We start from the raw sequence: 57,671 nt of genomic DNA, 5'->3' as shown, positions 1-57,671 counted from the left end.
TGATGAATCTCAAAATGGCGTTGGTCAGGCCTCCGAACGTGCCTGTAATCATTCCTGCAAACAGGCTAAAGAAGAACAAAAGTGGGAAATTGAATTTGCCCAAGTAAAGCAGTAGCGAGAAGGTTGACCAGATACCAATTTGGCTCAGCCCGTAGAAGAGAAGTAACTTTTTCTTGTTAAAACGATCGATGATCATCCCGGCTGGGATCGTCATGATCATCGAGCCTGCCGAGCTTGCGGCTCCAATCACTCCCGCTTGACTTAGGCTTCCAGTGAGGTAGTAGCTCGCAAGTGAAATAGGGATAGCCACGAGGGATGCCCCCAAGGCGCTTGCTGTATCAGCGAAGAACCACCGTAGATAGTCAGGATGGTTCTTGCGTACGATGGTCCAAAATTTTTGATCAGAAGTCTTATAATCCTGCATCATGTCTCTCAATCTTTGGCAACCGCGACTGAAAGCTCATGCGCGCAGCATGAACCCAGCGTTGGAATTCCGAAATGGGTAATTCTCACGGGTCAACCTCTTGACCCGCCGCAACTTGCGGTGTGTCAAATGAGATTTATTGATGCAGTAATGTGAACATGATGTGCTCCAGGTCCTATGTCATTAATTTTGGATCAGTGCCGATAGACTTCCGCGCCATAAGCTCACTAATTCTCTTGGGGTAGGAGCTTGCTCTTGAAGAACAGGATGGAGACCATAATAGGTGGTCCCTCGTTCATCACTAATGATTTCGAAATCTATGGCTTTAATCTCTAGTTTGTTGTTGATGAGAATGTTTGAGGGAGATACGTCTATCCACTGTACGCCTGACTTTGCGATGGTGAAGTGTCCTGGGGTTTGTTCCGTCTGAGTAGATGGGAAAATCTTCGAACATGCCCAAAAAATTTGACCAGGATGCCAAGGACCGAGTTGTCCGATTAGTAGAAGATCGCATCTTGGCGGAAAATATGTCGATGCAGGCCGCGTGCCAGGCAGTAGCCCCAAAGGTGGGAGTTACATGGCACACGGCTCGTCAATGGACTTAAGCCTGCCCGTCGTGCAGGAAACATCCCAGAGCCTGTTCCTGAAGACTTGGCTGCGGAAAACGTGAGGCTACGCCGTGAAAATCAAGCACTCCGCGACACTAATGAGCTGCTGAAGGCCTCCTCAGCTTTTTTCGCATCGGAACTCGACCCAAAACGTTAAGAAATGATCCGATTCATCGATAAATACCGGGATCGTTTCTCTGCCTGAGTTCATCTGTACGACGTTGAAAAATAACCGGGCTGGTGGGTTTATTACCTCGCGTGGTTATCGCCAATCCACAGCCCGAGGGCTTAAACGCTCGTCATCTTCGTGACGGCGTGCTGGTTGAACGTATAAGTGGCTGTTCATAGAAATAATTACGGTGCCTACGGCGTGCGGAAAATATGGCATGCTCTACGCCGTGACGGAATCGATATCGGTCGTGAACACACCGCCCGGCTGATGCGCCTGGCTGGTGTTTCTGGCAAAGGCGCATCACCTATCACAACCCGTACACCTCAACCTGCCGGATCTGCGCCCGGATTTGGTGGAGCGTGAGTTCAAAGCCCAGGGGCCTTAAACACGCTGTGGGTGGCTGACATTACCTACGTGCGCACGAACAATGGCTTTGTGTATGCCGCGTTTGTTACCGATGTTTATTCAAGGGGGGGGGATAGTTGGGTGGGCGCTATCGGATTCAATGCGCACTTCAGGTTTCGCCGCTGCAAGCACTCAATCAAGCGATTGTGAGTGCTGAAGAAACGAGAGGTTTGGTGCACCATTGAAGATCATGGCTCGCAATACGTCAGCGTTCTCTACAACGAGAAACTCACTGAATTCAGGATTCAATCTTCCACCGGAATTGTTGGCGACTGATATGACACTGATATGACAATGCGTTGGCGGAAAACGTCAACGGCCCCTCACAAGAACGAGTTGATCCATACTCGCTGGTGGGATGATGTTGTCGAGGTGGAGACCGAATTGTGGAAGCAGAACCCGCAACAGGGAATAATAGAGATTAAGGCAAATGCCTAGGAACAAAACTCGGGGCACTTCATAAGTGAAAATTATGTGACTTAGTTAAGTCCCGCATAGGAATGCAAACCAGACACCACTTGATTGATAAAAAACAAATTAAAAATCATTGTTGCAAAAGCTAGGACATTGACCCACGCAGGAAAAACCGTACCTACAGAACGCGTAGCCCGGGAGTGAAGATAGGCGGCATAAAGTACCCATGTCACTAGAGACATTGTTTCCTTTGGATCCCAATTCCAGAATCGTCCCCAAGCAGCCTCAGCCCAGATAGCGCCGAAGATAATCCCCAGACCGAAAATTGGAAGGGCCCATATGCACGTTCGGTACGCCAGGCCATCTATAACCTCAGGGGAGGGCAAGGGGTTGCAAATTAACCGCACAAACTGAGGGGCGGATCCAGAGCGCGACCAAGAGCGGATAATAAAAACTAATGAGGCTGCACCGGAGACCAACGCGACGGATGCGCCAATAGAAACGGTAGTTACATGAATATAATACCAACCTGACTTAAGCGCAGGGGGCACGGGAGCAGAATCAATGTACAACTTGGTCCCGGCATAAAATAACAATGCCATTACCGGAGTCAATACCCAGGGGAGTAAAGGAAGATACCGAAAATTTGAGTAAATCTGACCGAGAATTAAAACGACTGCGACGCCAGAGAGCAGAACCGTGTATTCGAAAAGATTACCCCAAGGAAGCCTACCGGCCGAGAGTCCCCTTGTGATGAGATAAAGAACCTGAAGAGTAAGTGCAATAATAGTGATATAAAAGCTAGAACGGAACCAACGCGAAGTTGCAGGCGCAGACGACACATCGGTTGGCTTTGAATTATTCGAATTATCCTTAGTGCGCACAAGCGCTACCTTCGAGTACGCAAACAAACTGCAAGCTAATGCGAAAATATAGACAATAAGCATCGAGATGAAAATATTACTCTCTGCTGAAGCTAAAAATGATTTGTCGACAGAATTGTTGAAATTAAATGACAATTTATGACTCACTTTCTATGAAATGACCGCTCCAGACTAGGGGCTGGCCCCTGGAGAGTAGACACGTCGGGGGTTAGCTATGCTGATTTAGTTAGTGTAGCCGAAGCTTTGGTTTCAAAGACGTCAGGAGCCACAAGATTGCACCAGGAGTGCCGCCTGCGCGTGTTATAGCGCATGCACCACCGGAAGACTTCCTGGCGGCAGGTAATCGGATTGTCAAAGACTTTCCCATCACGCAGTACCTCCCGCTTTAAGGTGGCGTTAAATGATTCTGCTAGGGCGTTATCAGCACTCGTTCCTACTGCTCCCATGGACTGGCGCACACCCAACGACGCGCAATGGTCCCGAAACGCCTGTGAAGTATAGACACTGCCGTGATCGTCAGTGGAATACAGCCCCATCAAGGCTGCCGCGCACACCGTGTGCGTGGTCTAAAGCATCAATAACCAATGAGACCCGCATGTGGTCGGCAAGTGCATAACCTGCAAGTTTACGTGAATACGTGTCAATGACCGTGGCCAAATACATGTTTGTGCCACCCTTACACGGTAGATAAGTAATATTGCCGACATAGACGCGGTTTAGCTCGTTAGCTGTGAATTTGTGGCCTAGTAAATCTGGCATGACTCGGTGGCCAGGCTTAGGTCTGGTAGTGATGCATCGGCGGTGTTTGCTCAAGCCTTTTGAGCCCCATGGCTTTTGATGATGCGTGCGACTTTTTTGTGGTTTACCGGGGTACACGCCGTGTCCTCTTTCAAGGTTGCAGCGATGCGTTGGAGTGACGTAAAGACCATTCTCATCATCAAAGATGGATCTGATTTTAGCACCAATAAGACCGTCAGAATGTACCTTTAACCTGCGTTTTTTGCGGGTTCTGACCCATTTGTAGAACGAGGAATGATTCGGCTGTAACACGCGGCGCATCCGTGTGATCCGGATACTCGGTTCGGTGGTCATAGACACATTGGAAGCGGGTCACCAGTGAGTCCGCTTTAAGCAAAATACTTTGCAGCCTTACCCAGAATATCGCGTTCTTCGCGCAGCTGAGCGTTTTCTTTTTCGAGCTGGCGGATGCGTTCGGAATCATTGGCCACTTGAGCTTTATTGTGTAGCGCTTTCGTGCGGGAGCGTTTACCGGTGCCGTACTTTTTAACCCAGGAATATAGCGATGCCTGGTCGATTCCGAGCTCTGCTGATGCTGACTTCAGCGAGAGGTCTTCATTGTTTTCGTACAGGGCTACGGCATCGCGTTTAAACTCGTCGGAATACCTGGACATGGTGGTAGATTACCTTTCTTCCCAGCGCAAATGGGCTGGGTATCAGGTGTCCACCAAACAGGGATCAGGTCCGTCACGCTGGAATTATTGCTCTAGGTTTGTTCTAGGTTCGTTTTAGGTCACGACCTATATAAGCTCCAGTTCTGCTGCAGCACGCCAGTATCTTTAGGATGCAAGTATGCGCATCGCCATGATCTCTATGCACACCTCACCCATCGAGCAGCCGGGAATCGGCGATGCCGGGGGCATGAACGTCTACGTCTTAAATATCGCCCGCCAGCTCGCGAACCAGGGTATTGGCGTCGATATCTTCACCCGCGCCACCCGATCCTCCCAGCCGGAGGTCATGCAACTTGCCGAAAACCTCCGCGTGATCAACATCATCGCGGGCCCTTATGTCGGGCTCGAAAAAGAATCGTTGCCGACGCAACTCGTTGCTTTTACCGGGGGCATCGTGCAGTTCGTCAACAAAGAATCCCAGCCGGTGGCCAAGCAGGAGTCCCGTACCGGCTACGCTCCTTGTCACGCGCCGTATGATGCGATCCACTCCCACTATTGGCTCTCCGGCCAGGTTGGCTGGTTGTTGCGCGACCTGTGGGGCATCAGCCTCGTCCACACCGCCCACACGCTTGCGGCAGTGAAAAACGCCTATCGCTCGGCTGATGATACCGCCGAATCCGAGGCCCGCCGTATCTGTGAACAGCAACTTGTCGACAACGCCGACACTCTCGTCGTCAACACCGACGAAGAAGCCCGCGACCTCATTGGCCACTATGATGCCGAACCATCCAAGATCGTGGTGGTTCCGCCAGGTGCCGACCTAGAACTGTTTACCCCGGGCACAGACCGCAACACAGAGCGCTCCCGACGCGAACTCGGTATCCCACTACACACGAAAGTTGTCGCGTTTGTTGGCCGTTTACAGAAATTCAAAGGCCCCGAGGTGCTCATCCGCGCTACCGCCGAGCTGTTCCGCCGCGAGCCTGACCGGTGCCTGCGAGTGGTGATCTGCGGTGGTCCGTCGGGAAGCGCAGCCAGCCCGGATTATTACCACAATCTTGCCCGTGAACTGAGCGTCGCCAAGTGCATCCGGTTCATTGATACCCGCCCGCCGGAGGAGCTGGTGGCGGTGTATCAAGCTGCCGACCTGATCGCGGTGCCGAGTTACAACGAATCATTCGGGCTCGTTCCCATGGAGGCGCAAGCGTGCGGCACCCCGGTGGTGGCCGCGCGGGTCGGTGGCCTGCCGATTGCCGTTGCCGATGGACAGACGGGCGTGCTTGTCGACGGGCACGACCCTGCCGATTGGGCCGATGCGCTGGCAGATTTGCTGGACGACGACGAACGCCGCGTCCAGATGGGGCAGGCCGCGGTGGGTCATGCTGCGCAGTTTTCGTGGGCGGCGGCTGCCGACCGGCTAGTAGGGGTATTCCAGGATGCGATTGCGAGTGCTGACGGTGCATCCGGGCTGCGGAACCGGCAAGCCAGCGGCAATTAGCGGGTTGTCCGTGGCATGCTAGAAGCTATGACTGGACCTAATTCTGAACCGAATTCTGCCAACGGCAAGCTCATCTTGCTGCGACACGGCCAATCCACCTGGAACGAATCCAACCAGTTCACCGGCTGGGTGGATGTGGACCTGACTGCCCGCGGCGAAAACGAGGCGCGCCGGGCCGGTGAGTTGATTGCCACTGCCGGGTTGAAACCAGAAATCGTGTACACCTCGCTGCTGCGCCGCGCGATCCGTTCGGCAAATATCGCCCTGTCTGCGGCTAATCGCCACTGGATCCCGGTTGTGCGGAACTGGCGCATCAACGAGCGCCACTACGGTGCCCTGCAGGGCTTGAACAAGGCGGAAACCCGCGACAAATACGGCGAGGACCAATTCATGTCCTGGCGTCGTTCCTACGACACCCCGCCACCGGAGCTTGCCGACGACTCCCAGTACTCCCAAGCTGGCGACCCGCGCTATGCAGATGTGGAAAACCCGCCCCGCACCGAGTGCTTGAAAGACGTCGTGGCCCGTGCAATCCCGTACTTCGAATCGGAGATCCTGCCACGCCTACGGGAGGGCCAGACCGTGTTGTTGGCTGCGCACGGAAATTCACTGCGCGCGTTGGTCAAGCACTTGGATCAGATTTCTGATGAAGACATCGCTGGGCTCAACATCCCGACCGGCATGCCGCTGGTATACGAATTTGCCGCCGACGGTTCCATCGTGAACCCGGGTGGCGATTATCTGGACCCAGAGGCCGCCCAGGCGGGTGCTGACGCTGTGGCTAACCAGGGACAAGCGGGCCAGGATCAGGCTGCCCAGGATCAGGCCAAGTAACCCTCGTGACTACTGCGCACATTGTCCTGCTCACCGTCGCTGTGACGGTGCTAGTTATCGCCGTGATCCTGGTGCTTGGGGTTGCGGCCTTCTGGCGTGCACGACAGTCCAGCTACGTTGGCGCTCGTCTCGTCGAACGCGCGCAGCAGAAGCGTCGCGGGCGCCAAGCGAAGAAGTCGAAGTCACCCCGAGCGCATCGGTCTGAGCAGGCGCAGCAGCGTACGGGCGAGGCGCAGTTGTGGGGAGAGGATCAGTACCCGCAGCAGCAGTACCACCAGCAGTATCCGCACCAGCACAAGTATCAGCATCAGTCTTTCCAGGGGATGGACAACGTGGCTGCTACTGCTAGCACTGCTGCGGCGGCTAGTGCGGATGCGGAGACGGCGGCGGATGCGGCGCATGCGCCAATGCTGGAATCCAACCAGGTTGTGACCGTCGGCCAGATGCTGCATCTGGTGATCCAAAGTTCACCGACCGGCATTGTTGTCCTTGACCGTGATGGGGATGTCATGTTGTCGAACGCGCGGGCGCACGACATGGCGTTGGTGCATGCTCGGACCGTCGACAAGCAGGTCTGGCAGGTGGCTGCGAGCGTTTTCGACGACGAGGAAAAAGAAAACCGGCTGCTCGAGCTCGCGATACCGAAGCGTCGTACCGGCAATCGGATTTCGAACGTGCGCGCATTGGTCAAGCCACTCACGCTTGTCGACGACAGGTTTGTGATCGTCTACGGCACAGATGAATCGGAAAACGTGCGTATGGAATCCGCGCGGCGAGATTTCGTCGCCAATGTCTCGCATGAACTGAAAACGCCGGTCGGTGGCATGGCGTTGTTGGCGGAGGCGTTATTGGGATCGCCTGATGATCCCGAACACGTGGAGCATTTTGGAAAGCAGCTGCAGCGCGAGGCCACGCGTATGGCCGATATGGTCAACGAGCTGATTTCTTTGTCCAAGCTGCAGGGGGCAGAAGCCCTGCCGGAGATCGAGCAGGTGTCTGTCGGTGACGTCATCAGTGCTGCGATCGTGCGTAACCAGATGGCCGCGGAGAATCATGGCATCGAATTGCGCACCCCGGAGGGGGAAGCATCTGCGGCCGGGATTTTCGTCGCCGGAAATCGGAACTTGTTGGTCACGGCGGTATCTAACTTGGTCTCGAACGCCATTAACTATTCCCCAGATGCCACCCCGGTCACCATCAGCTGGGAGGAGGCCTCTGCGGATGAAGTGTGCATCCACGTTTCTGACCAGGGGATTGGCATCGCTGCTGCGGATCAGGAACGCGTTTTTGAGCGATTTTTCCGTGTAGACAAGGCGCGTTCGCGGCAGACCGGCGGCACGGGGCTGGGGTTGGCGATCGTGAAACACGTTATCGCGAACCACGGCGGCAAAATTAGTCTGCGCTCTGAGCTGGGTGAAGGCACCACATTTACGTTGGCTTTGCCGAGGTATAAGGGTGAGACGGCAGAGATCGACCAGGATCTGGAGACTGGCCGTTCTACAAGTGCAGGACTTGATTAAGCCGTGATATAGGATGAGCGGTGTGACAGAAACCATCGTTTAAGTCACATCAGCCTGCGCGACCAGACCATGCTTGTGGCTGTGTGGCTGTATGGCTGTGCGGCTGTATGGCTGCACAATTCAGAGTGGACCAGCAAGCGTAATCGACCGAAGCACATAATCGACCCGAAGTACAAAAAGGACAAGGCCCCATGGCTACTGTTTTGATCGTTGAAGATGAAGAGTCGTTAGCCGACCCACTGGCATTCCTACTTCGCAAGGAAGGCTTCGAGACTCTGACGGCAACCGATGGCCCGAGTGCCTTGTCGACGTTCCAATCCGAGCACGTCGACATCGTGTTGCTGGATCTGATGCTGCCGGGCATGTCGGGCACTGAGGTGTGCAAGAAGATCCGGACTACATCCCAGATACCGATCATCATGGTGACCGCACGTGATTCCGAAATTGACAAGGTCCTGGGGCTGGAGCTTGGTGCCGACGATTACGTGACCAAACCGTATTCCGCCCGTGAATTAACCGCCCGCATTCGGGCCGTACTGCGCCGCGGGGCTGATGCTAGCACCAGCGAACCGGCGGCCGAGGGGGCATCCGAAAATATCCTGGAAAGTGGACGCGTGCGCATGGACGTCGACCGCCACATCGTTTATGTCGACGGTGAAGCTGTGCCGATGCCCCTGAAAGAATTCCACCTGCTGGAGTATTTGCTGGAAAACGCGGGCCGTGTGTTGACCCGCGGGCAACTCATCGACCGCATCTGGGGTTCGGACTATATCGGTGACACCAAAACGATCGACGTGCATGTGAAACGTCTGCGCTCCAAGATTGAGCCGGAACCATCGCGCCCATCCCACCTGGTGACTGTGCGCGGGCTGGGCTACAAATTCGACGCCTAACTTTGTGAGCCCCGGTTATTCGCCGCCTCCCGGGTAGCCGGGTGCTGCGGCAGATCCACACCTGCAGCGCGAGCCTCGTCCCGCAACTGACAATGGCTGGCCAAGATTTCGTAATTGCTCTGGCCCATCACTGCGACCAATTCCTCCCGGTGGGTTTTCCACAACGGATCCGTCGTCGTATGACACTGCGGCGCTGACGAACACCACCAATCAAACTCTTCGCCGCCATTGCCCCAGGCGCGCCGGTCGTATTCACTGATCACCGTGCGCAGAATTTCCACATCGTCGCTGCGGGTTTCATAATCCTCATGCCGACGAATCGGCACCTGCCAGCACACCTCCGGCTTGACGACGGTCAATTCCTCACCTTCGGCCACCGCCCACTGGTGCAGCGCGCAACCTGCGCCCGTTCCCCAGCCATGGCGATTCGCAAAAATGCAGCCACCGTCGACAGTGCGCGTTTTCAACGAAGGCTCCATCTCTCCGTCGTCGTTTTCTTCCTCGTCCCAGACCAGCCACGGCTCCAACTCGCCAGCTGGCGCTACTCCCGACAAGTGCTCCTCGGTATTGCTCGGGCGCAGCTGCCAATACTTCGCAGGCATCTCGCGGACGGCGTCGAAAAGCTGATCCTGGTCGGTTTCGTCGGCAAGAAACGCCCCATGAGTGCAACAGGCCACGTCGGTGATGCCTTCGCGGATGCCGAAACAATCCGAGGTGCCGAACTTACAGCTGTAATGGGACTCCACCCAGGTCAGATCGATGGAAAAGACGTGCTCCGGATCATCCGGGTTGGTGAATTCGAACCACTCCCGAGCGAAATCCGGGGCTACCTCCCGGCCAGCACGAATAGACTTGCCGGCCGGCGAGCTTGCAGGAAAACCAAGGAAAACAGAAGAAGACTGAGCGTGATTCACACTTAGACACCGTAGACCGTTTAGGCTAGACGTGTGCGATTAGGTGTAATTGACGTGGGCAGCAACACTGTCCACCTAGTAGCAGTAGATGTCCGCAACGGTGGCCGGCCCACTCCCATGAGTGATTGGAAGACCTCCCTGAAGCTGGTGGAGCAGCTCGATGCTGACGGCAATATCCACGAACGTGGGCTGAAAAAGCTCATCTCGGCTGTTGGGGAAGCCAAAGAACTCGCCAACAAACTCGGCTGCGACGAGTTCATGCCCTTTGCGACGTCTGCGATCCGTTCCGCCACCAATTCCGCTTATGTACTGGACGAGGTAGAAAAACACACCGGCGTGCGTCTGGAGATTTTGTCTGGTGAGGACGAAGGCAGGCTGACGTTCCTGGCGGTACGCCGGTGGTATGGCTGGTCAGCCGGGCGGATCACCAACATCGATATCGGTGGAGGCTCGCTGGAACTGTGTACGGGCACTGATGAGCACCCAGATGTTGCCAGCTCGTTGGACTTGGGTGCTGGCCGGTTGACCTACAACTGGTTTGACACCGACCCGCCGGGCAAGAAAAAGATCAACACCCTGCGTGATTACATCGATGCTGAACTCAAGGACGTCACCGCAGAGATTCGGGCCTACGGTGATCCCGGGATTGCAGTGGGAACCTCGAAGACAATCCGGTCATTGGCTCGTCTGACAGGTGCCGCGCCTTCGTCGGCAGGACCATATGTACGGCGGAGCCTGACCGCACCGGGTCTGCGCCAGTTGATCGCGTTTATCTCCCGAATGACTGCTTCTGACCGTGCCGAACTCGAGGGCGTGAGCAGTGACCGTTCGCATCAAATTGTTGCCGGTGCTTTGGTTGCAGAGGCTAGTATGCGAGCATTAGGAATCGACGAACTCGAGATCTGCCCTTGGGCACTGCGCGAAGGCGTAATTCTGCGTCGCATTGATAAAGGACTGGAATAGGGAGAAACAGCATGTCTGACGACAAACAATTGACAGTCGCGGAATTGTTGGCTCGCGCCGGGAAAGAAGATAGCGATGCCGACGGCACAAGCGGTGGCCGGGCACGTTCTGGCAAAGAGGGCTCGGAAAAGCCACGTCGACGTCGCCGCAGCATGGAAGACGGTGGTGGTGTCTCTGTTGCGGAGCTGACCGGGTCGTTCCCGAAGGTGACAGCTAAGCCCAAGGAATCGAAGCATGGTTCGCCTATCGACGAGCCGGACGGGCAGGGTGCGCGGGGTACGCAGGGCTCGCAGGGGTCGCGAGGCTCGCGGCAGGTTGAGAACGCGGAGAAGGTTGGAAACGCGACGAAGGCTGCGAATGCGCCGAAGACTGCGAAAGAAACTGCGTCGAAGGCTGAATCGAAAGCTCCACACAAAGCCGCGGCGAATGCTCCACAGAGCCCCTCGGGGCAAACCGTCGTTCGGAAGAAATCGAAGACCGTCACCGTTGGTCGGAAGGCAGACGATCAGGCTTCGACCAGCAAAGCCGCCAGCTCGGGCAACAAAGCCGCCGAGCCAGCACAAACAAATGCCGGTCAACCGACCGCAAAGCCTGGCACGCCTGCGCCTGAATCGACATCGGCACAGGGCAAACCAGCAAACAAGGCGACCCAGCAAGAACCAAGCGTCGACAAGAGTGCTGCAACTAAATCTGCAACTAAGCGGGGTGCACAGACCAGTCCCGCTGCAGACGAGACCGCTGAGATTTCTCGTGTCACCGATAAGAGCGAATCGAGCCAAGCGGCAAGCACTAAACAGCAGGATGCTGAGTCCACCGGCGAGATTCCGAAAGTCACCGATTCACCATCGAATACGGCAAAACAGGGTGGGACGGCGTCGGCAAGCACACGTGAGCGTCGACAAGCAGACGACGATACTTCGGAAATCCAGAGCGTTCCTGACAGCGCTGCACAAGATGCAGCAGCCAGGCGTCACGAGCAAGCCCCAGTTTATGCAGGCGGTGCTGATCTCGACGACCAGGATGAATCCGTCTCCGAGGGCGAAGGTATGAACCCCGTCGCGGTGATTTTGCTGGCATTGGCAGGGATTGTCCTCGGTGTGGTCGTTTTCAAGGGCTTCGAGATGCTCTGGGATGCGCTCAACAATTACCTGGTTGCAGCGTTGGCCGTGGGGGTTACCGGTGTTATGGCGGGTATCGTTCATGCGCTTCGGACAGAACGAGATGGCTTGTCGATGACCCTGGCTGTCATCGTTGGCTTGTTGCTCACTTTTGGCCCGGCGGTGTTGGTGCTCTAGCGCTTTCGTTGGTTCCGGTATGGGAGTTCGTGGAGAAGACCACCTCGAATAATCCGACCGGAGCGTTCGTGACGATGACCTTGAATAATAGTGAAATCCCTAGTCCGCCCCAGTGTGGTGGCTAGGGGTTTTGCTTTCTGGCATCGTAGATTGCATGACTAACATTGCAGTTTTAGGCGGAGGTCAGATCGGCGAAGCGCTTGTTTCCGGTCTTATTGCCTCTGATTACGACCCAAAGTCCATTACCGTCACTAACCGTAGCGCGGATAAGTCCAAGTACTTCCAAGATAACTACGGTGTGAACACCACTTCGGACAATGACGCTGCTATCAAAGATGCAGATTATGCGTTTTTGTGCGTCAAGCCCTACCACATCATCGACCTTTTGGAAGATCTCTCTGAGACGTTGCAGGCCCGGGGGGATAAGACCGTAGCAGTTTCCATGGCCGCGGGACTGACCCTCGAGGCAATGGAGAAGGCTGCGGGCAACGGCGTGCCGGTGGTGCGCGTTATGCCAAATACCCCGATGCTGGTGGGTAAAGGCACCAACGCTGCAGCACCGGGAACAAGTGTTTCCGACGAGCAGATGTCGGGTGTTTCGGAATTGCTCGAGGCAGTGGGTGAGGTTGTCATCGTCGAAGAATCCAATATGGATGCGGTGACGGCGATGTCGGGATCGTCACCAGCGTATTATTTCTTGGTTACTGAGGCACTCATCGATGCTGGTGTGCAGCTGGGATTGAAGCGTGACGTTGCCGAGAAATTGGCTACCAATGCGGCGCACGGTGCAGGCAAGATGCTGACTGATTCAGGACGCGATCCAGCGACGCTTCGCCAGAACGTTTCATCCCCAGGTGGCACCACCGTGCATGCTCTCCGCGAACTAGAAGAATCCGGCTTGCGGGGGATGTTCTTCCGCGCTGCAGAAGCATGTGCAAACCGGTCGAAGGAACTTGGCTAATTTGGCTGAAAGTTTCACCCAATAAGGCCGCAGCCAATTAATCAGCGGTTGGTTGGCTGCTGGGTTGTTCGTTGCGGACACAACGCCGTCGTACTTACCGTGCACCATAGATAACGTCGTGGTGGCGGTGTAGTACGACGGCTTTCTAATTTCTGGAACGTAGGGCCGGGGGAGAGGGGCTGGGGAGAGAGGTAATAGGCAAAGGGTGAGGGCTAGGCCTGAACGCAGCGGCCGCGAACGGTGCTGGGAACACGCGCGGCGTTAGGATCTGAGCGAGATTCTCCCTTTCGTGCATCCTCGTAATCTGATGGAATCCGCAAGGACCGGCTTTCTGGTTTCAGCTGATAGTCGCAACCACTGAATCTCAGGTTTCAGCTGATATTTGGGGGAGGTTAAGCGAAAGGTGGGAATAATGTGTAGGGGTGAGTCGCAATAGTCACAAGTGACACGCTAGACTGGTTTGAGCACGTGCGTGTGAAGTCCTGCGGGAGGGGAAGCCTGCAGCGCACTACGAGCTGAAGGGTGAGATATATATGGCACATGAAGACAAGGGAACGTTTCTGACCATTGCCGAGGTCGCGGAGATGATGCGCGTCTCAAAGATGACTGTCTACCGCCTCGTGCACGCTGGTGATTTGCCGGCTGTTCGCGTGGGACGTTCTTTCCGCGTTCACGAAGAAGCCGTGAACGAATACCTGAACTCTTCTATCTACGAGGTTGGGTAAGTTTTACACGGCCTTAGCGCGGTAGCGATTGGCGCTTTTCGCAACTGAAAGATTGGCTTTCGCGTGGTCATTTCTGATGATCAAGCGGCTAGTATTCATTGGTTCGGAAAGTGCGTCGGATCTGTACGTCTGTACAGATTTGGGTAAGCTTCTTGACAATCGCTAAAGTGTTGAGCATTAGTGTCGGCAGTTTGTACACATATCAACTAAGAATTGAGGGTACTGACCATGGGTTCAGTCATTAAGAAGCGCCGTAAGCGCATGTCCAAAAAGAAGCACCGCAAGATGCTGCGTCGTACTCGCGTCCAGCGTCGTAAATTGGGTAAGTAAACTAGCCCGAATTATTCAGTTGGAGTCAGGTCGAAAAGCCTTGGCTACCAGCACGCACCCTGTGGAGCCGATGAGGATCCTGCATCTTTGTGAGATGGATGGATCCTAGTTGCCGGTTTGCCACAGGGATTTTGTGTACTCGTAAGTCTTCCTGGAGTCTAAGAACTCTGGAGTCTAAGAACTGAGGGAAACCTCGGGGTAATAGACAAAACCTCGAGACAAAGCACCTCGTGACAAGGCCCAAGCTGGTGATGGGCTGATCGGGGAAATCAAAACCGCCAAGGCACTTCGAGACAAAGCCTAGGCCTGCCAGCGAATTCCCACGAATGCCTCCGAATACTTAGGCTGCTCTGTGAGAATGTGCGCTTTCCACAGGCCCATTGTCTTGTGCAATTAGACGTCGCGCCGGGGATTTACCTGCGGCAATAGTGCTGTTGATTTCAATGTTTCCCGTTTTGGGGTTGTACTTGCCGACGAGATGTGTGTCTTCTTGCCGCACCATGTGGCCCATATTCTTCTTGCCATCACGCTGGTCGTTGTTTGCTCGGTGATGATAAGAGCACAGAAGGGTCAGGTTTTCGAAGTCTGTTTTCCCACCCTGGGCATAGGCAGCGATATGGTGACCTTCACAATTCGCCGCGGGTTCTGAGCAATCTGGATGGCTACACACCAGTTGCATCGCAGTCAGAAAAGCTCGTTGGACCTGCGACATGTTTCGTACCGTCCCCGCATCGAGGAGCTGTGCCCGCCGGTTGTCGGTGATTCCGAGGTGACACTCAGAAATCCCCAGTTGCATTATTTCAGCGGGGGTCAGCGTAGCTCCTGTATCCGTCTGGAATTGCGTTTTCGGTCCCATATTTAGGTAATCGTTGATAGTGCCGACGAGTACCAATTGTGCAGAAACGCTTCCCGACGGCTGCGGCCGTGACGTGGTTACAGCCGCCCCGGTGGATACATCTGGTTGTGTATGTGGTTCTGAACTCGATGCACGAACCGGAATCCGGGAAGATGCGGTAGCGTGTGCTTCTGCAAGATTCGGAGTTGGACCAAAGATCGCGTCCATGAAGTAATCATGGATGAACTGCGACTGAGTCCGCGTTTCGGTGATCGTGGCATCTGCCTGTCGTGCTTTCCAGACACGGGTTGCTTTTGCACGAATTGCATCAAAGCGGGCCGAATATGCCGAATCGGTGGTAATCCCGAAGTTCATCATCCCGTTGGGCAGCTCACGGGGTTGCGAGATATAGCGTTTGGAGCGTGCCGACGCACGCGAAGCGCGTTTCTTGGCTGGGCTAGAGTGCGCATCTGGGTGATTGTTAGCATTTCGGATTCGTTCCCTGCACCACTGCGATAGGTCGGCGCAGTCGCGCCCGTTGAGAGCCTCCTGCATAGACTCCAGACGTACGCGATGTTTGCCAGGAACAGCCGTGTCATTCAGATGGCGCAGCTCCCGATCGATGGCATCGACTTTATCCGTCGAAATTTTGCGCGTAAGCCGACGGGCCTCGGACTGCGCGTGTTGTTCCTGACACAACTTATTTTTTGCCCGGCGCATGCGTTTCGAGCGTTGATTGCTCGTTTCTTCGTCGGCGACGTCGTCGTCCGGATCGTATTCTGCGATGTGGATATGCCCATAGGCGGTCTTTGCGCGGGTTCTCATGGTATTGGCGTGAGATGTGGAATATCCCAGCTGCTTGGTATAAAAACCGCGCGAGGTGGTCGTTCCAACCAGCCTGCCCACTTCGCTGCGTTCAGCACACCAGGCAAGCGAGATTTCGCTGGACCGACGCGCGGAGACAGCTTCTGCGAGGTATTCGAGTGCCCGGGCAATAGTGGATCGATGGTCCAAATGCTTGCTTCTGGACTGGGCTAGTTCGTCGGCAAGATCCGCCAGCTCTGAGTCTAACTTTGCGAGGATAGATGCAATATCGGCAATGCGTCGCCAAGCATCCTCTCGTTGTTGATTACGCAGATGTGCGGGGCGGTTGTGTGAGTTTTGTTTTTTCGGCTTTGTTGATGGTCCAAGTAATTTTTGAAGTGGTGACATGGGCATCACGCTAATGGGGTTAAAGCGGTGCCCACAGACAGAAGTGGTGAGAATCGGAAAAAGCTGTGGATAAAAGGAGTTATCCACAGCTTGGGGCAAAGCAGGGTTGCGCTAGCAGGGTTGCGCTAGCACGAATTGTTTGACAGGAGACAGGAGTTGGCCAGGAGGAATTGGTGTGGCGCTACTTCTTCGATGGGCCCCAGATTTTCCAACCGCCGTACGCACCATAAGAAAACAGTGCGGTGACCAAGGCAGGCAGGCCGAACGAGCGGACGGCTTTGCGTAGTGAGCGGTAGTCGTTGACTTGCCACCCACGGGATTCGGCTTCCTTGCGCAGATCGCGATCTGGATTAATAGCGACGGCTGTGCCCACCATCGTCAGCATGGGGATGTCATTAATCGAATCAGAATAGGCTGTGCAGCGCTCCAGGTCGAGTTTTTCCATCGCTGCCAAAGCCGCAACGGCATGTTTTTTACCCGGGCCGTGCAAAATATCGCCTACCAAGCGGCCGGTGAATTTGCCATCCTTCACCTCTGGAACAGTGCCCAGTGCACCCGTGAAACCGAAGCGTTGGGCCAGAATCTGCGCCAGCTGCACCGGGGTTGCTGTTACAAGCCATACCTGCTGACCAGCGGCGAGGTGCTTGTTCGCTAGCTCGCGAGTAGCCGGATAAGCCTTATCTGCTACTCGCGAATCGACGATTTCCTGGCAAATGTCATTGAGTTCTTCAACCGTGCGGCCTTTGATGAATTCCAGCGCCAATTCACGCCCGTCAGCAACATCCGAGATGTTTTCTGAGCCTGTAACGCGGTATTTAATTTGCTTCCAGGCGATGGGCGCGATGTCTCGCAGACGGAAAAAACGTTTCCGCGCCAACCCCATGGCTAAAACCACCAAAGAAGAGCCCTGGATCAGCGTGTTGTCAACATCAAAAAATGCTGCTGCGCCGGTGTCCTGTGGGATATCCGGATCCGGTTGTGTGAGCTTGAAGCTTCCTGCGGCTTCCACCGAACCCGAAACTGAAGCTACGCCCGAGTCGAAGTCGGGGAGTTCGATGCCGAAGGCTTCATTGATTGCATTAGCGGCGGCTGCTTCGCCAGCTTCTTGCTGATGTGCCTCGTCCAACGGCGGCATTACCGTGTTTTCCAAAAAACGTCGAAGGTTTCCGCGACTAGCAGACCATTCTGCGAGGAAATCTTCTGCCGAGTTCAGCCCGCCACCGTCAGGATCAGACAAGAAATTCACGGTTTAAAGACTACCCGTTTATGCAAACCGCCCTACAAGAACTGCCCTACAATACGAGAAAGCCGCCAAACGAGGCCACCATGCGAGGCCAGCATACGAGAAAATCATTGACCGAGGAAGGTGGGTTGAAACATGGAATATCCCGTACGACGTGCAGTGCCCGCAGATGCTAGTACGGATGTGGGGACAACGAATGCAGGGCCAAGGAATGCTGGGACCACTGAGCCTGTGCCAGATTCTTCGTCAAGTGTCGCCGAAGAAAGAACTTTCCGCCAGGTGCGTGATGAAGCCAATTCAGCGCATGCGGTAGAGCTTATGGTCCGCACGAATTGTGGGTCGTGTGTTCGCGTCCGTGATCAGATAGCACCAATTGTTGCTGCCGCTGGAGCGAGTTTCGTGGTCCGCAACGTTGATGATGATGCTGAGTTGGCTATGGAATTCGGCGATCGTGTTCCAGTCGTAGTTCTCGACGACGAGGAATTTTCGTGTTGGGAAGTTGATAATGAGGAATTACAGCAGGCCTTAGCTGAATAACCCTAAGGTCAGGGTTGGCCCAAAGGCTGCGGCTGACCAAAGAGGCTGATGGCTGTGGTTGATCACAGAGGCTGATCCAGAGACTGCGGACAGAGGCATAAAACGTCGATAAGCATCTGACGCAATTTTTAAGCTGCGATAGAAGTAGCGGACAAAAAGGATGGGGCCGGTAAAGCCGCAGTGACACACGATTCTGCTTTCGGTGGCCCCCGGGACTATCCTTTTGGTTGATACGATGGCAAGAATTGGTCGTGAAGTTCTTGAGTGCTTGAGTGCTTGAATGGAAGCCTAATGCTGAAACCTTCAGTCCAGCGTTACGCTAAGCCAAGGGTGCACGGAACTGTAATAGCTGAGTTAACGAGATAGCGGAGGAAAATGTGAGCGTGCTCGTCGTGGGAATGTCCCATCGTTCGGCTCCGGTCGCTTTATTGGAGCGACTGAGCGTGGATGGCATGCAACGCGAGGAGACAGCTGCCGCGCTTGTAGCCACCCCGTCGTTGACTGAGGCGATGATTATTTCGACCTGTAACCGCCTTGAGGTCTATTGCGTCACTAATTCATTCCACTCGGGCGTACAGGATGTGGTGGAGGTGCTGCATCGAGTTTCGGGGATCGATATCGATGAACTCCGCAGCTATCTCTATGTGCGGTATGCGGATGCTGCCGCTGAGCACATGATGGTTGTTGCCTCGGGTCTGGATTCGATGGTGGTTGGTGAGCAACAGATCATCGGCCAAGTGCGCCAGGCCTACCAGCGAGCAGTCGCCGCAAACACTGCCGGGAAAACTCTTCATGCCCTTGCCCAATCTGCGTTACGTGCAGGTAAAAGGGTGCACACTGAAACTGATATCGACGAAGCCGGTGCGTCCATGGTGACGGTGGCATTAAACGAAGCCCTGCAGTACATGGACCTTTCTCTGGAAAAGTCTGTAGGTACAGCTCACCAGTCCACTGCCAACCAATCCACTGACACTATGGCTGACAACACGGCTGACACTGTGGCCTCCCGGACGACATCGAACGTGAATCGTGCCGACGAGCCCCTGTTGATCGGCCGTACCGCTTTGGTATTAGGAGCCGGGGCCATGGCTTCGCTCGCTGCAACGCATTTGGGCCGACTGGGCGTCGACAAGATTATCGTTGCCAACCGGACGCGCGAGCGTGCCGACAACCTTGTAGACCACGCGCATCAGGCCGGAGTACGAGCAGAAGCCGTGGATTTTACAGACCGCTATAGGGCATACGGGGAGGTAGACATCATTGTCTCGGCAACCGGTGCCGATAACTACACTGTCGAGCGGGCATCTTTCCCTGAGGTACGACGCGACCACGTCGTTTTGATTGATCTGTCGTTGCCGCGGGATATCGCTGACGATACGGCAGATCTTCCAGGGGTAGACCTGGTAAATATTGAGCGGTTGCACCAGTCGTTGACGTCGCAAAGCGAAGAAGACACCACAATCGGACACCAGGACGCCAAGCGGATCGTGCGTGAGGAGCTCCAGTCCTTTGCCTCAGAACAGCGCGTGCGTGAGGTGGTGCCGGCAGTTTCGGCTCTGCGTAAACACGCCGCGGGGGTGGTGGAATGCGAAATGGCGCGGCTGCGGCAACGTCGCCCAAACATGTCAGATGATGACTTCGCGCAAGTGCAGGTCGCGATTAGGCGGGCCGTCGACAAGTTGTTGCACGAGCCTACAGTGCGAGCGAAAAAGTTGGCTGCGGAATCCGGCGCTGTCAGCCACGAAACCGCGCTACAAGAGATGTTTGGTTTGGAAATCGACGGTAGCCCGGTTTCGGTAGATGCAAATGAGTTGCCGTCGGTACAAGAAGTCATTGCGATGGGCAGCAATAACAGCAATAGCAGTAATTCAGGAGCTGAGACGTCGGCTGCAAACAAATTTTCCACGTCTACCGGTTTTCACCAGCCGCCTCATCAGAGCTAGCGGGCTAGACCTAGCAAACTATCACTAGAGAGTTCTTGACACATCTAAGGAGTAGAACATGTTGCAGATCGGTACTCGTGGCTCGAAACTGGCCACCACACAGGCTGGGCATGTCCGAGACTGGATTATTGCGGCCGGTGCGCAGGCGGAGCTGAAGATCGTCAAGACTGAAGGCGATGTGAATATGGCGCCAGTCGAGCGGATTGGGGTTGGCGTCTTCACCCAAAAGCTGCGCGAGGCGTTGGCTGCCGGACAGTGTGACGTGGCAGTACATTCGTTTAAGGACTTGCCGACGGCTGCCGACGAACGATTCCACCTGGTGATCCCGAAACGCGCAGACAACCGAGAAGCACTCATTGCGCGTGATGGTATGAACCTAGATCAATTGCCAGAAGGTGCGCGTGTTGGTACCTCGGCACCTCGGAGGATCTCGCAGCTGTTGGCATTGCGTCCGGATCTGGATATTCGGCCGTTGCGTGGCAATATCGAAACCCGCATGGGCAAGATCGATGATGGCGAACTCGATGCAGTGGTTTTGGCCTATGCAGGACTAATTCGCAACGGTTACCAGGACAAAGCAACGCAGGTTTTTGCCGCGGATGAAGTCATGCCGGCTCCGGCGCAGGGTGCCCTGGCTGTGGAAGTGCGCGCAGATGATGCAGAGGTAGTTGCGGTCGTCGACAAGCTCACCAGCGCGGTTGACCGGGATTGCGCATTGGCAGAGCGGGTGGTTCTTAACCGGTTGGAAGCCGGCTGTACCGCGCCGGTGGCTGCCTATTCCACGTTTGCCGCAGAAACCGGGATTATTACGGCACACGGTGGGGTGTTTGCATTTGATGGGAGCAAGCGGTTGCTTGCCACTGCCAGTGGCACCGATCCGATTGCAATCGGTGAAGAAATTTCCCAGACGTTGCTTGCCGACGGAGCTGCGGAGCTGTTGGGCGAATCCTAAACAGCATCTACTCGTGGCCTGGACCTAACTGGCGAGTGAACCCTGACTAATCCGTTTGTTTTTTAGTTTTACAGCGTCTACTTTAAGCTGGTACTACCACACGATATTGTGCTGTCATCGGTTTGGGTCCGGTTAAGGGCAAAACCACAGGTGATGGCGCCTCGTCGTGATTTATTTTTGTTTTCTGTCCGTGACCGCGCGTAGAAAAGGTCTATATGAGTAACGCCCCCTCCGTCGCACACCAAGGCAAAGTGGTGTTCGTCGGCGCCGGACCCGGCAACCCGGACCTTCTGACAGTTCGCGCTAGGGAAGTGCTCGCGTACAACGCCATTGCGGTCGCCGACTCGCAAGTGCTTGCCGGAGTACGTGAAGTTGTTGGCTCGGCACTGCCCGTGCCGCAGGAGAAACTGGATGCCGCAGAGCAAGAATATGCTCGCCTGTGCGCTGAAGCGAAAGCCCAGGGTGCACGCAGGAAGCCACCGCGTCCAGCGGCTCCCACGGCTGCAGATATTCGGGAATTTGCCGGCTCTGAGCAAGTTGTAGAGCAGTTACGCTCTGCATTAACAGACGCCGAGGGCAGCGACGTCATCCGCTTGGTCGCCGGAAATCCATTGAACCGAGAAACGATTCTGGCAGAAATTTCTGCCGTTAGCGCTGCGGGCATGGAATTCCAAGTCGTGCCCGGTATGTCATTGCCATCCACCGTGCCGTCGTTCGCGGGGTTGGCATTGGGCTCAACCTACACCGAAGCTGACATGACTGACGGCGACGTCGACTGGGATCAACTATCTGTGGCAACCCAGCCCATCGTGCTGCAAACCTTCGCCTCGGAACTCCCGACGATCGCCGAGGAACTCACAGCTCGTGGGATGAGCGTCGATACCCCCGCGTTCGTGACGGTCAACGGAACCACCCGGTTGCAGCGCACTTACGAGGCCACCCTGGAAACGTTGGGCAAGCTGAACGCTGAACTCGACGGGACCTTGGTGGTGACGTTGGGTCGGAGTTTCGATGATCGGTCCAAGTATTCGTGGTGGGAAAATCGTCCGCTGTATGGGTGGCGGGTACTTGTGCCACGCACGAAGGAACAAGCAGGCCCCATGTCAGCACAGCTGGCGTCCTATGGTGCCATTCCACAATTAGTGCCGACGATTTCTGTGGAGCCGCCGCGCAACCCAGCCCAGATGGATCGCGCGATCAAAGGCATCGTGGAGGGCCGTTATAAGTGGGTCGTGTTCACCAGTGTGAATGCGGTCAAGGTTGTGTGGGACAAAATTGCTGACTTGGGTTTGGATGCCCGCGATTTTGCAGGTGTGCACCTGGCTGCTGTGGGAGGAAAAACCGCAGAAGCGATCCGCGAGAAGGGCATGGTGCCCGAGGCCCTGCCGAAAGCCGATGCGCAAAATGCCCATGGTCTGGTGGAATCGTTCCCACCGTATGTGGAAGATATCGACGCCGTGGGCCGTGTGCTCCTACCACGTGCAGACATTGCTGGCGACGCCTTGGTGGAAGGCCTGGAGGCGCTGGGCTGGGAAGTCGATGACGTGGTGGCCTACCGGACTGTGCGCGCAGCCCCGCCGTCGGCGGAAACCCGCGACATGATCAAAACTGGTGGTTTCGATGCGGTGGCGTTCACGTCCGGATCGACCGTCCGCAACCTTGTAGGAATCGCTGGTAAACCACATCAGCGTACGATCATTGCGTGTATTGGGCCGATGGCGAAAGCGGCAGCGGAAGAGGTTGGGCTGCGTGTCGACGTCGTCCCTGAAGTTGCCGATGTTCCACATCTTATCGACGCTTTGGCGGACCACGTTGCGCACTTGCGCGCGACCGGTAACTTGCCGGCTCCGAGGAAAAAGCGTCGTACGCGTCGGAAGGCCGCTTCGTCGACAAGCCCGAGCTAAGACGCGGTACTACCTTTGCACTAGGGCCTGCCCTGTCCCCATGCCGATCGTGCCCTAATGTCGATTTTGCCCTAGCGCTAATCCAGCATCCCAATATGGAAATTAAGGAAGGTCCCCGAAGTGGATTACCCTCTGTCCCGAAGGCCCCGTCGCCTGCGCACCACCCCAGCACTGCGCGAGCTTACTGCGGAAACGCATCTGCGTCCCGCTGATTTCATTCTCCCGATGTTTATTGCCGATGGGTTGGAGGAACCGAACGCGATCTCGGCGATGCCTGGTGTCTATCAGCACACTTTTGATTCCCTGATCCGCGCGGCAGAACAAACCCTAGAGCAGGGTGTGCGTTGCGTTGACTTGTTTGGTGTGCCACTCGCTGAAGACAAAGACGAGAATGGTTCCCAGGCCTGGGCAGAAAACGGCATCCTCAACCGGGCTATTGCGCACCTGCGGAAAGAATTCGGCGATGACCTATTAATCATGGCCGATACCTGCCTGGATGAATTCACCAGCCATGGCCATTGTGGGCTTCTCGACGCCGACGGAGGGGTGCTCAACGACGCGACGGTGGACTGCTATGTCGATATGGCGGTAAGCCAGGCATCTGCTGGTGCGCACCTGGTGTCGCCATCCGGAATGATGGATGGGCAGGTTGCGGCTATCCGTTCAGGTCTGGACGCTGCAGGCTTTAAAGACGTCGCGATTATGGCTTACTCCGCGAAATATGCCTCGGCGTTTTTCGGACCGTTCCGTGAGGCAGTTGGTTCGTCTTTGCAAGGCGATCGTCGTACTTATCAACAGGATCCTGCTAACCGCCGGGAGTCCTTGCTGGAGGCGCAGCTGGATATCGATGAAGGCGCGGACTTTGTCATGGTCAAACCTGCTTTGGCGTATCTGGATATTATCAGCGAGATTGCAGAGTTTTCGCCGGTTCCGGTCTCCGCCTACCAGGTTTCTGGTGAGTACTCGATGATCCAGGCCGCTGGCCTTAATGGCTGGGTTGATCGCGACGCTGCCATGATGGAATCGTTGTTGAGCATTAAGCGTGCAGGGGCTAATCAAATCCTGACGTATTTCGCCACCGATGCCGCGCGGATGTTGAACCAGCAGTAATCAGTAGTAACTGGCAGTAGCCAGCAGTAACTGGTAGTAGCCGGTAGCTGTCAGCAGTAGCTTGCCACCTGGTGGGTGAGCGCTGCCTGCGGTCGTGCACAAAAATCATGCAGTGTATAAGGTGCACCCTATGGTGAATATGCAGTCCCAATCTCCCGTGACCGGCCCAACGGCAAAGGATGCAGTGAGCATGCATAATGCTGCAAGCACAAAGTATGTAGCAAGTACGAATAATGCTGCAAACACAAAGAATGCAGCAAGTACCAACAATGCTGCAGACCCAAACCTTGACGCATCGGGAGCAGCGAGGCCGAAAGGGTACGGGCGCCAGGGGCAGGGGGCGAAAGAACACGACCCGAAGCGGGGGCTGAAGAAATCTGATCGCCCGGACCAGCCGGATTCCGTTCGGCTGTATGTCCGGCTGTGGGCTGGCATTTTGCTCGTGGAGCTTATCCATCAAATCCTGAACATCGCTTTGGCGTTGTGGGACCCATCTGAGCTGCAGGCGCAGGCTGCCAGCAGCATTGAAGAAAGCGGCCAAACCATCAGCGAGAATCTGCTGAACTTTGGTGTCTACGGCTCGATTGTCTTGATGGGGCTTATCTCTGTGCTGCTATTGGGGTTGCTGGCAGCGATGCTGTATTTGGTGAATACACAGCATAAACGGGCCGGATTGGCGCGGCGGATGCTGTTTTTCTTTGGCCTATATTTTACGTTCCGGCTGGTTTTGATTTTCGGATCCTCGGGTAATCCTTTGTCGGACATTCCGGAAGCGTTCTACCTCGTTGACGGTAATTTGCAAGTGCTGGTTGGCGTCGCTGCTGTTCTCACACTCATCTTTGGCGGACGTAACGAGACGCTTGATTACACGGGTGAATTAGAACGCATGCGGCAGATGGAACAAGAGCTTCGTGCCGAACAGGAACGTCGCATGCAGAAGAAAAAAGAAAAGCAAGCGAAAAAGCAGTCGGAGAAGAAACTGAAAGGCGCCAATAAGGCGCCGGAGGCTAAGAAACCTGAGAAACCGGGGAGCACTCACGACGCCCGGTCTAGTGAAATATCTCTGAGCCACTGAAGACCAGCATGTCTTTGAACGCCAGCACGCCTGAATCCCATCATTGCCCTGGCTACCTCCATGGCCCCGAAACCCAAGAATGGCCCTGACCCCCATGAATTGCCCTGATTCCCGTGAAGCCTCTGATTCCGGTTTCGTTCTAGGTCGCTACCTCGTGGATAATGGGGGCTATGACGCGTCGGAATCTGAATAATTCGCCTTTCCTTGCTGCTGCTCACGGCCGCACCCCGAGCCGTACCCCCGTGTGGTTTATGCGCCAGGCTGGCCGGAGCCTTCCGGAATATCGCGAGCTGCGTGAAGGAACCAGCATGCTGGATGCGTGTTTTAAGCCCGACATGCTTGCGGAAATCACTATGCAGCCAGTCCGACGCCACGATGTCGATGCCGCAATTTTGTTTTCTGACATCGTCATCCCCTTGAAAGCGGCGGGCATTGACGTCGAAATTGTTCCGGGGCGCGGTCCTGTGATGGCACATGCCGTGCGCACCCCACAGGATGTGCGCAACCTGCCGGTGCTTGACGACGACATCGCGGAGGTGGCAGAGGGAATTGGCATCATTCTGGATGAGCTCACGGATTCCCAGGCGCTCATTGGTTTCGTTGGAGCCCCGTTTACCTTGGCTAGCTACCTCGTGGAAGGTGGTCCGTCGAAAAACCATGAGCGCACGAAATCCCTGATGCATTCAGACCCGGATACGTGGCATTTGCTGATGGAAAAAATCACCCCGACGGTAACGCGCTTTTTGCAGACGCAGATTACTGCAGGCATCGATGCCATGCAGTTGTTTGATTCCTGGGCTGGATATCTCACAGAGCGCGATTATCGAGAGTTCGTGCTGCCGTATTCGCAGCGCATCCTGGAGTCTGTGGAAGGTGAGATCCCGCGTATCCACTTCGGCGTCGGCACGGGAGAATTACTTGGCGCGATGAGCCAGGCGGGTTCGGAAGTTATGGGTGTGGATTGGCGTGTGCCGATGGACAGTGCGGCTGAGCGTATTCACAATGCTGTGGGGCCGCGGGTGTTGCAGGGTAATTTGGATCCTGCGATTTTGTTCAGCGGTGAGCAGGCAATGGCCCGAGAGATTACTCGCATTAAAGGCGAAGCTGCCGATGCGATTACTGCCGGTCACGCTACTGGCCACATTTTTAATCTCGGGCATGGTGTGTTGCCTAATACTGCACCGGAAGATATTACGAAGGCTGTCGAGCTCATTCATAGTGTTGATACCGGGGCGGTTGCTGCGCCGGAAAAGCGTTAAAAATAAAAAGCCTGAACACAAGCCTAAACAAAAGCCTGAACGCACCAGTAAAGCCCATCTTGACGACTGTGCCTCCAGGCATGATTGCGTTGCAACTTATGGTCTCCGGTAACCGCTGCGAACCGTCGCAGGATTCTTCCACCTATGATGTCCCTGCTCTGGCCAAACCATATTTTCGCCACACCCTGCTCTGGCCAAACCATGTTCTGACTAAACCATGTTCTGATTAAACCGAGATTTGCCCTCTATCAGCCTAGATTTGACCTATTCGGAGTGATTTTCCCATGACCCGTTGTGCCATTATTGGAGCCGGACTTGCCGGTCTGACTGCTGCTTATCAGTTGCGCCAGGAACTGCCCTCGGCTCAGATCGATGTTTGGGAAGGTTCGGAGCGTATTGGTGGAAAGCTGCACACCGTGCCTTTCGATGGTGGTCCTGTTGACATGGGGGCGGAGGCGTTTTTGGCTCGGCGGGATGACGCCCATGAGTTTTTCGCGGAATTGGGCCTTGCCGACGAGATTGTTTATCCCTCGGGGCTGCGTCCGGTGTTGTATGCCCAGGGTGCACAGCATGTGTTGCCAGCCGGTGGTGTGATGGGAATTCCGGCGTCGGGGGAGTCTGTGGCCGGTGTGGTCAGCCCGGAAACGGTCGCGGCTATTGATGCGGAAGCTCAACGCGAGCCGATTAATTGGGAGGTTGGCGGAGATCAAAGCCTCGGCTTGATGGTACGCGATCGTTATGGTGATGAGGTCGTGGATCGTTGCGTTTCGGCTTTGTTGGGTGGGGTGTATTCCTGTGGCGCGGATGATTTGGGCATTCGTGCCACCGTTCCTGCTTTGGCCAATGCCCTGGATGATTTGGCTCGTGCGGGTGAGCCGGTGACGCTGAGTGCCGCTGTCGCTCGGGTGGTTTCTTCGGCGAACAAGGCTGGTTCTTTGTCTCACGATTCTTCGGCTAACCAAAAGCCGAAACCAGCCCCGGTTTTTGGCACGTTCCGCAATGGCTATGCCACCTTGTATGAGCGTTTGGCGCAAGCCGCGGATGCCGAGATTTACCTGGAAACTTTTGTCACTGGCATCACCGAGGTTTCTGGGCCAACAGATGCGGCTCGCCCGCAATACCGGTTGGTGGGCATGGGCGTGGATGAGACTCTTTACGACGCCGTCCTCGTTGCCACTCCGGCTCCGATGGCGTCGCGCATCTTGAAATCTCTACCTGGCGCTACTGCGAAGGCAGCGGAGGCCATGAGTTCTATCAAATTGGCTAGTTCTGCTGTTGTCGGTCTGCGTTTTGCTTCGGATGTGGACCCTGATGGAAACGCGCTTCCAGAAAATTCTGGGATTCTCGTTGCTGCGGATCAACCTGGTGTGACTGCGAAAGCATTCACCTTGTCGTCGCGGAAGTGGCCGCATGTGGCGCAGCAGGGAACGATTGTGCGTGCTAGCTTCGGTCGATTCGGTGAGGATGCGATCACGCGGGCACAGGAAGATGAGCTCGTTGATCATGCTCTCGATGATCTCGCTGCGATTACCGGATTTGATGGTCGTGCCGCTGGCGTTGAAGAGATCTACACGCAGCGTTGGTTCGGCGGATTACCGCGCTACGATCACACGCACACAGAAACTGTGCGCCGTGCGGAAGCCGAGCTTGCCGACGCCGACCGCATCGCTGCTACTGGTGCGTGGGCCGGTGGGGTCGGTGTGCCAGCAGTGATTGCGCATGCGCGTAAGACCGCACGAGATCTGGCTCGACAGCTGTAGCAGGACACCACCTCCGGGAGGATCCACGTCCTGGCAAGACGCAAACTCCGGGAGGTCGCAAGCTTTGGTAGGTCGCCTGTTCTGACAGGTAGCAAATACTGGATGGGCACGAGTTCTTGCAGCTGGCAGAAAGATGTGCTGAGATTGCGAACCTCGTAAGTAGACGAACCCCGTAGACTAGGGTGCATGACTCAGAACTATTCAGATGCTGCTGGTACCGGATTGCCTTCTGCCCGTTCGGAGGAGTGGTTCCGCCGCGCGGTGGAGATAACCCCGGGTGGAGTAAACTCTCCAGCTCGCACATTCGACGCGGTTGGCGGTACCGCCCGGTTTATTGATCACGGCAAGGGCTCCCGCTTATTCGACGTGGATGGAAATGAATACGTCGATTTGCTGTGTTCTTACGGCCCAGGCATCCATGGCAATGCTCATCCAGAGATCGTTGAGGCTGTCACCCGAGCCGCCGAAAAAGGACTCGGCTTCGGCACCCCAACCACCGGTGAGGTGGAACTGGCAGAGTTGATTGCTCAGCGCACTGCCGTCGACAAGGTCCGCCTGGTTAATTCAGGTACCGAAGCGACGATGACCGCCGTGCGCTTGGCACGCGGATATACCGGCAAGAGCAAGATCATCAAGTTCCAGGGCTGCTACCACGGTCACGTTGATGCCCTGCTGGCTTCTGCTGGTTCGGGCGTGTTGACATCGTCAAGCCCGGATTCTCCGGGCGTAACCAAAGCGCAGGCGTCGGAAACCATCGTCGTCCCCTACAACGACTTGGATGCTGTGCGCCAGGCATTTGCCGAAAACCCGGGGGAGATTGCAGCCGTGATCGCCGAGGCGGCAGCCGGAAACATGGGAACCGTCGCGCCTGATGACGGGTTTAACCAGGCGCTGAAGGAACTAGCCCACGACAATGATGCGCTGTTGATCCTCGATGAGGTTATGACTGGGTTCCGTACCTCGTACCAGGGGTGGTACGGCATTGATGGCGTGGCTGGTGACCTGGTGACGTTCGGCAAAGTCATTTCTGGTGGGCTGCCTGCAGCTGCTTTTGGTGGTCGCGCTGACATCATGGCGCACCTGGCGCCGGAAGGCCCCGTCTACCAAGCCGGAACCCTGTCGGGTAATCCGGTCGCCGTTGCGGCGGGAACGAAATCGCTCCAGCTTGCCGACGAATCCCTGTACCAGCGCATTGGTGGGCATGCGGACAAACTCGGTGCGATGATTTCGGACGCATTGCAGGCAGAAGGTGTGGCCCACAATATCCAGCGTGCCGGCACCATGTTGTCCGTGCGTTTCGCCGAAGGCCAAGGGCGCAACTTTGCTGATATGCAGGCTGCCGATACGTTCCGATTTGGGCCGTTCTTCCATGCCTTGCTGGATAACGGGGTGGTAGTGCCGCCTTCGGCCTTCGAGACCTGGTTCGTGCATGACGCGTTGGGTGATGCAGACTTCGAGATACTGGAAAAGGCACTGGCCCCGGCCGCGAAGGCTGCCGCTGCCGCACAGCCGAGTGCCTAATGGCCGCACAGCCGGGTGACTAATGTTAGCGGTGTACCGCGTGGTTGATGGTCTGACTGTCACGCGGCCCGCAAAACCAATGCCCAAATACCAGAGCCCAAATACCAGAACCCATAAAACCAGGACTCATAAAACCAGGAACAGGAGAATTGCCCATGTCGAATACCTCACCCAGCGAACACTCTGCCGCCCACCAGGCTCAGCAAACCAGTGGCACGGGCTCGCAGATTCCAGTGACGATCGTCCACCTGGTGCGTCACGGGGAGGTCTTTAATCCCGGCAAGATTCTGTATGGGCGTATCCCGGGGTACCATCTGTCCTCGCGTGGTCACTCCATGGCGGCGCGTACCGCGAAATCTTTCGAAGGCCATGATGTGGCATATCTGGCCGCGTCGCCGTTGTTGCGTGCGCAGCAAACCGCCCAACCAATTTCTCAAGTCACCGGGCTTGATGTCGAGGAATGTCCCCAGGTGATTGAGTCCGGAAACGATTTTGAGGGCCTGCGCACGAAGGGCTGGCGTTCGCAGTTGTGGAACCCAAAGCGGTGGCCGCAGATGTATAACCCTCTGGAACCATCGTGGGGCGAGCCGTTCGTGGACATCGCCGATCGCATGATGGCGGCGGTGCATGATATTCGAACTAAGGCCGAAGGCCACGAGGGGATTGTGGTATCTCACCAATTGCCGATTGTCATGGTGCAACGCACGGTGCGCGGTCAGGCGTTGGCGCATGCTCCGTGGAATCGAGAGTGCGCTCTGGCGTCGGTGACCAGCTTGGTATTTAGCGGAAAAGACATTATTGATATCCGCTATTCCACCCCGGCCCGGGAGATTTAACTCGAACAGCTCTGGTCTCAGATACTCGCCCCTAGTTCCCAACTTGGTTCAGCTGCCATGTTGGGCGATACTAGGGGTACTATGATTACGACTTTTGGACCATTCCGACGTTCCCGTGCCGCAGCGTCGCTTGTCGTGGCGGGGGCGTTGTCGTTGACTTTGGCTGCGTGTGCGTCGGAAGAAGCCAATAAGAATGCGGTTTCTGATGTGGGCGGAACGTTCGAGTTTCATACCCCAGGCGGGCAAACGGAAATCTTCTATGAGGAATCCGAGCGGCAGCCGATCGCTAATTTACGTGGCCCGTCGTTACTGGATGAGGGCGAGACAGTAGCGCTGGATGATTTCGCGGGCGAAGTCGTCGTCCTGAACTCGTGGGGCCAGTGGTGCGCGCCGTGCCGCGCTGAGGTCGACGACCTGCAGCGTGCCCACGAGAAGCTGAGTGAATCCGGCGGGACCGTTTTGGGCATAAACGTCCGGGATTATAACCAGACGATCGCGCAGGATTTTGTCAAGGACAATGGCGTGGAGTACCCGTCGATTTATGATCCACCATTCCGGTCGGCGGCTGCGCTAGGCGGCATCCCCACTTCCGTGGTGCCGACGACGATCATCCTGGATAAACAACATCGCCCGGCTGCGGTTTTCCTGCGGGAAGTTACCGACCAGGACATTCTTGATGCAGCATTGCCGCTTCTCGACGAAAGCTAGCCGACGGTCGTGTCTATAGCGTCTATGGAGTTTGTGAACCTGCTGAACCCAGAAAACCCGTATCCAGTGATTACCGAACAAGCCGTTAACGCCAGCTTTCACGCCAGTGCCAGTGCGAGTTCTATCGTCAGCGACAGTTCTTTTGCCAGTGCCAGCTCGATTGCTGCTGCTTCTGCATCGTCGTTCGCGGATGCCGCCGCCAGCGGTCCGCTGATTCTGGGGTTTCTCGCTGCCGCGCTGGCCGGGCTCGTGTCTTTCGCATCGCCATGCGTCGTCCCGCTGGTTCCGGGCTATATTTCCTACCTTGCGGGCGTCGCTGGCGGGTCGGTGGAGTTGGATGACCGTTATGGTGTTCGCGTCGCCAAGCGCCGCCAGTGGGCAGTGGTTGGTGCATCGCTGCTATTCATCGCTGGTTTTACCGTGGTCTTCCTGTTGGCGACGGTCTCTGTTTTCGGTGCCTTGAGTGCCATTAATGCCAATGCGGAAACCTTGCAGCGGGTCGGCGGCGTCGTCACGATCCTGATGGGGGTCGTGTTTTTGGGTGGCGTGAAGTTCCTGCAGCGTGACACCCGTGCGGAACCGAAAAAATGGAGTACCTGGGCAGGCGCGCCGCTGCTGGGTGGAGTGTTCGCGTTGGGGTGGACGCCGTGTTTGGGGCCGACCCTGGCGGCGATCATTTCGATTTCCGCTGGCACCGAAGGCAGCACCGCAGCCCGCGGTGTGATCATGATCATTGGTTATTGCCTGGGTTTGGGGCTGCCGTTTGTGCTGTTCGCGCTGGGTTCTGCCAAAGCGATGCGTTCGATCGATTGGTTGCGCAAAAATTCCCGCACCATTCAGACCATCGGTGGCGTGCTGATGATCCTTGTCGGCCTCGCGCTGGCGATGGGCTTGTGGGCGGAATTCATCAATTACATTCGCCAATGGACCGTCGATTATGGCACCACCCTGATCTAACTGGCCGCCCCGGCTAGCCTGGCTACCCCGCTCACCCTGCCTATCCTGCCTCCTGCCCACCCTGCGATTTTCCCGAAGGAGCCCACAGTGGACACTACGGACACTACCGCGCGTAAATCCTGGTTGCCTTGGCGATTGTGGAAACGAGCCTGGAATTGGCTGACCAGCATGCGTACGGCGCTGGTGCTGTTGTTCCTGTTGGCTATCGCCGCGGTGCCGGGCGCGTTATTGCCGCAGCGCTCGTTGAATGAGGACAACGTCAACGAATATATCGCGAACAACGGCAAACTCGCCGAGGTCTACGATTCGCTGCAGCTTTTCGACGTCTTCCAGTCCTCCTGGTTCATTGCGATTTTCACGTTGCTGGCGGCTTCGTTGGTTGGCTGTATTATCCCGCGTAGTTGGGATCACTATAAGGCCTGGCGCGCGCGCCCGACCCGAGCCCCGCGTTTCTTGCACCGGATGCCGCATCACCACACGGGCACCCTGGATAAATCGCTTGCCGACGCCCGCGCTGAGACGTTACGGCTGCTGCGCCGCTGGCGGATCTCGGAATTTAGCGCCGATGAGGACCGCGCCGGGAGACCGTCTATTTCTGCGGAGCGCGGTTACGGGCGCGAATTGGCGAACTTGTTATTCCACATCGCGTTGGTTGCCATTTTGGTGACGGTGGCTGCAGGCCGCATGGTCTATTACGAGGGTCAGATCATTATTGTTACTGCCTCTGGTAGTTATGACCACGCGGTGGAGCTGGATCAGTCCACGGAGTTCTGTAATACTTCAGTATCTAGTTTTGACTCTTTCCGCGCCGGGCCGCTTTTCGACGGCACGGGCCTGAACCCGTTCTGTTTCATTGCCCATAATTTCCAGGCTGATTATCTGCCTAATGGGCAGGCGGAGATGTTCAGTTCTGATATTTCTTATGCCCAGGGCGACGAGATTTTTTCTGACCCGGAAACGTGGGATGACTACCAGTTGCGGGTGAATGATCCGCTGCGTATTGATGGCGATCGCGTGTATTTGCAAGGTCACGGTTTCGCGCCGACGTTTACCGTGAAGTGGCCTAATGGGGAAACCCGGACCCAGACTTGGCAGTTCCGGCCGGATGATTTGGTGAACTTCTTGTCTTCCGGTGCGATGCGTTTCGATCCTCCCGCCGGTATGTATCCAGATCTGTATGAGCGTCGGCAGAATCAGATTGCGCTGCAGGGTCTGTTCGCGCCGACGGCTGATTGGCAGGGTGAAAACGGTGAGCTGTTGACTTCAGCTTTCCCGGAGATGCGTAATCCTGCGGTGGCGATTGATGTTTACCGGGGTGATGCCGGATTGGATACGGGTATCGCGCAGTCAATTTTCGACCTGGACCAGACGCTGATCCATAGCGGTCAGTTGCAGAAGTTGGAGCGCGTGAACTTGGAAGTAGGCGAGTCCATCACCCTGGACGATGGGACTGAGCTGACTTTCGACGGTGCTTCGGAGTTTGCGAACTACCAGATCGCGCATGATCCGTTCCAGCGCTGGGTGTTGCTGTCGACGATCGTGATGCTGTTGTCGTTGGTGGGTTCGCTGGTGATTAAGCGCCGCCGTATTTGGGTGCGGTTTACCGATAATGGCGATGGCACCACGGATATCGAGATGGCTGGACTGGCTCGTACTGACCGCGCTGGCTGGGGTGAAGAACTGGACAAGATCTACCGGGAGTTGTTTGCGCTGCCGGATCCGGATGATGTGGAAGAAGACGATTTGTATACGCGGGACTAGCATTGTATACCCGGGATTAGCATGGTTCCTGTCGGCCTTTGTTGGGGCCAGTGGCCGGTGAATGAGAATAGTGACCGGTGAATCGGCAGTTAGAGTTTGCTGTTTTGTGGCTTCGCGTTCATCATCCGAAAGGATTATGTCGAACCTATCGTTAGTTGAGGTTCACGGCAGATCTGCGGTAGCTTGAAGTGCAAATGTTTCCTGCAGCATCCGCGGATGTTGGTCCGGAAACGTCGTGATCACGATAGGAAAGTGTGGATTAATGCTTGCTGATCAAACGCTGTCCAACTTCTCGGACTTGATGTTCCGGACGACGTTCGTTATTTATGCGATTTCCCTGGTTGTGGCCCTGGTGTTTTACGTCAAGGTGAAAAGCGTGATCGACGCACACCGGCAACTCGAACGCGTTGGGGCCGACGGTCGCGCTGTCGATGATAACCGCGATGCTGATGCAGGAGCCGGTGGTAAATCAGTCGACGAACTGGAAGCTGGTGCCCGCAAGTGGTCAGGTATGGCGCAGACTCTGATCTGGCTGGGAATTATTGTTCAGGCTGGTGCCGTGCTTACTCGTGGCTTGGCGACCAGCAGGTTCCCGTTCGGCAACATGTATGAGTATTCGCTCATGCTGACTTTGCTCACCATGGTTGTGTCGGCTGTGGTTATTGGTCAGCGCCAAGAATGGCGTGTGTTGTGGCCCTGGCTGCTGCTTCCCGTTCTCATCTTGATGTTCGTCGGTGGTTCACACCTCTATGCAGAATCTGCCCCATTGGTTCCAGCGCTGCGTTCGTTCTGGCTGCCGATCCACGTGGGCATTGCCGTGTTAGGCGGTTCCATCGGCATGCTGTCGGGTGTCGCTTCGCTGCTGTACTTGTTGCGGCGTTGGCAGCCGAAAGGCGAGGAGAGCGACGGCATTGCCGGTGCGATCGTGAAACCACTGCCGAGCGCGAAAAAGCTCGACGGGCTAGCTTACAAGTCTGCGATTGTGGCTCTTCCGGTCCTTGGCCTGGGGATCTTGTTGGGTGCGATTTGGGCAGAAGCCGCGTGGGGTAGGCCGTGGAACTGGGATCCGAAAGAAACCGTTTCTTTAATCTCCTGGATCTTGTACGCGGCGTATCTGCATGCCCGTGCTACCGCCGGATGGCGCGCCATGCGTGCGGCGTGGATCAACATTGTTGCCCTGGCCACCACGATCTTTAACTTCTTCTTTATCAATATGGTGGTGTCGGGTCTGCATTCCTACTCCGGGCTGAACTAGGCCTCTGGGCTGAATTAGGCCGCAGCCTAACTGGCTCACAGAGGTGCGCGCAACCGCTAATTTCGTTTCGGCGGAATTGGACTGGAATGGACTGAGGCGGGATGAATTGGACTGAAGTGGCCTAAAACGGCCTGCTACTGATCGTCGGTTTTCTCGTTGTCGCGTGGGGTGTCCGAATTCTTCGACTGCTCCGGATCTGGTGAGCCGTCCTGGGAGTTTGTATTGCGGGAATCCTCCGCGCCGTGTGTGTTCGGATCCGTCTGATCACCCACGTCGGATCGTCGGTCTGACGTGCCCCGGTCTCGGCCTTGGTGCTGTTGATTCTCTTCCCGCTGTTGTTCCTCGTGACGCTGTTGCTCGTCGTGGCGCTGTTGTCGCTCTTGTTCTTGCCGACGACGTTCTTTAAACCGATTCTTTTCAATATTCCACAGGAACTCTTCATCATCGTCCGGCCCCTTGATTGCTGGACGATTAACAGAATTCGCCTGGCGGTTTTGATTCCAGGATGCTGGACCAAAAGCCTTCCATACCAAGACTGCAGCCAAGACTATTAGCGCTAACAAGATCAGCTTTCCCATACTGATCATTTTACGGCACGATCAGTGCGACTTAGGATGAATCTCGTGACTAATCAACCAGATAGCAATGGTGGGCAAACCGGTATCCCGGCTCGGTCAGGTGCACCAGGTGCACCAGGTGCACAAGGCGTACAAGGTGCAGAAGGCTCGGGCCTGTCCAGCAATAGCCCGCATGCCGAGGAACCTCAACTCGACCCACAAACCCGCAAGCAAGCAACCCGTGCGATGCTGAAATACGGGGCTGCGCGCTTGGGGCTTTTCTTAGGCCTGACCATCGTGATTCAGGCGCTAGCAGTACTCATCGGAGCCCAAGTGCCACTGGTGGTATCGGCGCTTTTGGCATTGTTGGTGGCGCTGCCGCTGTCGATGCTGATCTTCAAAAAACTCCGCATCGAAACCACAGAAGCCGTCGCCAAGTTGGCGCAGCAGCGCAGGGCCCGCAAAGAGTGGGTCAACCGGGAACTCGCTGGCCGCTAGCCAGCACATCGAGCTCTTTTAACTACCGAAAATCCCGGCCACCACGGCCATGACTGGCAGGGAAGCAAACGTCGTCAAGAAGACGGTATCGCGGGTAACAGCGAGGCCTTTTTGGTAGGTCGCGGCGTAGTTGTACACGTTTTGCGCCGTCGGCAAGCAGGCCAAGATCACCGCGACATAGAGGTGGTCGCTGCTTAGCCCCAGTGCGAGGCCGGCCAGCCACGCGAATACCGGCATGAGCACGAGTTTCATGACAGTGGAGGTGATGACGGCGGGGCGATCCGCCGGGTCGTCGAGGATATGGATTGAGGTCAGTGAAGCCCCAAAGCTGATCAAAATCATCGGGATGGATGCGCCACCAATAATCGACATCGGCTCCATCACAACCTCCGGGATTTCCCACCCAGCGACCGCAACAACCATGCCCGCAATTCCCGCGAGCACCAGCGGAGACAAAAACCCGGAACGGATACCATCAACAATTTTCGCCCCACGGGTACGCCCATGTCCGTCGTTGAGCGCAGCCAGAATAAATGGCGTGAAAAACACCATCTGCAGCATCAGGATGGAAATTACCCAAGTGGCCTCGCCGACCACATAGATACTCACCGGCAACCCAATATTGACGGAGTTGAAATAAAACGACGAGGCCGCGCCCATGGTGGTCGTCGGCAAGTCTTTCGGGAAAAACAGGCGGGAGGCGACGATATAGCTTGCGCCCGTGAGCAGGCTGGACGCGACGACGGCGGCAAGTACCGGGGAAAAGAGCGTGCCCGGATCGGATTTCGCGAGCGAAGTAAACAGCAGGCAGGGCGTGGCTGCGTAAAAGGCGGTTTTATTCAGGACCAGCCGTTGGGAATCGCTGCCGATGACACCGAATCGGGATAACGCATAGCCCACGGCGATGATCGACAAGATGATGGTAAAAGCAGTGATCACACCTGCCATATACGCCCTCCTATGGGCTTCTTGGGCTTTGTTGAATCTTGACGACGACTGACGGCTGACAACGACTTACGGCGGCAGACGACGGCTGGCTCCGGTGTCGGCCAAGACCAGAACTAATCCTGGCTTAGACTCAACCTAGGCCAACGCAATCTAGGCCAATGCCAGGGCGATAAACATGAGCCCGGACCACAACGCCATCGCACGCCCAGTCAGCGCCAACACGGTGACCAGCTGCCTACCGCGTGCCCCCGAATTTACTCGGTGCAGGGCCTTCAGCGTCCAGTAACCGGAAATAAACGCGATCCACGTGGCCGGGAATGCCAGGATGCCGACGACGAACGTCACGATATACGGGATGATCAGCAGCACGGTATACAGCTTGCGGGAAGCGGAATCACCCAGGATCACCGCCAGGGTGCGTTTGCCTGCTGGCTTGTCGGTGGCGATATCGCGGATGTTGTTGGTCAGGTTCACCGCGGAGGACATGGCGCCGACGGAAATAGCTAAACCAATGCCCACCTCAGAGATGGCACCTGCTTGGGTGAACTCGGTGCCCAGTACCGCGATCAGGCCAAAGAAAATGAAGATCGCGACCTCACCCAGGCCCTTATAGCCATAAGGGTTTTTCCCTCCGGTATAAAACCACGCCCCGGCCAAGCACACTGCGCCCACCAGGATCAACCACCAGGCTGACAACAGCGCCAGGATGAGACCTGCCACGCCTGCGACGCCGAAAGAAATGAACGCTGCCTTTTTCACGTCTGCAGGGCGGGCGAGTTTGCTGGCGGTGAGCCGGGTGGGGCCGGTGCGTTCGTCGTCGGTGCCTCGTATGCCGTCCGAATAATCGTTTGCGTAATTGACCCCGATGACCAAAGCCCAGGAGACGATGAGGGCTAAGAAGAATGGGACAAATTTCCCGGAATTTTGATACAGCGCAGCGCCTGTTCCGGCTAGAACCGGAGCGAACGCATTCGGCCACGTATGCGGCCGTGCCGCCTGGATCCAATCGCGGGTAGTGGCCGAATACGTTGTAGCGCTCATGCATTCATTGTGCGCTATATTTCACGGCTTAACAAACAGTGAATGACATCGGCGGGATTCGACGATGGGGCGGCAGCGGCGGACACGTTGCGGCCACTAATTGGGAGATCGGCGTGCTCATCAGCTGGGGAATTGCCGCGGGTCTGGTACGCGCACATTCCCGATGTTTAGGTGGAAATGTTTCCGCGGAACAGACTAGTGCTAGGTCGCGACCTAGAGTGGAAGCATGAGCGATAAAACCAACAAACCCAACCATCACACCGACGCCACAATGAGCCAGACTGAAACACAGTCCGGGCCCCTTGATGTTTTCCCGATCGGATTGGGGTGTACCGGCATGACCCCGCACTCTTATCCGGATTCACCGCGCCGCGAAGAAATGATCCAGGTGTTGCGCACCGCCGCCGAGCTGGGCGTGGAGTTTTTCGATACCTCTGAGATCCAGGGGCCATACACCGGCGAGGAGCTGCTTGGCGACGCCTTCGCCCGCGCTCAATCCCAGCCTGCGGGCCAGGAGGGCCCCGCGGGGGCTTCGTCAGCGGCGCCGGGCAATTCTTCGTGCAACTCTCCGGAACGGGCCCCGACGATTGCCACCAAGTTTGGTTGGAATATCGACAACGGCCAACCCACCGGCGAGCTGAATTCCCGCCCGGAGAATATCCGTCGTGTCGCTCAGGAATCCGCCCGCCGCCTAGGTGTTGAGCGCCTGGATCTTTTTATGCAGCACCGTGTCGACCCGGAGGTCCCCATCGAAGAGGTCGCAGGCACCGTAGGTGAGCTTGTCGACGAAGGCCTAGTCGCCCACTTTGGTTTGTGTGAGGCATCCGCCACCACCATTGCCCGCGCGCACCGCGAATTCCCGGTTGCAGCCGTCGAAAGCGAATACTCACTGTGGTCGCGAGGAGTAGAAGAATCCGTGCTGCCGACCTGCGCCCAGCTTGGAATCGGTTTTATTGCCTACAGCCCATTGTCAAAGGGAATGCTTACTGGCCAGCTCACCGAGCCGAATGCGGATTCCAACAGCCCGCGCCTGCACCCGGAAAATTTCGCGCAAAACCAGCGTAATGCGGCCCGGGTCGCGGAGATCGCGCAGCGTTACGACGCCACCGCCGCCCAGATTGCTTTGGCGTGGTTGCTGGATCGCGGTGCGCAGCACCCGGGCGGCATGCTGGTGTTGCCGGGCAGTATCAACCCGGCGCGCATTAAGGAGAATGTGGCAGCAGCTAGCTTGATGCTTGCCGACGATGACCGCGCCGCGCTCGACAATCTTGTGCTCACGCATCCGGTGGCGGGGGAGCGCTACGTCGACAAGCACCTGCGGTTTATCGACCGCGACTAGTTGGTGGCTAGTTGGCGACCTACTCGAGCACGCGACTAGCACATGACTAGCTAGCCCCGAGGCTGGAATAATTCCGCCACACCAGCTCGGTGGATTTTGCCCAGCGACGTCCGCGGCAGTTCGTCGACACGCAGCAGCTCTTTCGGCAGCTGCCAGCGGGGCAAGTCGTACAGGGCGTCGAAAATCTCGCAGGCTTGTGCGGTCCCTTCGTAGGCCGCCATGATGGCCTGCCCAAAGCGGCGATCATCCACGCCGACGACGCAGGCGGTGCTGACTCCGGGAACGGCCAGGAGCTCGTTTTCGATGATTTCCGGGTGCACCTTCAAACCACCGGTTGTGATCACCGCGTCGAGACGCCCGCTGACCTCCAACCGGCCGTCGATAATGCGTCCGCCGTCGGAGGTGGCGAACCAGCCCGGCCAGTCCGGGTGGGTGAAGGCTTCGTGGCCCGGCATATTGCGGTAGCCGGAGGCGATGGTGGCGCCACCGAGCATGATGCGGCCGGATTCCACGGCCACGGAGCTGCAGGGCAAGGGGCGGCCGTCGTAGATGCAGCCCCCTGCGGTTTCGGCGCTGCCGTAGGTGGTCACGAGGTGGATGCCCAGTTTGCGGGCCGATTCCGCCAATTGTGGGTTCAGTGCCGCCCCGCCGATCAAGATGGCGTCGAAGCGTCGTAAAGCGGTAATGCCTTCTAAGGTTTCTATGGCTTTGTCCAGCTGCATCGGGGTTAATGCGGTGTACATGGGCTCGCGCGCAGCAGGCGTTTTCCCGTCCCGGGCGTGATCTAAATATTCCGCGGCGGCGGCGAATGCGGGAATGCGGAAACCACGGGAAAGGTCCAGGCACACCGGATCCACCCCGGCGATCAGGCTGCGCACCAACACCTGGATTCCTGCGATGTGATACGCCGGCAGGGCCAATAGCCAGTGTCCGGGCCCGCCGAGGACCTCGTGGGTTGCATCGGCCGACGCCACCAGGTTGGCTGCGGTGAGCTGTGCGCCTTTGGGGGTGCCGGTAGAACCAGAGGTCGGCACCACCAGGGCAATATCGTCGTCGATGGCTTGGCCGACGCGTTGCGAGGAATACAACAACTCAGTTCGCGCCCGGTCGCCCGCCGGTACCGGAAGATAATGCGCTTGGCCTGCGATGGCTGCTTCCAGGTCGTCGAGAATCGCTGCGGGGTCATCGAGCCGGACCGGAAGCGCGGTCAGCACCGGGCCGTGGGCGGGGAGAGGAGCGGGCATTGGGCTCGGTTGTCCTGCTGCCTCGCCCGCGCGTGAGTCCCGATCGTCGCGGCCCCACCCACTGGAACCGCTACCGCTGAGATCCTTAGTAGTAATAAGGAAACTCCTCCCAATTCGGGTCGCGCTTTTCCAAAAACGCTTCCTTACCTTCCACAGCCTCATCGGTCATGTACGCCAAGCGCGTGGCCTCGCCGGCGAAGACTTGCTGGCCGGCCAGCCCGTCGTCGGCAAGATTGAAGGCGAACTTCAACATGCGTTGCGCCGTCGGCGACTTGGAATTGATCTCGCGGGCAGCCTGGATGGCTTCGGCCTCAAGCTCGGCGTGATCGGCCACGATATTGACCGCCCCCATCTTCATCATGTGGGTGGCATCATAAGACCGGCCCAAGAAAAAGATCTCGCGCGCGTTTTTCTGCCCCACCATCTGCGCCAGGTAGGCCGAACCATAACCGGCATCGAAACTTCCCACGTCGGCGTCGGTCTGTTTAAAACGGGCGTGTTGGCGCGAGGCGATCGTCAGGTCGCACACCACATGCAGCGAGTGCCCACCACCAGCGGCCCAACCATTGACCACCGCGATGACCACTTTCGGCATCGTGCGGATCAGCCGCTGCACTTCCAAGATGTGCAAACGCCCACCCTCGACTTTCTCGCGGGCGGTATCCACACCGGATTCGTCGGCACCGGCGACATCCGAATCGTGGCTCGTGGCATAACGGTACCCGGAACGACCACGAATGCGCTGGTCACCGCCGGAACAAAACGCCCATCCGCCATCTTTCGGCGATGGCCCATTGCCGGTCAACAACACGGTGCCCACGTCGGGGGTGCGTCGGGCGTGGTCGAGTACCCGGTAGAGCTCGTCGACGGTGTGTGGGCGGAAAGCGTTGCGCACCTCCGGCCGGTCGAAGGCGATGCGCACGATCCCGTCGCGCCGGGTGGTACCTACGTGGCGGTGGTAGGTGATATCGGTCAAGTCTTCGAAACCTGGGACGGTGCGCCATTGGGTGGGATCAAAGGGGTTGGCGTCGGGATTAGCCTTGGGGCTGACGTCGGCGGTGGCGTCGGGTTTGTGCTCAGGAGTGCTAGTCATGGCCTTCAGTCTAGCTAGGCTTGGGGCATGAATTTTCCAAATCACGACGCTCGGCTACCACAGCCGCCGCGCTCACCGAGTTCATCGCGTCCACCGCGCTTACCGCAGGCGCCTCAATCACCCCTGCCCCCTCTCGCAGACATCCTCGAGCGCACCCACGTCGTTTCTTTGCCCATGGCGGTGAAATTCCGTGGCCTGCGCCACCGGGAAGTTGTGCTTATCGACGGCCCGGCTGGCTGGGGAGAATTCGCCCCGTTCGCTGATTACTCCGCCCGCGAGACCGCCCCCTGGCTGCGCTCTGGGTTGGAATCTGCCTACCAGGGGTTTCCTTCCCCAAACCGTGACTATATTGAGGTCAATGCCACGGTACCGGCGGTGGAGCCAGCTCAGGTTCCGGAGGTGCTTTCCCGCATGCCCGGCGCACGTTGCGTCAAGGTGAAGGTGGCTGAGCCTGGCAAGGATTTCCGGGATGCGCTTGCCGACGACATCGCCCGGGTGTCCGCGGTGCGTGCGGAGCTTTCCGGAATTCCGGGCACCCGCATTCGCGTGGACGCTAACGGCGCGTGGACGGTCGAGCAGGCCGTGGAGGCGGTGTCTGCGTTGGCCCCGCTGGATTATGTGGAGCAGCCGTGCGCCACGCCAGAGGAGCTGGCGGAGGTTCGCACCCAGCTGATGTGCCGCGGGATCTTTGTTCGCGTTGCCGCCGATGAGAGCATCCGTCGGGTGGAAGATCCGTATCGGGTGGCGGATTTGCAGGCGGCGGATGTGGCCGTCGTCAAGGTGGCCCCGTTGGGTGGGGTGCGCCGGGTGTTGCAGCTGAGTGCGGATCTGCGTGCGCGCCATATGGATGTGACGATTGCCTCGGCTTTGGACAGCGCGGTTGGTATTAATGCTGGGCTGGCGGCGGTGGCGAGTTTGCCGAAGTTGAACGACGACGAGGACATCGATGTGGCCCCGGCACCGGCAGGCTTGGCGACGGGCTCGTTGTTTGTGGAGGATGTGGCTGCGCCGCGTTCGCTTGTCGACGGCATGCTGGCGACTGCCCCGGTGGCACCCGATGCTGATCGGTTGACTGCTTTGGCCGCGGACGGTGCGACGCGCGATTGGTGGTTGGACCGGTTGCGTGCGGCTTATGCGCAATTGGAAGCGCAGGCGTAGTACAAATCCCACTACGTACAGGTCCCACCACCGCCTAGACTGGAGGTTATGCCTTCTTCGGATCCTTCGAACCTGCCACACACCACAGCCTCTGACCAGGGACAATCCATACAGGTCCCGACCTACGTGAGCATCCATGATGCCAATCTGCACAATTTGCGCCACATTGACGTGACCATCCCGCACGGCAAGCTGGTGGCGTTCACCGGTATTAGTGGCTCGGGTAAATCCTCGTTGGCCTTCGGCACGATCCACGGGGAAGGCCAGCGTAGTTACCTGGAATCGGTGGCCCCGTTTGCGCGCCGCTTGATCAGCCAGGCGACCGATCCACAGGTCGGATCCATTGAGGGGCTATCGCCGACGGTTGCGCTCCAGCAGCAGACCACGGCGCCGGGGGCTCGCTCGACGGTGGGCACGATTAGCTCCACCTCGAATATTGTTCGTCTGTTGTATTCCCGGTGTGGCGATTACAGCGCACTGTCTGGCGATGCGAAGTCCGAAACCCCAATCACTCGCCTGGCTTCTGACGCCTTCAGCCCCAACACGGCCGATGGCATGTGCCCAGAGTGCCGTGGAACGGGCACGAAGTTTGTCGCTACGGAAGCGTCGATGGTGCACGAACCGGGGTTGTCGATCCGCGACGGCGCGATTACTGCGTGGCCGGGCGCCTGGGCGGGCAAGAACTTCCGCGACATCTTGGAGGCCTTGGGCTATGACCTCGACCGCCCGTGGCAGGAACTTTCCGACGCCGACCGCAACTGGATCCTGTTCACCCGCGAACGCCCCGTCGTCGAGATTGTTCCGCACCGCGGCGCTGACCAGGTTCAGCGCACTTACCAGGGGACCTGGCGTAGCGTGGCCGAGTATTTGTATAAAACGCTTCGCGAAACGGAATCGGATTCGCTGCGCCGTCGCACGGAATCTTTCCTGGAATCGCATACCTGCAGCAATTGCGGTGGCGCGGGTTTGCGGCCGCAGGCGCTACAGGTGCGCTATCTCGGGGTGCCGATTAATGAGTTGAATGCGTGGTCTTTGGATTCTTTGCATCAGGCGTTGGTGGACCGCCAGCAGGAGCTTGGCCAGCGTGCCGGCAGCAGCAATAGCAACGCCGTCCGTGATGACCAGCCCGACACTGCTGCGGCCTCGGCGACCCGTACTGCGCAGGATGATGCAGAGGCCTTGTTGCTGACCCAGATTGTCCCTCCGCTGGCTGCCGCCTTGGAACTTGGGCTCGGCCATTTGAGCCTGGACCGGGTCGCCACCACCCTGTCGGCCGGTGAGCTGCAGCGCCTGCGCCTGGCTTCCCAGTTGCACAGTTCCTTGTTCGGTGTGACCTATATTCTCGACGAACCTACCGCGGGTCTGCATCCGCAGGAGCGCACGGCCGTGCTGACGGTCATCCGTCGCCTGCTGGCCGCGGGTAATAACGTGTTCGTCGTTGAGCATGACATGGATTTCGTTGCTCAGGCCGATTACCTCATCGACATTGGACCCTATGCCGGTGATGGGGGAGGCACCGTCGTGTTCGCGGGCAAGCCCGGCGAGCTTGTCGACGCCCGTATCGACGCCAACGGGCAGCTAGCCGAATACCCCACAGCCCGCGCCCTGGCGAACCGTCACTTGCAGCTTGCCGACGCCCCGCGCGACGCCAGCGGCCAGCTGGTACTGCAGGGAATCAACCACCGGAACCTGCGCGAGCTCGATCTGGAGCTCGGCTTGGGCCAGTTCACCGCGGTGGCTGGCGTGTCTGGTTCGGGTAAGTCGACGTTGGTGACAGATGTCGTCGGCAAGCGCGCAACTGAGCACCCGGATATTAGTCGCGTCGTCACGATTACGCAGAAACCCATCGGGCGCACTCCGCGTTCCACCCTGGCGACGTATACCGGGATGTTTGACCGAGTCCGCAGTATTTTCGCTGCCCAGGCGCGCCGGGATGGCAAGGATGCGAAGAAGTGGAATGCCTCGAAGTTTTCCTATAACACGAAAAAGGGCCAGTGCCCGGAGTGCTCGGGGGCTGGCCACATTGAGGTCGAGTTGGTGTTTTTGCCCGGGACCTATACGTTGTGCCCGCGGTGCCAGGGCGGCCGGTTTAACGACGAAGCGCTGGAGGTGCGTTGGCATGGGCGCACGGTCGCTGATGTTTTGCGGTTGCGGGTTTCGGAAGCGTTGGAGGTTTTCCGTGACCTTGCCGACGGCGGCACTGGCAATGACGACGGCAGTAAGGATCCCGACCATTCCCAGATCACCCAGGTGGTGCGGGCTTTAGAGGTGCTGGATGAACTCGGCTTGGGTTACCTCCGTTTAGGGCAGGGTGCGCCGGAGTTGTCTGGTGGCGAGGCCCAGCGCATCAAGTTGGCGACGGAGCTGCAGCGGGCGCAGAAGAAATCCAGTGTGTATCTGCTCGATGAGCCAACCATGGGTCTGCACCCGCACGATAGCGCGAAGTTGTTGGATAAATTGGAAGCTCTTGCCGACGCCGGCGCCACCGTCGTCATGGTTGAGCACAACTTGGAGGCGCTGGCGCGGGTGGATCGTGTGATTGAGCTTGGCCCTGGGGCGGGAGCTGCTGGAGGTCGCATCCTGGCGCAGGCGAGCCCGAAGAAGTTGGCGGAAGAAGATACTGCTACGGGTCGGGAATTGGCCCGGCGCGTGGCGGGCTGATCGTCTCGTGTGCTCATCCGTAAGATGTCTAGACTGGGTCTAACCCTTTGAGGAGGATTGATGACACCGAATTCTGGCAATTCTGGTAATTCCGGCCGTTCTGGAGCGAACCACGGTGGGCAGAACCACGGTGGCTCGAACCATAGTGGCCGCCCGGGCCGTGATGATCGCACCGAGTTTTTCCGCGGCGATGACCGCACGGAGTATCTTGGCTCGAATGAGCGCACGCAGTATTTTGGTTCCAACGAGCAGACTCAGTATTTCGGCTCCAATGAGCAGACGCAGCACATAAATCGTCCGAATCAGGGCTCGGGTACAAGTTATGACGCAGGCCAGGGTGGGCGCCAGTCGGATCGTCCGCAGCAGTATTTCCCGGATCAGGATCAGTACCAGAACCAGCCTTACCCGCACACCCAGCAGTATCAAGGCCAGCAGGGCCAGTACGTCCAACAGTATGGGCAGAATCAATATGGTCAAGGCCAGTATGGTCAGCAATATGGCCAACCGTATAACGCTGGTTATGGTCCTGCCGCGCAGCAGGCCTCGGTGCATAATGCGCACCAGCCGCAGCAAGCAGCGCAGGCTTCGGGTGGCTCGAGTTCCTGGCAGATGCTGCTCGGAATCATCTCTGGCCTGGCGCTGTTGCTGGCCGTGGTGTTTTTCTTTCTGTGGCGCTCCGCCGATAATGAGCAGGCTACGTCGCCGACACCAACTACTGTGACCTCCACACAGACAGAAGAGGTTAATGTCACGGTGACAGAGCCAACCACCGTTATCGAAGAACCCGTTGTACCTGGCGGCGACGGCGGAAGTTGGCGCGACCAGATCCCAACTGAGGTGCCAGAGGAACTGCTGCCGCCGGAAGGTGAAGAGTTCGATCTGCGCAGCTGGTTGAGTAATATTTTCGGCTAGTTTTTAACCTGAATAGGCACCTGATTAAGCCTGGCTAGTTTAGGCCTGGCTAGTCATCACCTGGCCGTATCAACGCTCACCCGATCGTAAGTAGTGCGCTCATAAATACTGAAACTGTAAATCCTGAGTAGGAGACCATGCCCGAATCCCCACAGTCTGAAACCCCACCTCAACCGGAGGCCATCCACCTGGCCCAACAGGTCGCTGCCCGGCTCGCAGAATTCGCCACCGATGTCGTGCTGTGTCCGGGTTCGCGTAACGCCCCGCTTTCGTTGGCACTCATTGCGCACCCAGGGTTGCGGGTGCATGTGCGCCTGGATGAACGCAGCGCAGCCTTTTTGGCGTTGGGCTTGGCGCGCGTGCAGCAGAGACATGTTGCGGTGGTAATGACTTCGGGTTCGGCGGTGTCGAATTGTTTGCCGGCCGTCGTCGAGGCCTCGCATTCGCATACGCCGCTGGTTGTGTTGAGCGCGGATCGCCCGCAGCGGCTCGTCGGCACGGGGGCTTCGCAGACGATCCAGCAGCAGGGCATTTTCTCCACGTTTACGGCCACTACCCAGATCAATACTGCGGCGGATCTCCCAGCTCTTTCTGACCGTTTACATTCTGACCGTCTGGCACACATCAATGTGGCTTTTGATGTGCCGCTGGTGGGAAGCGAGCTGGCCGAACCTTGTACAGATGGTCTTGCCAACGCCCACCCTGCCAACGACTCTGTTTCAGGGCGTACGGCCGACACCCCCGCAATTTCACCGGCAGATCCCGCGCACCCTGCCCGTCGTAGGCTGCCTTCCTGGTCTGATCACGGAGAGGTTGCCGTTGACCTGAGTAAACCAACCCTGGTGATTGCCGGTGATGAGGCCTGGCGTGTCGACGGGCTCGAGGATGTTCCCACGATTGCGGAGCCGAGCGCTCCGGCGCCGTATGTTCCGGTGCACCCGGGGGCGGCCGCGATTTTCGCCAAAGATGATGCCCAGGTTGGCGACTATTATGTGCGCACCAAACCTGCCCAGGTGATTGTGGTCGGCCACCCGACCTTGCATCGCCGGGTGCTCTCGCTGATCACCGATCCGGATATCGAGGTTATTGTGCTGTCCCGCACCGATGATTTCTTGAGTCTGCGCGCACACAGCGCCCAGAGCACCCAAGAGACCCGCGGCACCCGCGTGAAGGCCACTGGTGAACCCACCCGGGAGTGGTTGCAAGTATGCCAGGCCGCCTCTGATCTGGCCGCCGGGGCAGTCCGCGATGCACTGGAAGACGAATCACACGGCTTTACTGGCCTCCACGTTGCTGCCGCTGTCACGGACACGTTGGCTGTCGGAGATACGGTGTTCGTCGGCCCGTCGAACCCAGTCCGGGATGTCGCTCTGACTGGCCTGCCGTTTGATGGCGTTGATACCTATTCCCCGCGGGGAGCTGCCGGGATTGACGGCAATATTTCCCAGGCCGTGGGGGTGGCTATCGCTGCGCAGTCTTTGCGTGCCGACGAGGTTCGCGCCCCGCGTACTGTAGCCTTGCTCGGCGACATCACCTTTTTGCACGACGTTGGGGGCCTGTTGCGCGGGGTGGATCAGCCGGAGCCGGAAAACCTCACGATCGTGGTGGCCAACGACGACGGCGGCGGAATTTTCGAATCCCTCGAAGTGGGCCAGCCCGGCTTGCGCCGTGATTTTGAGCAGGCCTTCGGAACCCCGCATGGGGTGGACATTGCCGCGCTCTGTGAGGGCTACGGCCTGGCCTACCAGCGTGTGAAGAGCCCACAGGAGCTTCTCGACGCCTTGGCCGCCCAAACCGAATTTCCGGAACCGATCCTGGTCATTGAGGCGACGACCACCCGCGCGACGCGTCGGCAATTGCACCAGGCGATCGATACTGTCCTCGGGGGATAAGTCTGGTTCCCTATGGCAGATTCCGTAGATCCCCAAGCCACGAGTGCGCACGAAGCAAGCCCGGATAAAACTGCACCTTCCACCGTGCAGTCTTATGATCCGCACCGGCGGCGTCGGCAGTGGCGGCGCCGTTTACACCAGTTGGTCGCAACCTTGTGCATAGCCGGGCTACTGGGCTCGGTTGCCATGATTGGTGGGGCAGCGGCGAATGATCACAGGATTGAATCTGATCCAGGTCGGGCCCTAGCGACGGTCACGGGGACCTCCTTGTTGCGCACCACCGTGGAATTCCGGGACGGCGAAGGTTTGTATCGGGCGCCGTCGACAGGCGTGTTGTATCCCACCGGGCTTGCCCAGGGCCAGCAGGTTTGGGTGCAGTATTCGCGCGCGGATCCGGACCTGGTGAAAGTCGCAGGGCGCGGTTGGACGTTGGCAATTATCCCGGGGCTGAGTGTCGCGGCGCTGGTTATCGTCGTCACGCTGGTGTTGTGGCAGTTGATTAGCTTCGCGACGCGTCCCACAACGCAGCGCCGCCGAAGGCCGACGAGCACACCAAGAACTCCCAAGACAATTAATCGCGGGTGATGCTAGTTGTTGTCTGCACCTTCGGCCCGATCGCGGCTGCGCGTGGCCATCGTCGCCGAGTCTTTTTTGCCGCACGTGAACGGGGTCAGCAACTCCGTCCTCCGCATTCTGGAATATCTGAACGCGCAAGGCCACGACGCCATCGTTATCGCGCCCGGACCACACGGCAAGAGTTCCCAGGGCACGGGCCCACACAGCAGGGATCCACACAGCTGGGGCCCGGACCATACTGAAATTTCCCACTACGCGGGTTTCCGGGTCGTGCGCGTGCCGACGATCCGCTTGCCGTTCGTCGATTCTCTGCCCATCGGCGTGCCGACGCCGACCGTCTACCGCACGCTCGCCGAATTCCGCCCGGATATCGTGCACCTGGCTAGTCCCTTCGCGCTGGGGCGCGGTGGTGGTTGGGTTGCTCGGCGGCTAGGCCTTCCTAGAGTCGCGGTGTTTCAGACTGATATTGCAGGTTTCGCAGGTCTGTACCAGTTGGGGGTGTTGCAGCGCGCTACCTGGCGTTGGATCAGGCGGATGCATAACCATTGCCAGCTGACCTTGGCGCCGTCGACGGAGACCATCCAGCAGTTGGAATCCCGTGGGGTGCGCAATCTTGCGCTGTGGGGACGCGGGGTGGATACGCAGTTGTTTCATCCGGAGAAACGCTCGGATGCGCTGCGTCGGAAGTGGTGTGCAGGGCGGCCCGAGCAAACAGCGCCAATCATCGTCGGTTATGTGGGGCGCCTGGCCAACGAGAAGGGTGTGCACCGGTTGGCTGCCTTGTCCGGGCGGACTAATGTGCAGCTCGTCATCGTCGGTGATGGTCCGTGCCGTTCTGAGTTGGAAGCCGCGATGCCGGATGCGGTGTTTTGCGGTGCGCTCAGCGGCAGCGAACTGGCGGCCGCCTATGCCAGTTTCGATGTTTTCGTCCACCCCGGGGAACTGGAGACTTTTTGCCAAACCATCCAGGAAGCGCAGGCTAGCGGCGTGCCGACGATCGCCCCGCGGGTAGGCGGCCCAGTCGATCTGATCCGGGATGGTAGCAACGGGAACCTTGGTGACAGCAACGGAAACCCTGCTGGCTGCACTGGGCTGCTACTGGATCCCGATAATTTCGAAGCCGAGCTTGCCGACGCGGTCAGCTGGTTAGCAGCCCCGAGCCGTCGGCAAGAATTATCCGCTGCAGCTCGCGAACACGTGGAGGATAAGACCTGGCCGAGGATCTGTGCTCAGTTGGTGGACTATTACCGGCAGGTGCTGGCGGAGGTGAACCCAGCTGCGTGGGAATCTCCGGGCGCCAACCATTAAGCTGGTGGGGTGGATTCTTCGAATAAGGCTGAGCAAGACAATAAAGCCCAGGGTGCTAGAGCCCAGGATAAAAAGGCCCAGGATAAAAAGGGCCAGGACAATAAACCTCAGCAAGCACCGAAACTCACTCGTGCGACGCTGGATAAGGCGCCGGTGGATGTGGCGTCGATGTTTGATACGGTCAGCAAGAATTATGACCTGACCAATACCGTCCTCTCGCTCGGAATCGATAATTATTGGCGCAAGCGCACCCGTGAGCGTCTGGATCTGCAGCCCGGGGATAAGGTGCTGGACTTAGCAGCCGGAACCGCGGTGTCTACCGTGCAGTTGGCGCGCTCCGGAGCTTGGTGCGTGGCCTGTGATTTTTCCACCGGCATGTTGGCCGCCGGCGCCCACCGTGATGTGCCTAAGGTTGCTGGCGATGGTATGCATTTGCCGTTTGCGGATGGCAGTTTCGACGCCGTCACGATCTCGTATGGGCTGCGTAATATCCACGACTTTCGCGCCGGGCTGCGGGAAATGGCGCGGGTGACCAAACCGGGCGGCAAGCTCACAGTGGCTGAATTTTCTACCCCGGTAGTTCCAGTATTTAGCACGGTGTACAAGGAGTATCTGATGCGCGCGCTGCCTGCGATCGCGCGGGTGATTTCTTCGAATGCGCAAGCGTATGAGTACCTGGCGGAATCGATCCGTATGTGGCCGGATCAGGAGACTTTGGCTGCCGATATCAACGCTAATGGGTGGACTGAGTGCGGTTGGCAGAACTTGACTGGCGGAATTGTGGCTCTGCATTCTGCTGTGAAGGCTTAATTGGTCTGGGCTGGGTCCGATTGGGCTTACCGTCCCGAGTGGTGCAGTGGTTCCGGTCCCGGCCCCGGCGTTAATTCCCCAGGGCGCCAAGAAAAAAATATACGATGCCGTTGTGAGATTTTACTGGAGCCATATTTACCGTCCGTAGGCTCAGTTCAACCATATTCGCCGTCCGTAAGCTCAGTTCGGAGCCCCTAATGATAATTCTGTCTATTTTGATAATCGCGATAGCCGTAGCGGGCTTATCTGCTATCTATGAATTTAAACATGGGAATCGGCCACGAGCCAGGATAGTGGCCTGGGCTGGAGTTCTCTTAGCATTACCCGCTGCGTGGATTCTTTATCGCGCTACTGCCGGCGGCCTTCAGGAAATGCCTCTAGTTGAAGTCATCGCGATTGCTGTTTATATTTTCGTGCTTCTGGTGCTTGTAGAAACAAAACTTGTGCTGTCGGAGCGTAAGAACACAGGAGTCACGAGTGACGAAAACACTAAGAAGCCCAGATAACCAGATAAACTGGCCAGATTCCTTAATATCGGCGGTGGCTTTGTTTGGCTTTGTTTAGTTATGCCTTGTTTACTTATGTCTCGCCATTGGTTTTAGCATCGCAGGTTCCCCATATTCCCTAAACCGTCGAATCCCACAGCGGCGTGTCGGCCCGCACCGTTGCCGCATATTTTCCGGCTTTCTTCCACAACCGGGAAATCAGGTCCCGGTCTTCGTCGGTAACTAAGTTGCCCATCAACCGAGCAGCCGCTGGCATTAAATAGCGCGCCGCCGGGCCCCGCAACCCTAACGGGCCGAATACCGGCAAAAACTGCGGGTAGGTCAAAAGCCGGGCCGCGGTGCGTGCCCACATGAACGCTTCGCCGAAATGCGCCCGCAACACTTCGGGCCATACCAAGGTGAGGTCGACGCCGCTGCCCAACAGGCCCACGGCTAGCTCGGCGGTTTCCAGCCCGTAGTCGATACCTTCACCGTTCAATGGATTCACGCATGCCGCCGCGTCGCCGATCAGCATCCAGTTCGCCCCGGCTACGTTCGATACAGCCCCACCCATGGGCAATAACGCCGAGGCCACTTCGTAGGGATCCCCCAAACCCCAGGCCTCTCGCTGTTGGCTGGCATAAAATTCCAGCAGTTTCTTGGTGTTGATCGCTGCCGGACGTTTATCTGTCGACAATGCGCCGCATCCCAGGTTCACCGTGCCGTCGCCAAGCGGGAAAATCCACCCGTAACCAGGCTGGACGGTGCCTTGTTCGTCGGTCAGTTCCACGTGCGAATGCATCCACGGTTCATCCGAGTATGGCGAGCTGCAATACGACCGCGCGGCGATCCCATAGACTTCACTGCGGTGCCATTCGCGCCCTAGTTTTTTGCCAAACGTCGAGCGCACCCCGTCGGCCACGATCGCCCACCGCGGCCGCAGCGTAATCTCGCTTGCCGACGGCTGCTGGTCGTTTGTTGGCTGTTGGCTGCCCGAGGAAGTCGACTGCTCCGCCGCCTGCTGGCCACCGACCCGTCGCACCGTGATGGTCGCAATTGAATTGTTCTTGACGACGACATCAGCGCCCGAATACCCGGTCCACACCCGTGCGCCGGCAGCCGCGGCTTGCTGCACCAGGTAGTTGTCTAATTCGCGCCGTGGCCAGGCCGTGCCCACAGCCCCGAAGTGCCCGTCTGGCCAGGCGGCGGTCACTGATCCGCCGAAGCCGTGCAGTTTTAATCCCCGGTTGAGGTATCCCGGGTTCACTCCATCCAGAAGCCCTAGCTCCCGGAGTTTCGCCATCGCGCGTGGGGTGAGGCCATCGCCGCAGGTCTTATCGCGGGGAAATTGTGCTTGGTCTACCAATACGACGTCCCATCCGGCGCGTGCGGCATAAATCGCAGCCGCGGATCCAGCTGGACCACCGCCAATAATCGCGATGTCGCAGGAAACAGCGTCATTACCGGTGCTGGAGGCGTCGGCAAGAATGTCGCTTTTCGGAGGTTTCGACGTGGAAGACGCAGTGTGGGACCCGGAATCGGGCCGAGCGGGGGAGTCGTCGGCAAGGCTCATGGCCATTATTGTTGCATGACTATGACCCCGGAAGTGTTTTTGCCCTGTTCCGTCGACTACTGTTAGGACGGGAATTATGGGAACGAATAAGCGCAAGGATAAACCTCGGATATGACCACTGGCCAAAACCAGGTTTCTGGTTACACCCCCGCTGTGGATTTGGGGGATGAACAGCTCAATTCGCGCATTGCTGCCGGGATGGAAACGGTCGAAGACCTGCTGCGTTCGGAGCTTTCGCAGGGCGCAGAGTTCATCACGGATAAGGTTTTGCATTTAACTACCGCTGGTGGCAAGCGCTTCCGCCCGATGATGGCGTTGCTTGCGGCTGAATATGGCCCGCGTGCAGAGTCGGACAACGTGTATAAAGCAGCGAGTGTGGTGGAGATTGTGCACTTGGCGACGCTTTATCACGACGATGTGATGGATGAAGCCGACCAGCGGCGTGGGGTGGAATCGGCGAATTCGCGGTGGAGTAATTCGGTGGCGATTTTGTCTGGCGACGTGTTGTTGGCGCATGCTTCTCGCATTATGTCAACCATGGATAGTTTGACGGTGCGCCACTTTGGTGAGACGTTTCAGGAGTTGGTCACCGGCCAGATGCGTGAGACGCTCGGCGCGGGTGAGTCTAACCCGGTGGAGCATTATCAGAAGGTGATTGAGGAAAAAACTGCCGTATTGATTGCTTCAGCGGGCTACTTGGGCGCCTACCACGCTGGTGCTGATGAGCCGACACAGCGTTCCCTGCAGATTATCGGCGGGGCGATTGGAATGATTTTCCAGATCGTCGACGACATTATCGATTTGTTCTCGGATCCGAAGGATTCCGGCAAGATTCCTGGTACGGACTTGCGCGAGGGCGTGTTTACGTTGCCAGTGCTGTATGCGTTGGAAGATGACAGCGCTGCTGGTAGTGATTTGCGCGCATTGTTGACGGGTCCGCTGGAGGCTGAGGACGACGTGCAGCGTGCGATCGCGTTGATCCGAGAGACTGATGGGCGTGCGAAAGCTCTTGCCGACGTCCAGGCCCACTTGGATGTCGTGGATCGTGAATTGGACAAGTTGCCGGATATTGCTGCCACGCGCGCGCTGCGTGTGCTTGCGGAATACACCATGCGCCGGGTGGGCTAGTCCGGTTGCTGGGAGCATTGGGTGCTGGCTCCCTGTACATGCGCTTATTCGGCTCGCGAAACCCCAACTGTAGTGCCGATTTGTAGGTTTATTGGGTGTCTATAGTAGGGTAGGTAACTGCACCAAATAGTGCACGCCAGGTTGCCCGAGCGGCCAAAGGGAGCGGACTGTAAATCCGCCGGCATTGCCTTCAGAAGTTCGAATCTTCTACCTGGCACAGTGTGAAACCCCACGCGAATTACCGCGTGGGGTTCGTCGCATGCGTGGGTCTGGGGAGAATTCGGAGTTATGGGGTTATGCGACAAAAGGTCTGTCGGTATAGTCCACAAGGAATCGCAAAAACAGCCGTGCTGGGGCGGAGAGTCGGTTCTTCGAGCTCCACACCACCCGTAGCGGACGATCGAAACTGACGCCAATCACCGGAACCTCTAGGTATTCCCCGGTGGCTAACTGCGATGATACCGCGCGTCTCGCGATTACCCCTGGTGCTCCTAGAGTGCCTATCCCGGTACGTTGTGCTCCTAATGATCCAAACTCTCCTATCGGTGGGGCGAGACCTTCCAGAGCGTCTTCTAAGACTTCTCGAGTGCCGCTTCCCCGCTCGCGCAGCACCAAAGGTGTGGATTGCAACTCCTCTTTTGTTATCGGAGCCGTTTCCGTCACTGGTATTGATGCTGAAGGCATATCCAGGTCATTGTGATTATTTGATTTTGCCCAGGGGTGATGCGCGGGTGCAGCAACGATTAGCTCGTCGTGCCCTATCACTCGCTGGTGTAGTTCGTGGGCCACCCAGTTACCCTCAACTAGAGCTAGTTCCGCATGTCCCTGGACCACGTATCGCTGCGCCTCTCGACTGTTGAGTTGACGCATGTGCAGATGCGTCTGCGGGTGACTGTGTTGGAAGGCCGCTGCCCACCGGGGGTAGTCTATTTCTGCCACAGTATGAGAAACCACCAGCTTAAGACCCTCGGTTACAGCATTGTCGGTAGCTGCTTTCAGGCCATGCGCGCAATCGTTGAGTGCCCCCTCTAAACCCTCAAGAACACGGATCACTTGGTGTCCGACTTTTGTGGTGGAACTACCCGCGGCGCCACGCCAAAAAATACGTGTATTTAGCTGTTTTTCCAATTTAGCGACACGTGTACTGACCATCTGTTGGGAAACATTGAGATATTTGGCAGCCTGATTCATTCCTCCGTGTCGGGCTACAGCGAGGACGGCGTCAACCGTGAGGGCATCGGGAACGTAGCTACGTCGAACGGAAGAGAACCGAGCGTCATCACAATCTCGTGCGGGGTACATGCATTCATTGTAACCCTGTGCGGATTTTGTGCCCTCCCGCAAACGTCCAGCAGTACATAGCCTGAAGCGCATGCTTAAAATTGAGAATAAAATGGAGCTTCCGCCACTCGGACCTGGCTGGGCCGGAGCAGTAATGGGATTAGGGATCTCCTCATCCCTTATTGAGACTCATCTCAGCCCGGTTGTGGGACATCTCCCCGCGAAGATCATGGTTGTTGCCGCAACTCTTCTCGCTCTGGCGCTCTCGATAGGCTTCATTACGTACCGGAATCCGGGCTTTCGCCCCAACAACATGCCTGCGTGGGGCATGGTCTCTATGGGGATTTTAGCTTTAGGTAGCGCCTACTCGCTTATTTTTGATGCTTGGTTGATCCATATTTTATGTTGGGGATCCGGAACCATCCTTGGTGTAACTACCTGCCTAAGGTTTCTACATTTCCTTATTTTTGACCGTTCCGTCGCTCCTGCTTTTACCTTGGGGTTGCCCCTGGTTGCACCGATGGTTTCCGCAACCTCCTCGGCTCAGTTGGTGCCGCACGCGGGGGAGTGGGGTTCGATGGTGCACGACATTGGCATAATTTGCTTTGCACTGGCTTTGGCTACAGCAGTGCCGACGTTCGCCTTCATTTATTTGCGTACATTCCCCAATCTTCCCACCAGCTTTGCCACCACTGCTTGGATTCCGCTGGGCCTTGTCGGCCAGTCCACTGCTGGTGCACAGTTGATTGCCGGTGAGCAGTGGCATTTCCGAGCAATGATTTATGGAGTTGTGATGCTTGGTCTCGGCATTCCGTTGGCTGGTTATGCCATTATCAAGCATTGGGGAGCAGTCTTCGGCAACATCCCAATGTCTTATAACCCCACGTGGTGGGCCAGTACTTTTCCTGTTGGCACCTGTTGTCTCGGTACGCATACCTTGTCGACGCAACCCGCAGCACTGAAGTGGGGTATGGGATGGGTTGATATCGTCAGTGTCGGCCTGCTTGTTCTTCTTTTGCTCCACGTTATGTGGGCATCTTATGGAGCCGTCAGGATTACTGTGTTTAGCCGGGGATAATCCGGAAAGAAACTTGATGCCGCCGTTAAGCAGTCGTCCGCCTGCAATGACTATAAGATGGCCTACTGCCTGCGATCGCCACAAAACAATTGACTTTCGGTAATCGTAAACTGTTCAAAGGGGGTATTTTGCCGAAAAATCTATTCTAAGCTGCTGATTTGTGTACTTGTATTCAATTGGGTTAGGCTGTGTGAGGCTTCAACGGAGCGCAACAAAGTAGATCGAAAGACTGCAAGTTGGTTTCGAGGCTGCGCCCCCTTAGCTCAGTCGGTAGAGCGTTTCCATGGTAAGGAAAAGGTCGACGGTTCGATTCCGTCAGGGGGCTCTGTTGCTGTTTAGGGTCGAACACCTTAGACGCTGCAACACCAGGCGGTGTAGCTCAGTGGTAGAGCATACGACTCATAATCGTTGTGTCGCGGGTTCAATTCCCGCCATCGCTACTGGGAACTTTTCCCATAACCTCAAGCCTTGCGCTGACCGGCTTCCGGTCTGCTAAGGTGAAGGCTGCTGTAAGTTCGGGCTTCTGCTAGTTGGATGCCTGGTCTGTTACCCAGCACCCTCTAGGGGCGTGGCGCAATTGGTAGCGCAACGGTCTCCAAAACCGTAGGTTGCAGGTTCGAGTCCTGTCGCCCCTGCCATTATTTTTTATGAGGTCATTCACCGAGGCCAATGTAGGTCATTGAGGAGTTTTTGACGTGAGCGAAGAGAACAACGCAACCGGCGGAGCAGCTCGCCCAGTCGGTAAACGTCAACGCTCCGGTGCCTCTACCACCTCGAGTGCTTCTTACGAGGCAAAGCGCGTCGTGAACGTGGATGATTCCTCTGTCCGCGATGACAAGCCAGGCGGCGGTCCTACTCGTTTCGTTCCTGAGGTTGTCTCGGAAATGGGCAAGGTTGTGTGGCCCACCGCTAAGCAAATGGTGCAGTACACCATTGTCGTATTTGCCTTCCTTTTCGTACTTACTGCCC

General features: G+C 57.3%; 50 protein-coding genes, 4 tRNA genes and 1 pseudogene (2 of these 55 running past the window's edge). 42 read left to right on the top strand and 13 right to left on the bottom strand.

The window, feature by feature from the left end:
- Window positions 1–427, bottom strand: the 5' end (the start) of a protein-coding gene (locus B142_RS0109880) for an MFS transporter (RefSeq protein ID WP_018121385.1). Its footprint begins 851 nt before the window's first position; 427 of the gene's 1,278 nt are visible here — the first part of the coding sequence; the start codon lies at window positions 425–427; its stop codon lies beyond the left edge, outside the window.
- Window positions 428–876: 449 nt separating this feature from the next.
- Between B142_RS0109880 and B142_RS13765 the strand changes: the two genes are divergently transcribed.
- Together B142_RS13765 and B142_RS14295 are read left to right on the top strand one after the other, a co-directional pair.
- Entirely contained in the window at window positions 877–1,029 is a 153-nt protein-coding gene (locus tag B142_RS13765) for a hypothetical protein (protein ID WP_049169290.1), read from the top strand.
- A gap of 337 nt (window positions 1,030–1,366) precedes the next feature.
- Window positions 1,367–1,567 (top strand): IS3 family transposase, encoded by a 201-nt coding sequence (locus B142_RS14295; protein ID WP_147579275.1) that lies wholly within the window; start codon window positions 1,367–1,369, stop codon window positions 1,565–1,567.
- Window positions 1,568–2,088: 521 nt separating this feature from the next.
- Here B142_RS14295 and ccsB (B142_RS12525) read toward each other — a convergent pair.
- A complete protein-coding gene (gene ccsB / locus B142_RS12525) occupies window positions 2,089–3,054 on the bottom strand; it encodes a c-type cytochrome biogenesis protein CcsB (RefSeq protein WP_390885516.1) in 966 nt (321 codons plus the stop codon).
- A gap of 65 nt (window positions 3,055–3,119) precedes the next feature.
- A pseudogene (locus tag B142_RS13670) lies at window positions 3,120–4,319 on the bottom strand (IS3 family transposase).
- A 178-nt stretch (window positions 4,320–4,497) separates the two neighbouring features.
- On the opposite strand from B142_RS13670, the gene mshA reads away from it, so the two are divergent.
- The 4 genes from mshA (at window position 4,498) to B142_RS0109840 (ending at window position 9,064) form a co-directional block, all read left to right on the top strand.
- On the top strand, window positions 4,498–5,817 hold the full coding sequence (gene mshA, locus B142_RS0109855) for a D-inositol-3-phosphate glycosyltransferase (RefSeq protein ID WP_018121381.1): 1,320 nt from the start codon (window positions 4,498–4,500) through the stop codon (window positions 5,815–5,817).
- A 27-nt stretch (window positions 5,818–5,844) separates the two neighbouring features.
- Window positions 5,845–6,651, top strand: a complete 807-nt coding sequence (locus B142_RS0109850; RefSeq protein ID WP_018121380.1) for a phosphoglyceromutase — start codon at window positions 5,845–5,847, stop codon at window positions 6,649–6,651.
- A 5-nt stretch (window positions 6,652–6,656) separates the two neighbouring features.
- Window positions 6,657–8,171, top strand: coding sequence for a sensor histidine kinase (locus B142_RS12515; RefSeq protein WP_018121379.1), 1,515 nt, complete (start codon window positions 6,657–6,659; stop codon window positions 8,169–8,171).
- A gap of 191 nt (window positions 8,172–8,362) precedes the next feature.
- Window positions 8,363–9,064 carry a response regulator transcription factor gene (locus B142_RS0109840; RefSeq protein ID WP_018121378.1) on the top strand — a complete coding sequence of 234 codons (702 nt, stop codon included), beginning with the start codon at window positions 8,363–8,365 and terminating at the stop codon, window positions 9,062–9,064.
- On the opposite strand, the gene B142_RS0109835 is transcribed toward B142_RS0109840, so the two are convergent.
- Window positions 9,061–9,978 carry a DUF3109 family protein gene (locus B142_RS0109835; protein WP_018121377.1) on the bottom strand — a complete coding sequence of 306 codons (918 nt, stop codon included), beginning with the start codon at window positions 9,976–9,978 and terminating at the stop codon, window positions 9,061–9,063. The genes B142_RS0109840 and B142_RS0109835 overlap by 4 nt on opposite strands.
- Window positions 9,979–10,011: 33 nt before the next feature.
- On the opposite strand from B142_RS0109835, the gene B142_RS0109830 reads away from it, so the two are divergent.
- The 5 genes from B142_RS0109830 to B142_RS13320 all read left to right on the top strand — a co-directional run bounded on the left by B142_RS0109830 (window position 10,012) and on the right by B142_RS13320 (window position 14,252).
- The gene (locus B142_RS0109830; protein ID WP_081604980.1) at window positions 10,012–10,941 is read left to right on the top strand and encodes a Ppx/GppA family phosphatase; all 930 of its coding nucleotides are present in this window, start codon (window positions 10,012–10,014) and stop codon (window positions 10,939–10,941) included.
- A gap of 11 nt (window positions 10,942–10,952) precedes the next feature.
- The gene (locus B142_RS0109825; RefSeq protein WP_018121375.1) at window positions 10,953–12,236 is read left to right on the top strand and encodes a hypothetical protein; all 1,284 of its coding nucleotides are present in this window, start codon (window positions 10,953–10,955) and stop codon (window positions 12,234–12,236) included.
- Between the two features lie 154 nt (window positions 12,237–12,390).
- Window positions 12,391–13,197, top strand: coding sequence for a pyrroline-5-carboxylate reductase (gene proC / locus B142_RS0109820; RefSeq protein ID WP_018121374.1), 807 nt, complete (start codon window positions 12,391–12,393; stop codon window positions 13,195–13,197).
- A gap of 533 nt (window positions 13,198–13,730) precedes the next feature.
- Window positions 13,731–13,922 carry a helix-turn-helix domain-containing protein gene (locus tag B142_RS0109815; RefSeq protein WP_018121373.1) on the top strand — a complete coding sequence of 64 codons (192 nt, stop codon included), beginning with the start codon at window positions 13,731–13,733 and terminating at the stop codon, window positions 13,920–13,922.
- Between the two features lie 228 nt (window positions 13,923–14,150).
- A complete protein-coding gene (locus B142_RS13320; protein ID WP_003855542.1) occupies window positions 14,151–14,252 on the top strand; it encodes a 30S ribosomal protein bS22 in 102 nt (33 codons plus the stop codon).
- 340 nt (window positions 14,253–14,592) lie between these two features.
- Here B142_RS13320 and B142_RS0109805 read toward each other — a convergent pair whose 3' ends face one another.
- Both B142_RS0109805 and B142_RS0109800 read right to left on the bottom strand, forming a co-directional pair.
- The gene (locus B142_RS0109805) at window positions 14,593–16,299 is read right to left on the bottom strand and encodes an HNH endonuclease signature motif containing protein (protein WP_162138204.1); all 1,707 of its coding nucleotides are present in this window, start codon (window positions 16,297–16,299) and stop codon (window positions 14,593–14,595) included.
- A gap of 181 nt (window positions 16,300–16,480) precedes the next feature.
- Window positions 16,481–17,434, bottom strand: coding sequence for an HAD-IB family hydrolase (locus tag B142_RS0109800; RefSeq protein ID WP_018121371.1), 954 nt, complete (start codon window positions 17,432–17,434; stop codon window positions 16,481–16,483).
- A 426-nt stretch (window positions 17,435–17,860) separates the two neighbouring features.
- On the opposite strand from B142_RS0109800, the gene B142_RS0109795 reads away from it, so the two are divergent.
- The 14 genes from B142_RS0109795 (at window position 17,861) to ccsB (B142_RS0109730) (ending at window position 35,120) form a co-directional block, all read left to right on the top strand.
- Complete coding sequence (locus B142_RS0109795) at window positions 17,861–18,079, top strand: glutaredoxin family protein (protein WP_039734244.1); 219 nt, start codon at window positions 17,861–17,863, stop codon at window positions 18,077–18,079.
- Window positions 18,080–18,456: 377 nt separating this feature from the next.
- Complete coding sequence (locus B142_RS0109790; RefSeq protein ID WP_081604978.1) at window positions 18,457–20,022, top strand: glutamyl-tRNA reductase; 1,566 nt, start codon at window positions 18,457–18,459, stop codon at window positions 20,020–20,022.
- A 58-nt stretch (window positions 20,023–20,080) separates the two neighbouring features.
- Window positions 20,081–20,974, top strand: coding sequence for a hydroxymethylbilane synthase (hemC, locus tag B142_RS0109785; protein ID WP_018121368.1), 894 nt, complete (start codon window positions 20,081–20,083; stop codon window positions 20,972–20,974).
- Between the two features lie 215 nt (window positions 20,975–21,189).
- On the top strand, window positions 21,190–22,878 hold the full coding sequence (locus tag B142_RS0109780; RefSeq protein ID WP_018121367.1) for a uroporphyrinogen-III synthase: 1,689 nt from the start codon (window positions 21,190–21,192) through the stop codon (window positions 22,876–22,878).
- Window positions 22,879–22,998: 120 nt separating this feature from the next.
- Window positions 22,999–23,988 (top strand): porphobilinogen synthase, encoded by a 990-nt coding sequence (gene hemB / locus B142_RS0109775; protein ID WP_018121366.1) that lies wholly within the window; start codon window positions 22,999–23,001, stop codon window positions 23,986–23,988.
- Window positions 23,989–24,178: 190 nt separating this feature from the next.
- Window positions 24,179–25,063: a hypothetical protein gene (locus B142_RS0109770; protein ID WP_051067329.1), complete on the top strand. Its 885-nt coding sequence runs from the start codon at window positions 24,179–24,181 to the stop codon at window positions 25,061–25,063.
- A gap of 161 nt (window positions 25,064–25,224) precedes the next feature.
- Window positions 25,225–26,322: a uroporphyrinogen decarboxylase gene (hemE, locus tag B142_RS0109765; protein WP_051067328.1), complete on the top strand. Its 1,098-nt coding sequence runs from the start codon at window positions 25,225–25,227 to the stop codon at window positions 26,320–26,322.
- A gap of 284 nt (window positions 26,323–26,606) precedes the next feature.
- On the top strand, window positions 26,607–28,082 hold the full coding sequence (locus tag B142_RS0109760) for a protoporphyrinogen oxidase (protein WP_018121363.1): 1,476 nt from the start codon (window positions 26,607–26,609) through the stop codon (window positions 28,080–28,082).
- 186 nt (window positions 28,083–28,268) lie between these two features.
- Window positions 28,269–29,603, top strand: a complete 1,335-nt coding sequence (gene hemL / locus B142_RS0109755) for a glutamate-1-semialdehyde 2,1-aminomutase (protein ID WP_018121362.1) — start codon at window positions 28,269–28,271, stop codon at window positions 29,601–29,603.
- A 227-nt stretch (window positions 29,604–29,830) separates the two neighbouring features.
- Complete coding sequence (locus B142_RS0109750) at window positions 29,831–30,439, top strand: histidine phosphatase family protein (RefSeq protein ID WP_039734238.1); 609 nt, start codon at window positions 29,831–29,833, stop codon at window positions 30,437–30,439.
- A gap of 81 nt (window positions 30,440–30,520) precedes the next feature.
- A complete protein-coding gene (locus B142_RS0109745; protein WP_018121360.1) occupies window positions 30,521–31,147 on the top strand; it encodes a TlpA family protein disulfide reductase in 627 nt (208 codons plus the stop codon).
- A 24-nt stretch (window positions 31,148–31,171) separates the two neighbouring features.
- The gene (locus B142_RS0109740) at window positions 31,172–32,104 is read left to right on the top strand and encodes a cytochrome c biogenesis CcdA family protein (RefSeq protein WP_018121359.1); all 933 of its coding nucleotides are present in this window, start codon (window positions 31,172–31,174) and stop codon (window positions 32,102–32,104) included.
- Window positions 32,105–32,272: 168 nt separating this feature from the next.
- On the top strand, window positions 32,273–33,865 hold the full coding sequence (locus B142_RS0109735; protein WP_018121357.1) for a cytochrome c biogenesis protein ResB: 1,593 nt from the start codon (window positions 32,273–32,275) through the stop codon (window positions 33,863–33,865).
- Between the two features lie 262 nt (window positions 33,866–34,127).
- Window positions 34,128–35,120 (top strand): c-type cytochrome biogenesis protein CcsB, encoded by a 993-nt coding sequence (gene ccsB, locus B142_RS0109730; RefSeq protein WP_018121356.1) that lies wholly within the window; start codon window positions 34,128–34,130, stop codon window positions 35,118–35,120.
- 134 nt (window positions 35,121–35,254) lie between these two features.
- Here the strand turns inward: ccsB (B142_RS0109730) and B142_RS14085 are convergent, their stop codons facing one another.
- Window positions 35,255–35,698 (bottom strand): hypothetical protein, encoded by a 444-nt coding sequence (locus tag B142_RS14085; RefSeq protein WP_018121355.1) that lies wholly within the window; start codon window positions 35,696–35,698, stop codon window positions 35,255–35,257.
- A gap of 45 nt (window positions 35,699–35,743) precedes the next feature.
- Here B142_RS14085 and B142_RS14235 point away from each other — a divergent pair, with 45 nt between their 5' ends.
- Window positions 35,744–36,175: a DUF4229 domain-containing protein gene (locus B142_RS14235; RefSeq protein WP_018121354.1), complete on the top strand. Its 432-nt coding sequence runs from the start codon at window positions 35,744–35,746 to the stop codon at window positions 36,173–36,175.
- Window positions 36,176–36,193: 18 nt separating this feature from the next.
- Here the strand turns inward: B142_RS14235 and B142_RS0109715 are convergent, their stop codons facing one another.
- Complete coding sequence (locus B142_RS0109715; protein WP_018121353.1) at window positions 36,194–37,123, bottom strand: AEC family transporter; 930 nt, start codon at window positions 37,121–37,123, stop codon at window positions 36,194–36,196.
- Window positions 37,124–37,273: 150 nt separating this feature from the next.
- Window positions 37,274–38,164 (bottom strand): 1,4-dihydroxy-2-naphthoate polyprenyltransferase, encoded by an 891-nt coding sequence (locus tag B142_RS0109710; RefSeq protein WP_018121352.1) that lies wholly within the window; start codon window positions 38,162–38,164, stop codon window positions 37,274–37,276.
- 226 nt (window positions 38,165–38,390) lie between these two features.
- Here B142_RS0109710 and B142_RS0109705 point away from each other — a divergent pair, with 226 nt between their 5' ends.
- Window positions 38,391–39,503, top strand: a complete 1,113-nt coding sequence (locus B142_RS0109705; protein ID WP_018121351.1) for an aldo/keto reductase — start codon at window positions 38,391–38,393, stop codon at window positions 39,501–39,503.
- A gap of 50 nt (window positions 39,504–39,553) precedes the next feature.
- Here B142_RS0109705 and menE read toward each other — a convergent pair whose 3' ends face one another.
- Window positions 39,554–40,747, bottom strand: a complete 1,194-nt coding sequence (menE, locus tag B142_RS0109700; protein WP_018121350.1) for an o-succinylbenzoate--CoA ligase — start codon at window positions 40,745–40,747, stop codon at window positions 39,554–39,556.
- Between the two features lie 85 nt (window positions 40,748–40,832).
- On the bottom strand, window positions 40,833–41,840 hold the full coding sequence (locus B142_RS0109695; RefSeq protein WP_018121349.1) for a 1,4-dihydroxy-2-naphthoyl-CoA synthase: 1,008 nt from the start codon (window positions 41,838–41,840) through the stop codon (window positions 40,833–40,835).
- A gap of 27 nt (window positions 41,841–41,867) precedes the next feature.
- Between B142_RS0109695 and B142_RS0109690 the strand changes: the two genes are divergently transcribed.
- From B142_RS0109690 to B142_RS0109655, 8 genes are all read left to right on the top strand, one after another.
- Entirely contained in the window at window positions 41,868–42,998 is a 1,131-nt protein-coding gene (locus B142_RS0109690) for an o-succinylbenzoate synthase (RefSeq protein WP_081604976.1), read from the top strand.
- A 48-nt stretch (window positions 42,999–43,046) separates the two neighbouring features.
- Window positions 43,047–45,659, top strand: coding sequence for an excinuclease ABC subunit UvrA (locus B142_RS0109685; protein WP_018121347.1), 2,613 nt, complete (start codon window positions 43,047–43,049; stop codon window positions 45,657–45,659).
- A 60-nt stretch (window positions 45,660–45,719) separates the two neighbouring features.
- Entirely contained in the window at window positions 45,720–46,571 is an 852-nt protein-coding gene (locus tag B142_RS13025) for a hypothetical protein (protein WP_018121346.1), read from the top strand.
- A gap of 137 nt (window positions 46,572–46,708) precedes the next feature.
- Complete coding sequence (gene menD / locus B142_RS0109675) at window positions 46,709–48,463, top strand: 2-succinyl-5-enolpyruvyl-6-hydroxy-3-cyclohexene-1-carboxylic-acid synthase (protein WP_018121345.1); 1,755 nt, start codon at window positions 46,709–46,711, stop codon at window positions 48,461–48,463.
- Window positions 48,464–48,475: 12 nt separating this feature from the next.
- On the top strand, window positions 48,476–49,048 hold the full coding sequence (locus B142_RS12500; protein ID WP_018121344.1) for a DUF3592 domain-containing protein: 573 nt from the start codon (window positions 48,476–48,478) through the stop codon (window positions 49,046–49,048).
- Window positions 49,049–49,057: 9 nt separating this feature from the next.
- On the top strand, window positions 49,058–50,347 hold the full coding sequence (locus tag B142_RS12495; protein ID WP_311199478.1) for a glycosyltransferase family 4 protein: 1,290 nt from the start codon (window positions 49,058–49,060) through the stop codon (window positions 50,345–50,347).
- A 138-nt stretch (window positions 50,348–50,485) separates the two neighbouring features.
- On the top strand, window positions 50,486–51,157 hold the full coding sequence (locus B142_RS0109660) for a demethylmenaquinone methyltransferase (protein ID WP_026168027.1): 672 nt from the start codon (window positions 50,486–50,488) through the stop codon (window positions 51,155–51,157).
- A 197-nt stretch (window positions 51,158–51,354) separates the two neighbouring features.
- On the top strand, window positions 51,355–51,663 hold the full coding sequence (locus B142_RS0109655) for a hypothetical protein (RefSeq protein ID WP_018121341.1): 309 nt from the start codon (window positions 51,355–51,357) through the stop codon (window positions 51,661–51,663).
- A gap of 118 nt (window positions 51,664–51,781) precedes the next feature.
- Here the strand turns inward: B142_RS0109655 and B142_RS0109650 are convergent, their stop codons facing one another.
- A complete protein-coding gene (locus B142_RS0109650) occupies window positions 51,782–53,221 on the bottom strand; it encodes a geranylgeranyl reductase family protein (RefSeq protein ID WP_018121340.1) in 1,440 nt (479 codons plus the stop codon).
- 105 nt (window positions 53,222–53,326) lie between these two features.
- On the opposite strand from B142_RS0109650, the gene B142_RS0109645 reads away from it, so the two are divergent.
- Window positions 53,327–54,343 (top strand): polyprenyl synthetase family protein, encoded by a 1,017-nt coding sequence (locus B142_RS0109645; RefSeq protein ID WP_018121339.1) that lies wholly within the window; start codon window positions 53,327–53,329, stop codon window positions 54,341–54,343.
- 135 nt (window positions 54,344–54,478) lie between these two features.
- Window positions 54,479–54,560 (top strand) — tRNA-Tyr (locus tag B142_RS0109640).
- A gap of 77 nt (window positions 54,561–54,637) precedes the next feature.
- On the opposite strand, the gene B142_RS0109635 is transcribed toward B142_RS0109640, so the two are convergent.
- A complete protein-coding gene (locus B142_RS0109635; protein WP_018121338.1) occupies window positions 54,638–55,534 on the bottom strand; it encodes a LysR family transcriptional regulator in 897 nt (298 codons plus the stop codon).
- 181 nt (window positions 55,535–55,715) lie between these two features.
- On the opposite strand from B142_RS0109635, the gene B142_RS0109630 reads away from it, so the two are divergent.
- The 5 genes from B142_RS0109630 to secE form a co-directional block, all read left to right on the top strand.
- On the top strand, window positions 55,716–56,702 hold the full coding sequence (locus tag B142_RS0109630; RefSeq protein WP_018121337.1) for a TDT family transporter: 987 nt from the start codon (window positions 55,716–55,718) through the stop codon (window positions 56,700–56,702).
- Window positions 56,703–56,954: 252 nt separating this feature from the next.
- A tRNA-Thr gene (locus tag B142_RS0109625) sits at window positions 56,955–57,027 on the top strand.
- A gap of 43 nt (window positions 57,028–57,070) precedes the next feature.
- Window positions 57,071–57,142: transfer RNA gene (locus B142_RS0109620), tRNA-Met, on the top strand.
- A gap of 122 nt (window positions 57,143–57,264) precedes the next feature.
- Window positions 57,265–57,340: transfer RNA gene (locus B142_RS0109615), tRNA-Trp, on the top strand.
- 57 nt (window positions 57,341–57,397) lie between these two features.
- Window positions 57,398–57,671, top strand: the 5' portion of a protein-coding gene (gene secE, locus B142_RS0109610; RefSeq protein ID WP_018121336.1) for a preprotein translocase subunit SecE. The gene runs 59 nt beyond the window's last position; only the first 274 of its 333 coding nucleotides appear in the window; its start codon is at window positions 57,398–57,400; its stop codon lies beyond the right edge, outside the window.

It is taken from the genome of Corynebacterium propinquum DSM 44285 (assembly GCF_000375525.1).
Taxonomy (GTDB): domain Bacteria; phylum Actinomycetota; class Actinomycetes; order Mycobacteriales; family Mycobacteriaceae; genus Corynebacterium; species Corynebacterium propinquum.
This window is presented reverse-complemented; position numbering and strand designations above follow the sequence as displayed.

Bases quoted from the DNA above. Each gene is read 5' to 3' on its own strand.
- B142_RS0109715 (WP_018121353.1), bottom strand. From the start codon at position 37,123: ATGGCAGGTGTGATCACTGCTTTTACCATCATCTTGTCGATCATCGCC.
- B142_RS0109770 (WP_051067329.1), top strand. From the start codon at position 24,179: ATGCATAATGCTGCAAGCACAAAGTATGTAGCAAGTACGAATAATGCT.
- B142_RS0109825 (WP_018121375.1), top strand. From the start codon at position 10,953: ATGTCTGACGACAAACAATTGACAGTCGCGGAATTGTTGGCTCGCGCC.
- ccsB (WP_018121356.1), top strand. From the start codon at position 34,128: ATGCTTGCTGATCAAACGCTGTCCAACTTCTCGGACTTGATGTTCCGG.
- B142_RS13025 (WP_018121346.1), top strand. From the start codon at position 45,720: ATGACACCGAATTCTGGCAATTCTGGTAATTCCGGCCGTTCTGGAGCG.
- B142_RS0109745 (WP_018121360.1), top strand. From the start codon at position 30,521: ATGATTACGACTTTTGGACCATTCCGACGTTCCCGTGCCGCAGCGTCG.
- menD (WP_018121345.1), top strand. From the start codon at position 46,709: ATGCCCGAATCCCCACAGTCTGAAACCCCACCTCAACCGGAGGCCATC.
- B142_RS0109695 (WP_018121349.1), bottom strand. From the start codon at position 41,840: ATGACTAGCACTCCTGAGCACAAACCCGACGCCACCGCCGACGTCAGC.
- B142_RS0109655 (WP_018121341.1), top strand. From the start codon at position 51,355: ATGATAATTCTGTCTATTTTGATAATCGCGATAGCCGTAGCGGGCTTA.
- B142_RS0109815 (WP_018121373.1), top strand. From the start codon at position 13,731: ATGGCACATGAAGACAAGGGAACGTTTCTGACCATTGCCGAGGTCGCG.
- B142_RS13765 (WP_049169290.1), top strand. From the start codon at position 877: ATGCCCAAAAAATTTGACCAGGATGCCAAGGACCGAGTTGTCCGATTA.
- B142_RS13320 (WP_003855542.1), top strand. From the start codon at position 14,151: ATGGGTTCAGTCATTAAGAAGCGCCGTAAGCGCATGTCCAAAAAGAAG.
- mshA (WP_018121381.1), top strand. From the start codon at position 4,498: ATGCGCATCGCCATGATCTCTATGCACACCTCACCCATCGAGCAGCCG.
- hemE (WP_051067328.1), top strand. From the start codon at position 25,225: ATGGGGGCTATGACGCGTCGGAATCTGAATAATTCGCCTTTCCTTGCT.
- B142_RS14085 (WP_018121355.1), bottom strand. From the start codon at position 35,698: ATGGGAAAGCTGATCTTGTTAGCGCTAATAGTCTTGGCTGCAGTCTTG.
- B142_RS0109805 (WP_162138204.1), bottom strand. From the start codon at position 16,299: ATGTCACCACTTCAAAAATTACTTGGACCATCAACAAAGCCGAAAAAA.
- proC (WP_018121374.1), top strand. From the start codon at position 12,391: ATGACTAACATTGCAGTTTTAGGCGGAGGTCAGATCGGCGAAGCGCTT.
- B142_RS0109685 (WP_018121347.1), top strand. From the start codon at position 43,047: ATGCCTTCTTCGGATCCTTCGAACCTGCCACACACCACAGCCTCTGAC.
- B142_RS0109635 (WP_018121338.1), bottom strand. From the start codon at position 55,534: ATGAATCAGGCTGCCAAATATCTCAATGTTTCCCAACAGATGGTCAGT.
- menE (WP_018121350.1), bottom strand. From the start codon at position 40,747: ATGCCCGCTCCTCTCCCCGCCCACGGCCCGGTGCTGACCGCGCTTCCG.
- B142_RS0109850 (WP_018121380.1), top strand. From the start codon at position 5,845: ATGACTGGACCTAATTCTGAACCGAATTCTGCCAACGGCAAGCTCATC.
- B142_RS0109740 (WP_018121359.1), top strand. From the start codon at position 31,172: ATGGAGTTTGTGAACCTGCTGAACCCAGAAAACCCGTATCCAGTGATT.
- B142_RS0109760 (WP_018121363.1), top strand. From the start codon at position 26,607: ATGACCCGTTGTGCCATTATTGGAGCCGGACTTGCCGGTCTGACTGCT.
- B142_RS0109780 (WP_018121367.1), top strand. From the start codon at position 21,190: ATGAGTAACGCCCCCTCCGTCGCACACCAAGGCAAAGTGGTGTTCGTC.
- B142_RS0109690 (WP_081604976.1), top strand. From the start codon at position 41,868: ATGAATTTTCCAAATCACGACGCTCGGCTACCACAGCCGCCGCGCTCA.
- B142_RS0109705 (WP_018121351.1), top strand. From the start codon at position 38,391: ATGAGCGATAAAACCAACAAACCCAACCATCACACCGACGCCACAATG.
- B142_RS12500 (WP_018121344.1), top strand. From the start codon at position 48,476: ATGGCAGATTCCGTAGATCCCCAAGCCACGAGTGCGCACGAAGCAAGC.
- B142_RS0109650 (WP_018121340.1), bottom strand. From the start codon at position 53,221: ATGGCCATGAGCCTTGCCGACGACTCCCCCGCTCGGCCCGATTCCGGG.
- B142_RS0109630 (WP_018121337.1), top strand. From the start codon at position 55,716: ATGCTTAAAATTGAGAATAAAATGGAGCTTCCGCCACTCGGACCTGGC.
- B142_RS0109800 (WP_018121371.1), bottom strand. From the start codon at position 17,434: ATGCCGCCGTTGGACGAGGCACATCAGCAAGAAGCTGGCGAAGCAGCC.
- B142_RS0109735 (WP_018121357.1), top strand. From the start codon at position 32,273: ATGCGTACGGCGCTGGTGCTGTTGTTCCTGTTGGCTATCGCCGCGGTG.
- B142_RS0109645 (WP_018121339.1), top strand. From the start codon at position 53,327: ATGACCACTGGCCAAAACCAGGTTTCTGGTTACACCCCCGCTGTGGAT.
- hemL (WP_018121362.1), top strand. From the start codon at position 28,269: ATGACTCAGAACTATTCAGATGCTGCTGGTACCGGATTGCCTTCTGCC.
- B142_RS0109710 (WP_018121352.1), bottom strand. From the start codon at position 38,164: ATGAGCGCTACAACGTATTCGGCCACTACCCGCGATTGGATCCAGGCG.
- B142_RS0109795 (WP_039734244.1), top strand. From the start codon at position 17,861: ATGGTCCGCACGAATTGTGGGTCGTGTGTTCGCGTCCGTGATCAGATA.
- B142_RS0109840 (WP_018121378.1), top strand. From the start codon at position 8,363: ATGGCTACTGTTTTGATCGTTGAAGATGAAGAGTCGTTAGCCGACCCA.
- hemC (WP_018121368.1), top strand. From the start codon at position 20,081: ATGTTGCAGATCGGTACTCGTGGCTCGAAACTGGCCACCACACAGGCT.